Origin of the sequence: Allobosea sp. OK403, assembly GCF_900113835.1 — a bacterium.
Taxonomy (GTDB): domain Bacteria; phylum Pseudomonadota; class Alphaproteobacteria; order Rhizobiales; family Beijerinckiaceae; genus Allobosea.
The window spans coordinates 1-56,509 of record NZ_FOQV01000006.1 but is presented as its reverse complement, the minus strand read 5'-3'; the positions used below and the strand labels follow the sequence as shown (position 1 = coordinate 56,509).

The 56,509-nt window shown below is 64.1% G+C and carries 52 protein-coding genes and 2 pseudogenes (1 of these 54 cut by a window edge); 30 read left to right on the top strand and 24 right to left on the bottom strand.

Annotated elements, in window-relative coordinates:
• The 5 genes from BMZ97_RS19725 to BMZ97_RS19705 form a co-directional block, all read left to right on the top strand.
• Nucleotides 1-105, top strand: partial view of a flagellar hook-basal body complex protein FliE gene (locus BMZ97_RS19725; RefSeq protein ID WP_092173524.1) — the 3' portion only. The gene continues 219 nt to the left of window position 1, outside the view; the window shows 105 of its 324 coding nt (coding positions 220-324); the start codon falls outside the window, past its left edge; the stop codon is at nt 103-105.
• A gap of 28 nt (nt 106-133) precedes the next feature.
• Nucleotides 134-400: a flagellar biosynthesis protein FliQ gene (gene fliQ, locus BMZ97_RS19720; protein WP_069692353.1), complete on the top strand. Its 267-nt coding sequence runs from the start codon at nt 134-136 to the stop codon at nt 398-400.
• An 83-nt stretch (nt 401-483) separates the two neighbouring features.
• Entirely contained in the window at nt 484-1,242 is a 759-nt protein-coding gene (fliR, locus tag BMZ97_RS19715) for a flagellar biosynthetic protein FliR (protein ID WP_092174069.1), read from the top strand.
• A gap of 6 nt (nt 1,243-1,248) precedes the next feature.
• Nucleotides 1,249-2,316 carry a flagellar biosynthesis protein FlhB gene (gene flhB, locus BMZ97_RS19710; RefSeq protein ID WP_092173522.1) on the top strand — a complete coding sequence of 356 codons (1,068 nt, stop codon included), beginning with the start codon at nt 1,249-1,251 and terminating at the stop codon, nt 2,314-2,316.
• A 92-nt stretch (nt 2,317-2,408) separates the two neighbouring features.
• Nucleotides 2,409-4,916, top strand: coding sequence for a cell cycle histidine kinase CckA (locus BMZ97_RS19705; protein WP_092173519.1), 2,508 nt, complete (start codon nt 2,409-2,411; stop codon nt 4,914-4,916).
• A 120-nt stretch (nt 4,917-5,036) separates the two neighbouring features.
• Here the strand turns inward: BMZ97_RS19705 and BMZ97_RS19700 are convergent, their stop codons facing one another.
• A complete protein-coding gene (locus BMZ97_RS19700) occupies nt 5,037-6,485 on the bottom strand; it encodes a hypothetical protein (protein WP_092173517.1) in 1,449 nt (482 codons plus the stop codon).
• Between the two features lie 172 nt (nt 6,486-6,657).
• On the opposite strand from BMZ97_RS19700, the gene BMZ97_RS19695 reads away from it, so the two are divergent.
• Nucleotides 6,658-7,773, top strand: a complete 1,116-nt coding sequence (locus BMZ97_RS19695) for a glycosyltransferase (protein WP_175525635.1) — start codon at nt 6,658-6,660, stop codon at nt 7,771-7,773.
• Nucleotides 7,774-7,831: 58 nt separating this feature from the next.
• Here the strand turns inward: BMZ97_RS19695 and BMZ97_RS31610 are convergent.
• Nucleotides 7,832-8,099 (bottom strand): annotated as a pseudogene (locus BMZ97_RS31610) (transposase); the annotation flags it as partial.
• A 298-nt stretch (nt 8,100-8,397) separates the two neighbouring features.
• On the opposite strand from BMZ97_RS31610, the gene BMZ97_RS19685 reads away from it, so the two are divergent.
• Nucleotides 8,398-9,429, top strand: coding sequence for a rhamnan synthesis F family protein (locus BMZ97_RS19685; protein ID WP_092173509.1), 1,032 nt, complete (start codon nt 8,398-8,400; stop codon nt 9,427-9,429).
• On the opposite strand, the pseudogene BMZ97_RS31605 reads toward BMZ97_RS19685, so the two are convergent.
• The 3 genes and pseudogenes from BMZ97_RS31605 to BMZ97_RS19675 all read right to left on the bottom strand — a co-directional run.
• Nucleotides 9,416-9,728 (bottom strand): annotated as a pseudogene (locus BMZ97_RS31605) (transposase); the annotation flags it as partial. The gene BMZ97_RS19685 and the pseudogene BMZ97_RS31605 sit on opposite strands and share 14 nt — an antisense overlap.
• 242 nt (nt 9,729-9,970) lie before the next feature.
• Nucleotides 9,971-10,657: a 2OG-Fe(II) oxygenase gene (locus tag BMZ97_RS19680; protein WP_092173506.1), complete on the bottom strand. Its 687-nt coding sequence runs from the start codon at nt 10,655-10,657 to the stop codon at nt 9,971-9,973.
• 93 nt (nt 10,658-10,750) lie between these two features.
• Nucleotides 10,751-11,956 (bottom strand): polysaccharide pyruvyl transferase family protein, encoded by a 1,206-nt coding sequence (locus BMZ97_RS19675; protein WP_092173504.1) that lies wholly within the window; start codon nt 11,954-11,956, stop codon nt 10,751-10,753.
• A 351-nt stretch (nt 11,957-12,307) separates the two neighbouring features.
• On the opposite strand from BMZ97_RS19675, the gene recA reads away from it, so the two are divergent.
• From recA to BMZ97_RS19660, 3 genes are all read left to right on the top strand, one after another.
• Nucleotides 12,308-13,393: a recombinase RecA gene (gene recA, locus BMZ97_RS19670; protein ID WP_092173501.1), complete on the top strand. Its 1,086-nt coding sequence runs from the start codon at nt 12,308-12,310 to the stop codon at nt 13,391-13,393.
• A gap of 369 nt (nt 13,394-13,762) precedes the next feature.
• Entirely contained in the window at nt 13,763-16,405 is a 2,643-nt protein-coding gene (alaS, locus tag BMZ97_RS19665; protein ID WP_092173499.1) for an alanine--tRNA ligase, read from the top strand.
• 22 nt (nt 16,406-16,427) lie between these two features.
• A complete protein-coding gene (locus BMZ97_RS19660; protein WP_092173496.1) occupies nt 16,428-17,054 on the top strand; it encodes a hypothetical protein in 627 nt (208 codons plus the stop codon).
• Nucleotides 17,055-17,313: 259 nt separating this feature from the next.
• Here the strand turns inward: BMZ97_RS19660 and BMZ97_RS19655 are convergent, their stop codons facing one another.
• On the bottom strand, nt 17,314-17,775 hold the full coding sequence (locus BMZ97_RS19655; RefSeq protein ID WP_092173494.1) for a GFA family protein: 462 nt from the start codon (nt 17,773-17,775) through the stop codon (nt 17,314-17,316).
• A gap of 173 nt (nt 17,776-17,948) precedes the next feature.
• A complete protein-coding gene (locus tag BMZ97_RS19650; protein WP_092173491.1) occupies nt 17,949-19,163 on the bottom strand; it encodes an NADP-dependent isocitrate dehydrogenase in 1,215 nt (404 codons plus the stop codon).
• A 213-nt stretch (nt 19,164-19,376) separates the two neighbouring features.
• Here BMZ97_RS19650 and BMZ97_RS19645 point away from each other — a divergent pair, with 213 nt between their 5' ends.
• The 3 genes from BMZ97_RS19645 (at nt 19,377) to BMZ97_RS19635 (ending at nt 21,704) form a co-directional block, all read left to right on the top strand.
• Nucleotides 19,377-20,210 carry a hypothetical protein gene (locus BMZ97_RS19645; RefSeq protein ID WP_139221264.1) on the top strand — a complete coding sequence of 278 codons (834 nt, stop codon included), beginning with the start codon at nt 19,377-19,379 and terminating at the stop codon, nt 20,208-20,210.
• 101 nt (nt 20,211-20,311) lie between these two features.
• On the top strand, nt 20,312-21,046 hold the full coding sequence (locus BMZ97_RS19640; RefSeq protein WP_092173486.1) for an SDR family NAD(P)-dependent oxidoreductase: 735 nt from the start codon (nt 20,312-20,314) through the stop codon (nt 21,044-21,046).
• A gap of 112 nt (nt 21,047-21,158) precedes the next feature.
• Entirely contained in the window at nt 21,159-21,704 is a 546-nt protein-coding gene (locus BMZ97_RS19635) for a 2,4'-dihydroxyacetophenone dioxygenase family protein (RefSeq protein ID WP_092173484.1), read from the top strand.
• A 239-nt stretch (nt 21,705-21,943) separates the two neighbouring features.
• Here the strand turns inward: BMZ97_RS19635 and BMZ97_RS19630 are convergent, their stop codons facing one another.
• A complete protein-coding gene (locus BMZ97_RS19630) occupies nt 21,944-22,351 on the bottom strand; it encodes a flagellar assembly protein FliX (RefSeq protein ID WP_244546508.1) in 408 nt (135 codons plus the stop codon).
• Between the two features lie 297 nt (nt 22,352-22,648).
• On the opposite strand from BMZ97_RS19630, the gene BMZ97_RS19625 reads away from it, so the two are divergent.
• The 9 genes from BMZ97_RS19625 (at nt 22,649) to BMZ97_RS19585 (ending at nt 30,629) form a co-directional block, all read left to right on the top strand.
• On the top strand, nt 22,649-23,713 hold the full coding sequence (locus BMZ97_RS19625; RefSeq protein WP_244546522.1) for a flagellar basal body P-ring protein FlgI: 1,065 nt from the start codon (nt 22,649-22,651) through the stop codon (nt 23,711-23,713).
• Complete coding sequence (locus tag BMZ97_RS19620; protein ID WP_092173481.1) at nt 23,713-24,069, top strand: rod-binding protein; 357 nt, start codon at nt 23,713-23,715, stop codon at nt 24,067-24,069. The genes BMZ97_RS19625 and BMZ97_RS19620 overlap by 1 nt, the downstream gene beginning before the upstream one ends.
• Nucleotides 24,056-24,544 (top strand): hypothetical protein, encoded by a 489-nt coding sequence (locus tag BMZ97_RS19615; RefSeq protein ID WP_092173477.1) that lies wholly within the window; start codon nt 24,056-24,058, stop codon nt 24,542-24,544. Before BMZ97_RS19620 ends, BMZ97_RS19615 begins: the two co-directional genes overlap by 14 nt.
• Before the next feature lie 158 nt (nt 24,545-24,702).
• A complete protein-coding gene (locus BMZ97_RS19610; protein WP_092173474.1) occupies nt 24,703-25,131 on the top strand; it encodes a hypothetical protein in 429 nt (142 codons plus the stop codon).
• A 259-nt stretch (nt 25,132-25,390) separates the two neighbouring features.
• Nucleotides 25,391-26,710, top strand: a complete 1,320-nt coding sequence (locus BMZ97_RS19605) for a flagellin N-terminal helical domain-containing protein (protein WP_092173472.1) — start codon at nt 25,391-25,393, stop codon at nt 26,708-26,710.
• Nucleotides 26,711-26,942: 232 nt separating this feature from the next.
• Nucleotides 26,943-28,289 carry a flagellin N-terminal helical domain-containing protein gene (locus tag BMZ97_RS19600; RefSeq protein WP_092173469.1) on the top strand — a complete coding sequence of 449 codons (1,347 nt, stop codon included), beginning with the start codon at nt 26,943-26,945 and terminating at the stop codon, nt 28,287-28,289.
• Nucleotides 28,290-28,338: 49 nt separating this feature from the next.
• Nucleotides 28,339-28,731 carry a flagellar biosynthesis repressor FlbT gene (flbT, locus tag BMZ97_RS19595; RefSeq protein ID WP_092173468.1) on the top strand — a complete coding sequence of 131 codons (393 nt, stop codon included), beginning with the start codon at nt 28,339-28,341 and terminating at the stop codon, nt 28,729-28,731.
• A complete protein-coding gene (gene flaF / locus BMZ97_RS19590; RefSeq protein ID WP_092173464.1) occupies nt 28,715-29,086 on the top strand; it encodes a flagellar biosynthesis regulator FlaF in 372 nt (123 codons plus the stop codon). The genes flbT and flaF overlap by 17 nt, the downstream gene beginning before the upstream one ends.
• 791 nt (nt 29,087-29,877) lie before the next feature.
• Nucleotides 29,878-30,629, top strand: a protein-coding gene (locus BMZ97_RS19585; RefSeq protein WP_244546507.1) for an IS5 family transposase whose coding sequence is annotated in 2 segments (ribosomal slippage) — nt 29,878-30,192 and nt 30,195-30,629 — 750 coding nt in all. Because the reading frame shifts where the segments join, the coding sequence is not laid out codon by codon here.
• Nucleotides 30,630-30,650: 21 nt separating this feature from the next.
• Here the strand turns inward: BMZ97_RS19585 and BMZ97_RS19580 are convergent.
• From BMZ97_RS19580 to BMZ97_RS19550, 7 genes are all read right to left on the bottom strand, one after another.
• The gene (locus tag BMZ97_RS19580) at nt 30,651-32,168 is read right to left on the bottom strand and encodes a flagellin (RefSeq protein ID WP_092173461.1); all 1,518 of its coding nucleotides are present in this window, start codon (nt 32,166-32,168) and stop codon (nt 30,651-30,653) included.
• 11 nt (nt 32,169-32,179) lie between these two features.
• Nucleotides 32,180-34,048 carry a flagellar hook-associated protein FlgK gene (gene flgK / locus BMZ97_RS19575; protein WP_092173458.1) on the bottom strand — a complete coding sequence of 623 codons (1,869 nt, stop codon included), beginning with the start codon at nt 34,046-34,048 and terminating at the stop codon, nt 32,180-32,182.
• Nucleotides 34,049-34,106: 58 nt separating this feature from the next.
• Nucleotides 34,107-35,528 carry a flagellar hook protein FlgE gene (locus BMZ97_RS19570; protein WP_092173455.1) on the bottom strand — a complete coding sequence of 474 codons (1,422 nt, stop codon included), beginning with the start codon at nt 35,526-35,528 and terminating at the stop codon, nt 34,107-34,109.
• A gap of 179 nt (nt 35,529-35,707) precedes the next feature.
• Complete coding sequence (locus BMZ97_RS19565; protein WP_092173453.1) at nt 35,708-36,718, bottom strand: YcjF family protein; 1,011 nt, start codon at nt 36,716-36,718, stop codon at nt 35,708-35,710.
• Nucleotides 36,719-36,746: 28 nt separating this feature from the next.
• A complete protein-coding gene (locus BMZ97_RS19560; RefSeq protein ID WP_092173450.1) occupies nt 36,747-38,192 on the bottom strand; it encodes a YcjX family GTP-binding protein in 1,446 nt (481 codons plus the stop codon).
• A 139-nt stretch (nt 38,193-38,331) separates the two neighbouring features.
• Nucleotides 38,332-38,859, bottom strand: coding sequence for a SixA phosphatase family protein (locus BMZ97_RS19555; protein WP_092173447.1), 528 nt, complete (start codon nt 38,857-38,859; stop codon nt 38,332-38,334).
• An 84-nt stretch (nt 38,860-38,943) separates the two neighbouring features.
• Entirely contained in the window at nt 38,944-39,789 is an 846-nt protein-coding gene (locus BMZ97_RS19550; RefSeq protein WP_092173444.1) for an AAA family ATPase, read from the bottom strand.
• Nucleotides 39,790-40,178: 389 nt separating this feature from the next.
• Here BMZ97_RS19550 and BMZ97_RS19545 point away from each other — a divergent pair, with 389 nt between their 5' ends.
• Nucleotides 40,179-41,969 (top strand): cation:proton antiporter domain-containing protein, encoded by a 1,791-nt coding sequence (locus tag BMZ97_RS19545; protein ID WP_244546506.1) that lies wholly within the window; start codon nt 40,179-40,181, stop codon nt 41,967-41,969.
• On the opposite strand, the gene BMZ97_RS19540 is transcribed toward BMZ97_RS19545, so the two are convergent.
• The gene (locus tag BMZ97_RS19540; protein ID WP_092173443.1) at nt 41,908-43,020 is read right to left on the bottom strand and encodes a glycosyltransferase family 4 protein; all 1,113 of its coding nucleotides are present in this window, start codon (nt 43,018-43,020) and stop codon (nt 41,908-41,910) included. The genes BMZ97_RS19545 and BMZ97_RS19540 overlap by 62 nt on opposite strands.
• Nucleotides 43,020-43,850: a UDP-2,3-diacylglucosamine diphosphatase gene (locus BMZ97_RS19535; protein WP_092173440.1), complete on the bottom strand. Its 831-nt coding sequence runs from the start codon at nt 43,848-43,850 to the stop codon at nt 43,020-43,022. The genes BMZ97_RS19540 and BMZ97_RS19535 overlap by 1 nt, the downstream gene beginning before the upstream one ends.
• A gap of 124 nt (nt 43,851-43,974) precedes the next feature.
• Here BMZ97_RS19535 and BMZ97_RS19530 point away from each other — a divergent pair, with 124 nt between their 5' ends.
• The 5 genes from BMZ97_RS19530 to BMZ97_RS19510 all read left to right on the top strand — a co-directional run bounded on the left by BMZ97_RS19530 (nt 43,975) and on the right by BMZ97_RS19510 (nt 48,122).
• Nucleotides 43,975-44,754 (top strand): SDR family oxidoreductase, encoded by a 780-nt coding sequence (locus tag BMZ97_RS19530; RefSeq protein WP_092173437.1) that lies wholly within the window; start codon nt 43,975-43,977, stop codon nt 44,752-44,754.
• A 136-nt stretch (nt 44,755-44,890) separates the two neighbouring features.
• Nucleotides 44,891-45,376 (top strand): ABZJ_00895 family protein, encoded by a 486-nt coding sequence (locus BMZ97_RS19525; RefSeq protein WP_348272117.1) that lies wholly within the window; start codon nt 44,891-44,893, stop codon nt 45,374-45,376.
• 146 nt (nt 45,377-45,522) lie between these two features.
• Nucleotides 45,523-46,446 carry a DMT family transporter gene (locus BMZ97_RS19520; RefSeq protein ID WP_092173431.1) on the top strand — a complete coding sequence of 308 codons (924 nt, stop codon included), beginning with the start codon at nt 45,523-45,525 and terminating at the stop codon, nt 46,444-46,446.
• Between the two features lie 115 nt (nt 46,447-46,561).
• Nucleotides 46,562-47,182: a helix-turn-helix domain-containing protein gene (locus BMZ97_RS19515; protein WP_092173428.1), complete on the top strand. Its 621-nt coding sequence runs from the start codon at nt 46,562-46,564 to the stop codon at nt 47,180-47,182.
• A 115-nt stretch (nt 47,183-47,297) separates the two neighbouring features.
• The gene (locus BMZ97_RS19510; RefSeq protein WP_175525633.1) at nt 47,298-48,122 is read left to right on the top strand and encodes a DUF3658 domain-containing protein; all 825 of its coding nucleotides are present in this window, start codon (nt 47,298-47,300) and stop codon (nt 48,120-48,122) included.
• 51 nt (nt 48,123-48,173) lie between these two features.
• On the opposite strand, the gene BMZ97_RS19505 is transcribed toward BMZ97_RS19510, so the two are convergent.
• The 7 genes from BMZ97_RS19505 to lysM all read right to left on the bottom strand — a co-directional run bounded on the left by BMZ97_RS19505 (nt 48,174) and on the right by lysM (nt 54,601).
• The gene (locus tag BMZ97_RS19505) at nt 48,174-49,118 is read right to left on the bottom strand and encodes a c-type cytochrome (RefSeq protein ID WP_092173421.1); all 945 of its coding nucleotides are present in this window, start codon (nt 49,116-49,118) and stop codon (nt 48,174-48,176) included.
• Nucleotides 49,119-49,398: 280 nt separating this feature from the next.
• Nucleotides 49,399-49,830 (bottom strand): c-type cytochrome, encoded by a 432-nt coding sequence (locus BMZ97_RS19500; protein ID WP_092173418.1) that lies wholly within the window; start codon nt 49,828-49,830, stop codon nt 49,399-49,401.
• 257 nt (nt 49,831-50,087) lie between these two features.
• Nucleotides 50,088-52,397, bottom strand: a complete 2,310-nt coding sequence (locus BMZ97_RS19495) for a xanthine dehydrogenase family protein molybdopterin-binding subunit (protein WP_092173415.1) — start codon at nt 52,395-52,397, stop codon at nt 50,088-50,090.
• A 98-nt stretch (nt 52,398-52,495) separates the two neighbouring features.
• Complete coding sequence (locus BMZ97_RS19490) at nt 52,496-53,446, bottom strand: YiiG family protein (protein WP_092173412.1); 951 nt, start codon at nt 53,444-53,446, stop codon at nt 52,496-52,498.
• 54 nt (nt 53,447-53,500) lie between these two features.
• Complete coding sequence (locus tag BMZ97_RS19485) at nt 53,501-53,815, bottom strand: rhodanese-like domain-containing protein (RefSeq protein ID WP_092173409.1); 315 nt, start codon at nt 53,813-53,815, stop codon at nt 53,501-53,503.
• A gap of 14 nt (nt 53,816-53,829) precedes the next feature.
• Complete coding sequence (locus BMZ97_RS31755) at nt 53,830-53,955, bottom strand: hypothetical protein (RefSeq protein WP_280141763.1); 126 nt, start codon at nt 53,953-53,955, stop codon at nt 53,830-53,832.
• A gap of 202 nt (nt 53,956-54,157) precedes the next feature.
• Entirely contained in the window at nt 54,158-54,601 is a 444-nt protein-coding gene (gene lysM / locus BMZ97_RS19480; protein ID WP_092173405.1) for a peptidoglycan-binding protein LysM, read from the bottom strand.
• A gap of 259 nt (nt 54,602-54,860) precedes the next feature.
• Here lysM and BMZ97_RS19475 point away from each other — a divergent pair, with 259 nt between their 5' ends.
• A complete protein-coding gene (locus BMZ97_RS19475) occupies nt 54,861-55,289 on the top strand; it encodes a GlcG/HbpS family heme-binding protein (protein ID WP_092173402.1) in 429 nt (142 codons plus the stop codon).
• 186 nt (nt 55,290-55,475) lie between these two features.
• Nucleotides 55,476-56,509: NAD(P)/FAD-dependent oxidoreductase (locus BMZ97_RS19470; protein WP_092173399.1), on the top strand; the 1,034-nt coding region annotated here is incomplete at its 3' end.

Here is a 56,509-nt window from a genome sequence, read left to right as displayed (position 1 = left end):
GTCGTGACCGCCGTCGCCGAAAGCGAGGCCGCAATCGAGACGCTCGTCGCCGTGCGCGACAAGATCATCGCGGCCTATGAAGAAATCATGCGGATGCCGGTCTGACGGCCGCCGCGTTTCAGGACGAGAAGCAATGACCTCTGGAGCCATCCTCGACGTCGCGCGCGACGGCATTTTCGTCTTCCTCAAGGCCGGTGGGCCGGTGATGGCGGTTGCCCTCATCGTCGGCCTCGCTGTCTCGCTGGTGCAGGCCCTCACGCAGATCCAGGAGCAGACGCTCGTCTACGTTCCGAAGATCCTCGCCGTTTTCGTGACGCTGATGGTGTTTCTTCCGTTCATGGGCGACGCGCTCGCAGGCTATATGGGGCGGGTCGCCGTCCGAATCGCCACGGGCGAATGAACCTGCCGCAGCTTTGCCCGGCCATGGTCGCCCATGGCCCCAGCGTGCGACGCACCGATCGGCGAAGAGGCCTGCCGCGCCCGATGCAGATCGCGATCCTGCCCGAGATCAGCGCCGTTTTCGTGCTTGTCTTCGCGCGGGTCGGAACCATGGTCATGCTGATGCCAGGCATCGGCGAGCGCTTCGTCTTTTCGCGGGCGCGGCTGTCGCTGGCCTTCTTCATTGCGCTGATGGTGGCGCCGATGGTCCGCCCGCTGCTGCGCGTGCCGAGCGACGTGGCCGGCGTCGTCGGCCTGCTCGCCAGCGAGGTGCTGATCGGCCTCGTCATCGGCCTCTGCTCGCGCTTCGTCATGGCCTGCCTGCAATCGGCAGGCGCGATCGTCGCGCAGACGATGGGGCTGGGCTTCGCCACGACGATCGACCCGACGGGCGGGCAGCAAAATCCCTCGGTCGGCAACCTGCTGACCATGCTCGGCATCACGCTCATCCTGACGACGGACCTGCATCATGTCGCTATCGTCGCGGTCCATGAGAGCTACCGCGTGCTGCCGCCCGGCGGCCTGCCCGACGTCAACGACATGCTGACCCTGGCTGTCCGCGCCGCCGCGCAAGGGTTTGCGCTCGCCGTGCAGATCTCGGCCCCCTTCATCGTCTTCGGGCTGCTGTTCAATCTGGGGCTGGGCGTGCTCGCGCGCATGATGCCGCAGCTCCAGGTCTTCTTTCTGGCCGTGCCGGCCTCGATCTTCGGCGGCATGGTCGTGCTCATCGCCGTCATCGGCGTCATGATGAGCGTCTTCCTCGACGATCTCGGCGTCTTCCTGCGCCAGTTCACCGGAAACTGAACGGCGATGTCAGACGAGGCCGACAACGAGGACAGAACAGAAGACCCGACCCAGCGAAAGCTGGATCAGGCGATCGAGAAGGGCGACGTCGCCCGCTCCAACGAAATCGGCACCTTCTTCGTGTTGTGCGGCTTCACCCTGGCGCTGCTCGTCGCCGCCGGCTGGTCGGCGAGGGACGCCGCGCTCTCGCTGCGCAGCTTCCTGATGAACGCCCACCAGGTGCCCTCCGACGGTACGTCCTTCATGAACGTCACCCGGCAGGGCGTCATGACCGGCTTTTCCGCGATCGGGCTGCCGCTTGCCTTCATCCTCTGCGCCGCACTCGCCGGCGCACTGATCCAGCACAGGCCGCTCTGGACCTTCGAGCCGCTGATGCCGAAGTTCAGTCGCATCTCGCCCATGGCCGGCGCCAAGCGCATGTTCGGCAAGGAAGCCTGGGTGAATTTCGCCAAGGGGCTCGCCAAGACCGGCCTCATTGGCATTGTGCTCTGGACCACGCTTTGGAACGAGCATGACCGGCTCGAGAGTTTTGCCCAGATGAACGTCTCGGCGCTGCTGCCGGCGACGCTGGCCTTGACGATCAAGCTCATGGCGAGCGCGCTCGCCCTGTTCGCGGTGATAGCAATCGGCGATTTCGGCTATCAGCGTTACTCCTGGTATCAGCGCCAGAAGATGACGAAGCAGGAGCTGAAGGACGAGTACAAGAACTCGGAAGGCAATCCCGAGGTCAAGGCGAAGCTGCGCCAGATCCGCGCGCAGCGCGTGCGCAAGCGCATGATGGCCGCCGTTCCCAAGGCGACCGTGATCATCACCAACCCGACCCACTTCGCCGTCGCGCTGCAATACGAACCCGGCATGGGCGCGCCGCTCTGCCTCGCCAAGGGCGTCGATGCGGTCGCGCTCAGGATCCGCGAGGTCGCAGGCCAGCACAGCGTGCCGATCATCGAGAACCCGCCTTTGGCACGCGCGCTTTACGCAACCGTCGAGATCGACGAAGAGATTCCTGTCGAACACTACAAGGCCGTCGCCGAAGTGATCGGTTACATCTTGCGCCTGAAGGGCCGGCGCGCCTAACTCGCAAGAACTTAACGCGCAAGACAGGCTGAGCGCGCATCGGCCGGTCGCAGGACCGCCGCTGCGGTGTTAATGGAACGGACCAAACCGCAATGAGCGGAACCACGGCGACCACGGCGATCGATCGCTCCGACAAGCCCGGCCATATCGGCGTCATCCTGCTCGTCGCGGGATTGCTCGTCGGCGCAGCGATCGCGCTCGGCTTCATCGCCAATGAATGGGCGCAGCCGCTGATCCTCGGATTGCTGGCGCTGCTCTCCGTCGTCGGCGTCTTCGGCCTCTTCGCCTTCGCCATCGGCCTCATCCAGTTTTCCGGCCGCGCCGCGCGCAACGACTTGACCAAGGCCATCGTCGACGGCGCCGAGGACGGCGTCGTCGTCACCGAGGGCGAGAACCGCATCGTCTATGCCAACGAGGCCTATCTCGCCTTGGCCGGGGCCCGCGGTGCCAGCGACATCCGCCCGGTCGAGCGCCTCTTCACCGGCCGCGCCGACGTCTCGGAGGCGATCTACCGCCTCGCCACCGCAGCGCGCGAGAACCGCCGCCTCATCGAGGAGGTCCGGCTCGAGCCCGCGCTCGACGGGCGCGGCGGCGTCGGCTGGTACCGCATCCGCGTCTCCTCCGTTCACCGCGACAGCAGGCCGGCCACGCTCTGGAGCGTTTCGGACGTAACGCCCGAGCGCGAGCGTCAGGAGAACGCCTTCCAAGAACTGCAGCACGCGATCGACTATCTCGACCATGCGCCAGCCGGTTTCGTCTCGATCGACGCCGATGGCGAGGTCTCCTATCTCAACGCCACCCTCTCCGGCTGGCTCGATTTCGATCTCGCCCGCTTCGGCTCCGGTGGCCTGCATCTCGACGACATCGCGACGCCCAACGCGGCGGCCCTCGTCCAGGCCATTCGCGGCCTGCCCGGCGATGTCCGCACCGAGGTGCTCGATGTCGACCTCAAGCGCCGCAACGGCGTGCCGCTGCCCGTCAGGCTCCATCATCAGGTAGCGTTCGGCAGCGATGGCCGCGCCGGCCCCTCACGCACGCTGGTTTTGAACCGCACCTCCGGCGAGGCTGGCTCCGACGGCCGCAGTGACGCCGAGGTCCGCTTCGCCCGCTTCTTCCACTCCACGCCGATGGCGATCGCCACCGTCGACAAGGCTGGTGCCATCCTGCGCTCCAACGCCGCCTTCACCCGATTGACGCAGGCCGGCCCCCAGCCGGCCGCGATCCAGGACCTGGTCACGCCGGGCACAGCCGAGCTGCAGCGCGCCTTGTCGGACGCGATGGAGGGCCGCGCCGATATCGCCCCGCTCGACGTCACGCTTGCGGGCGAGGACGGGCGCTCGGCCAGGCTCTACCTCTCGCCCGTGGCGGCCACGGAGGATGGCGACGGCGAGCGCGCCATCATCTACGCGCTGGAGACCACCGACGAGCGCAAGCTCAAGGACAATATGGACCAGGCCGGCAAGATGCAGGCGGTGGGCCAGCTCGCCGGCGGCATCGCGCATGACTTCAACAATGTGCTGCAGGTCATCATCAACGCCTCGGAGTTCCTGCTCGCCAGCCACCGGCCGACAGACCCCTCCTTCCCCGACATCATGCAGATCAAGCAGAACGCCTATCGCGCGGCGGCTCTTGTGCGGCAATTGCTCGCCTTCTCGCGCCGGCAGACACTGCGCCCGCAGGTGCTCGAACTTGGCGACGTGCTCTCCGATCTCTCGCTGATGCTGAAGCGCGTGGTCGCCGACAAGGTCGGGCTCGATGTCCGCCAGGGCCGCGACCTCTGGCCGGTCAAGGCTGATCTCGGCCAGCTCGAACAGGTCATCGTCAATCTCGCAGTCAACGCCCGCGACGCCATGCCCGATGGCGGCAAGCTGACGGTGCGCACCCGCAATGTCGCAGCCGCCGATGCAGCGGGCTTCGGCCATGCCGCCTTGCCGGCCGACGACTATGTGCTGCTCGAGGTTGAGGACACCGGCACCGGCATCTCGCCCGAGCATCTCGACAAGATCTTCGAGCCCTTCTTCACCACCAAGGAGGTTGGCAAGGGCACGGGCCTGGGCCTCTCCATGGTCTATGGCATCGTCAAGCAGACCGGCGGCTTCGTCTTCTGCGATTCCGCTGTCGGCCGGGGCACGACCTTCCGCATCTTCCTGCCCAGGCATGTGCCGAGTGCCGAGGAGATCGCCGCCGAAGCCGCCGCCAAGGAGGCGCCCAAGAAGCTCGCCGCCGATCACACCGGCGCCGGCGTCATCCTGCTGGTCGAGGACGAGGATGCGGTCCGCGCGCTCAACGCCCGCATGCTGGTCTCGCGCGGCTACACGGTCTACGAGGCCGCCTCGGGCGTCGAGGCGCTCGACACCTTCATAAAGCATGATGGCCGCATCGACCTCGTCGTCTCCGACGTGGTGATGCCGGAAATGGACGGCCCGACCCTGCTCGGCGAACTGCGCCAGCGCAACCCGGCGACCAAGGTTGTCTTCGTCTCCGGCTACGCCGAAGAGGCCTTCCGCAAGAACCTGCCCGAGGGCGAGGACTTCCAGTTCCTGCCAAAGCCCTTCACGATGAAGCAGCTGGTCGAAACGGTGAAGGCGGCGATGGGCTGAGAGGCCGTTTGACATGACCTTCAGTCCTCATCGGAGCTGAAGGTCGAGATTCCCGGCGATCTGCGGATTCGTCCCTGACTGAGGTCGTTGAGGCGACAGCGCAAATCGCCTCGCGCGATTTCAGCCTCCCGGCACCCTCTCATGCACGACGGCGGTCGGATCGGTATGGAGCCTGCGCCAGCCGGGCTTCCGATCGAGCAAGGCCACCAGCGGCTCGCTGGGTTCGAAGATCGTCCATTGCGCGTTCGAACGCGCCAGGGCGGCATCGAGCTCGGCGGGATCGGGTGAAACGAGCCGTTGATAGGCGAACATCGCCTCGTCGCCATACATATCCGCGCGACTGTCGATCAGCGGCTCGACCCCAATCCAGATGAGATAGCTGCCAAAGGCGTAGCCGTTGAGAACCGGTGTGCGCCGCAGGCTGTCGGGCACGGCAGCCATGGCCGTGATCGGCGCGGTGCGGCCGTCGCCGCGTGTGATCGGCATGGCCAGCCGCAAACCCGCTAGCACGACGAGCCCCGCCAACAGGCCTGCCGCCGCGGGCCCGGCGCCGCGCAAGCGCGCGCGCCCCAAGCCCTGCCCCGCCAAGCCCTGCTCCCCCAGACCCTGGCCCCCGAATGCCCGTCCCAGCGGCGCGGCCAGCACCAGTGAGCCGATGATGCCCAGCAACACCTGATGACGCCCCTGGCCGAACGACATGTGCACGAGCCCCAGCAACAGCAGCAGACGCATGACCGGGACCTTGACGGAATAGCGCATCGACACGAACAGAACCGCGAGAATGGCGATGGTGATCGGCTGAAGCCTAGCGAAGTCCACGGGCTGCCACTCGCCGATCAGCGTGATGCTCTTCATGGAGATGAGCTTGAAGGGAAAGAGCAGCCCCTCGATTCCCAGCGGCGTGACGAGCGACGCCGCGAGCGCGCCGATGCCAAACAGCGCCCAGCCGCGGACCACGCGCCAGCGCGACGCCACCGGCGCCTCCACCAGCGCCTCGAGCGCGAAAGGGCCGATCAAGGCGAGGCCGAAAGCATAGCCCCCATGGAGATTGGCCCAGAGGGTCATCAATGGCAGCAGCAGCAGGGATGGCGCACGGTCGTGGTCGCGCGCCTGCAGGAGGCCGATAGCCCAGGCGACGAGCACCGGCAAAGCCAGGATATGTGGGCGCGCGAGCAGGCCGCTCGCCACCAGCGACAGCACGAGCAGCAGGCAGCACGCCAAGGCGAGCCAGTCGAGATCGCGTGCGAGCCTCATTGCCAGCAACGCAAAGGCCGTGGCGATTGCCAAACCCGTCAGCAGGAGGACGCCGCGCCAATCGGCCAGCTGGAACGCCAGCGCCATCAGCACTTCCGCGAACCATTCATGCGGAACCCAGGGGCGCCCCGGAGACCAGGTCACGAACGGGTCGATCCGAGGCACGCTGCCATGGGCCAGGATCCATTGGCCGGCCTTCACATGCCACCAGGTGTCGCCGTCGCTCAAGACCGGCTCGGACAACGCCGTCATGCCGAACACGATCAGCGTGACAAGCGCGACAACCCACAGCACCGGGGCCTGCGATTTTGTCATGGTTAGCATTACCTTAATGAGACGGCGCCTGGTACTGAGGTTTTATTTAAAAGTCGTTATCCGTTACTTTTAACTGAATAGCGAAATTCGCAATCTACTACTGCTTCATCGTTGAGCGGGATTGCGCATGTCAAACGTCAGCACGCATTCGGGCAGGCCTCGGATTTCCCTCGTGATCTGCACGTTGGACGAGAGCCGGTCGATCGCCGGTGTCCTTGCGGAGACGCAAATCGCGCTGGCGGATCTGTCCTACGAAATCATCGTCGTCGATGATTCCGCCGACGACCGAACGGCAGCAGTGGTGCGCTCGCTGATCAGCCGGGATCCCCGCATCCGCCTCCTGAAGCGCCAGGGCGTGCGCGGCCTCGCCTCGGCCTGCATCGCCGGCTGGGATATCGCGCGCGGCGATATCCTGGGCGTGATGGACGGAGACGGGCAGCACGATGCCTCGCTCATCGCCGGCATGGTGGACAAACTGCAGGCCGAGCAGGCCGACATCGCCGTGGCGAGCCGCTTCCGGCCCGATACGCAGCTGGGCCTGTCGGGCTTCCGGCGTCTGCTGAGCACGGCCGGCGTCGGCCTGAGCCGGCTCGTCATCGGCGCCCACACCACCGATCCCCTTGCCGGCTTCTTCCTGCAGACACGCGCATGGTTCGAGCAAGCTCGCGCCGGCATGTCGGGCGTCGGCTTCAAGATTCTGGTCGACGTGCTCGCCTCGGGCCAGCGCGCGCCTAAGGTCGTCGAGGTATCGACCTCGCTGCGAGCCCGCATTGGCGGCGAGTCGAAGCTCGACCTGCGGATCATGTTCGAACTTGCCGCACAGCTCGTGGAAAAGCGCACGGGCAACCTCATCCCCAGCCGCTTCATCATGTTCGCCAGCGTCGGTGTAACCGGCCTCGTCGTGCACATGGCCGCGCTGGCCTTACTGCGTCATCTCGAGGTGACGCCGTTCTGGGTCGCCCAGGCGCTGGCGACCGCGACGGCAATGGCCTCGAATTTCACGCTCAACAATCTGCTGACCTTCCGCGATCTGCGCCTGACCGGGCGGGCTTGGTGGGGCGGCCTCGCCCGTTTCGCGATGGCCTGCGCCTCGGGCGCACTCATTGCCGAATTCATCGCGCTGACCGCCCTGCAGATGCAGACGAGCTGGCTGCTGGCCGGCGGCATGGGCGCCGCGGGCGCCGCCATCTGGAACTATTGGAGCTCGAGCCGGGCCGCCTGGGGCGTGCCGGCCCAGCGCCGCGATGCCGCCGCCGGCGTCGTCGTGGTCCAGCCCGGCCGGCCCTAGGCTCTGCACGGCTGATCCCGAGCGCTTGGCTTGCCGGCCCAGCGGCGGATCTTGCGCAATCGAACATCGTTTTGCGCTCAGAAGCGCCTGCCCTGCCGAGTGCGCCGGCCAAAAATAACCTCGAGCGTCAGCTCTCCGATCTTTGCACGCAAGGCCTTCACGTCGATCGTCAGAGCAACGCCCTCGGTCCTGGGATCTCAGCCCAAGCCCCCCGCAGCTCCCTCCAGAAGTTGGCTGCGCCATTGCGTGATCTGGTTGGGATGGACGTCAAACTCCTGAGCCAGTTCGGCTATCGTTTTCTCGCCTTTGATTGCTCCCAACGCCACCTTCGCCTTGAAAGCCGGCGTTGGTTCCCTCGCGGTCGCCTCGTCACAGTCTCTCCTGTCACGGCCATCATGCCGCCTCAGGCAAAAACCCCACTTATCCGCGCTGTTCAGATTTCCCGATTCAGCCCTTTCAGACGGGGTGTGGCTCCAATCACCTTCAAATTACCGAGTCGGTCGCTCGCCTCGACCCTCACAATTCCGCTAGATAAAATACCATGTAATGCGATGAAAATGTTACAGTTTTTTGTTTTTTTATCGAATATCAGCAAGGCGGGGCAAGGCTGGCGGGAATGACGATATGAATTGGGAGTCCGCATGGGACCATGCGCGCATCGGAGTTGGCATAGCCGCGGGGTATGTCCGTCGGAATCAGAAGCAGATAATCAGCTCATCCACCGGGAGCGACCCCAACAGAGGCAGTAATCGGTGGGTTGTATACGCCAATTATAGCCGTCAAGGGCGTGTTTTTGACTATGTTCTATATGCGCTGAAAGCGCTTTGCGATGAAGGCTTTCGGATTATTTTCGTCAGCAACTCCACCAATTTCGGGGCTTCGGAGGTCGCGACCGTTCAGCCATGGTGCGCCAAAATTATTCACCGCCGCAACGTAGGCTATGATTTCGGCGCATACAAAGACGGCATTTCGTCTATCGACGACTTTACAGCCATCGAAAATCTCATATTGATGAATGATAGTGTTTACGGACCCCTATTTCCGATCTCAGACACTATTGATAGAATGTCCATGCGAGACGTCGATATTTGGGGTCTGACTGACAGCTGGCAGCACGATTATCATCTACAATCTTATTTTCTGTGCTTTAATCGTAACGTTCTTGTATCTTCATTTTTTCGGGAATTCTGGCGCAAGATACCATTAATAAATTATAAGAAATCGGTAATTCGCGGACTTGAGATAGAGACAAGCCAAATGTTCTTGGATAACGGCTATAAATTGGCCGCGGCGTTTCCATATTACGCCTTGACCGACAGATTTATGGGACGCTTTCCTTTAGCGATTGACCCTAAAACAGCGCCATTTGAACTCGAGCTCGCAGAGCGATTGCGAACTCATTTCGCCACAGGCAGCACAGTCAATCCGACACATTTTTTTTGGGAAATGTTGATCAATGATTTCAGGTTTCCCTTCATCAAGGGAGAGTTAATTTCCAAAAATCCCGCCGCCATCTACGGCATCAATCGATGGTACGATAAAATTACAAAGCTAACCGACTATGATCCAGATATGATTATGGATCATCTGAAGTATTCCCAGAGACCTAGATTGTTTGGTAACCCTCCGGCGAAGGCCACGGTCAAGCTGCCCTGAGGTTCTCGGCGCAGTATCGCCAACTCCGGGGCAAAAGCTCGCAGAGACGGCTCTTCGGGGTCTCGGCGACGCGGGCGAGGACGTCCAGCAAGCCATGCTTGCGGATCGACGTATCGAGCCTGACAGTGCCGATGAGGCCGACATGACAGCGGCACGCGCGATACCGCGGCCAGATCCAGCGAAGAGCCAGGCCTTACAGCCGAGCGCGATGCCGTGGAGCGCCCACTCGGCGGCGTTGCCGTGAGGCAAACGCGGCCGTCGTCGAGGAGGCGGGCGAAGCCGTCCCAGCGCCGGAGCACATTAACTTCAGCCCTTCCTCAGCGCCAAACAAGGCGGCCCTCGCCGGAGCACACGTTGTTTGGATCAGGCATGAATTCTCATTCTAGAGCGTTTTCGAGCAAAGCGGACACCGGTTCGCGTGAAGAAAACGCGTTAAAACAAGGAAGTAGAGCATTTCCGCGATTCGGAGAAACACGGAAATACTCTAATTCGCAGCCGCTCAACAGTTACGCGTATCCCGGCATAAGAAAATAGATAATACTCATTTTCCAACATAGTTTCTCAGGATCGGCGTTTCATTATCCGGCCACATGGTGCTTCTAGAGCCAGGCAAATGGAAAATCACGTTCACGCTTCGGCGCGAGTTACGGCAGCTTTCCGAAACCCGAGAAACCGAATGCCAGGAATTATCGGAGCGGACAAGGACAACGGAGTTGCCAACGATCGGCATAACCTCCGCAAATACATCGCTTGGATTGGATGAATTCAGTATATTTATATGCCCGCCATTTTGAGGATTCCAGGATTCGTTAAAGTATAGAACATGAGTGACAATTTTCTCCCGCAGGTCGAGATGAGGTCCCATCCAAGCCCCCGTTCCATAGTGAATGGCATTAATCTCCATTGGTGCGTTCGATAGGTCGCATCCCGTAAGTTTGCCAACTGCGGATCGATAGGCGGGGGACAGCAAATCTGCGGCGAGTTCTTTCCATGCGGGGCTGAGGTGGTCAACGAGCGTACAGGTGTCGGCTCCCAAATGAACCAGCGACCGGGCGACATATTCGTAGCCTTTTTCTCCGTCATGCCCGGACACGGTCTTGAAATTGTCGCGTGGAAACGACGCTGCAAGCGCCGCAGCATTTCCAAAAGAGTACAATTTATCGACGAAAGCCCACTTGAAGGGCTCGGACGCGAGCACTTGTCGTTCGATTCTGGTTATCTCGAGCATTTGCAATCGCTCCGATCAATTGGCTCGTCATAGTCGTTAACGTGAGATGGCGGAGCACTTCACGTCCAAAAATCCGTCAACTTCAGCAAAGTTCTATTTCTCGACGAGATTCGGAACTGCTGAAGCTGATTTTTCGATGGTATCGCAGATTTGGCTTACCCATTCGAGCATTCCCGAATTGGCCGCACCGTATGTTCCGGTGGAAGAGCGAATCGCTGTTTGGCTGACATCATCCCAATATCGATCAAGACGCTCCTCGATTTCGACAATACGCACGTCCGTTCTGATGCCGCGCTTTAAAAGACGTTCGATGGATTTATCGTCGTCTACCGCACATAGGCCATCAAAACCTTTCAGCAGCTCAAATTTTCGGTCGCCTGGCACCGGCGAAAACGGCGCACGCAGCACCGGAACACCATAGCTGAGGCCGGTAATGCACGCGTGGAGGCTGGATGCGACCAAGAGTTGTGACCTACCGATAATTTCACTGATGAGCAGCGGGTGCAGCCAGCGCGGAGAGCTTGCGGTAGCGCCCTCAAAATACGGAAAAACCTCAGCTCTATCCCCATGGCACCAGCAAATTGGCAGAACTACGGCAGTTACGTCCGCAAAAGATCGCATAATACTTTCAATTGTCGAGCGATATGCTCCGATCGCTGAGTTGGCTTGAATAACGATATACCGACCTTCTAAATTGAGCGACTGTCGCCATTGAACATAATCGTCGCTGGGTTCATTGAGGGGCCAGAGGCGCGCCAGGGAAAAAGCTGTATCCGGAAGCGGGTGAACAGCCGCCTTTGGTGCCAACCTCGAAAGGTAGACCTGTGACGCGACATCGCGGACGCCGATAAAATAGCTCGCGACAAAAACTCTTTGTATGAGTTCAGTATACCATGGTGCGGGGGGGGATCCTGTCCATGCGCCTACCGCGTTCCAGAATACAGGTTTACCAATAGTCGCAGCGAGGACGGCAGGGACTAACCAATACGCTATTGGCACATTGATCCCGTAAGGAACATGAACCGGATAGTGTTTATCGAAACGAACAATCTGGCCACCGCCAATCAGAAGTGCCGACAGCGAGGGTACTATGTTGTGTGTTTCTTTGGTCGTAACGACCTGAAAGGGCCAAGAGGCGCTCGATTTGCTGTTCGGAGAAATGGCCCGGACACGAACGCGTTGGTCCCGCCGCGAAAGTGCGGCTTGGGCGATTAGCGGAAACAGCAGATCGCCATAATTTTCGACGTCAAATGTTCCGACAATTCCAACATCGATATTATTTATGTCGTCGATCGGCATCGATTTTGAGAAAACCCAAGCGAGTAGAATTTTGTGATGGGTAACATCACGACGTTCCAAGCACTACAAGCCGCCCCTCGTGCTTTTCGGGAACTCCCATGAAGAAAGTCGAAAGCGATAGGCGAACTAAGATCGCTCTGCGCTCCCAAACTACGACCATGATCGCCCAAAAGCGGAAGAAATCGAAATAGGAGATAACCGGCCTGGTCAAAAACGGAACAATTGAGCGGTTATCTCCATATCCCAGACGAGAACAAAAAAAGAACTTGTCCACGAGAACAAACCATGATCATATAACGTCATGGCGCGCATTGAGATGTGGTCGCGCCCCTGCCATAAGGAGCGCAACCCGTGAATCAGGCGAATCTCAAGCTCGTGGAAGGCTCCTCGATGGACAAGGCCAAGGCGCTGGACGCAGCGCTCTCGCAGATCGAACGCGCCTTCGGCAAGGGCTCGATCATGCGGCTGGGCAAGAACCAGCAGGCGATCGAGATTGAGACGATTTCGACGGGTTCGCTGGGCCTCGACATCGCGCTCGGCGTCGGCGGCCTGCCGCGCGGCCGCGTCATCGAGATCTACGGGCCTGAATCCTCCGGCAAGACGACGCTTGCGCTCCACACCATCGCCGAGGCCCAGAAGAAGGGCGGCGTCTGCGCCTTCGTCGACGCCGAGCATGCGCTCGATCCGGTCTATGCCCGCAAGCTCGGGGTCAATCTCGATGACCTCCTGATCTCGCAGCCCGACACCGGCGAACAGGCGCTGGAGATCACCGACACGCTGGTGCGCTCGGGTGCGATCGACGTGCTGGTGGTCGACTCGGTCGCCGCACTGACCCCGCGCGCCGAAATCGAGGGCGAGATGGGCGATGTCCAGCCCGGCCTGCAGGCCCGCCTGATGAGCCAGGCGCTGCGCAAGCTGACCGCCTCGATCTCGCGCTCGAACTGCATGGTCATCTTCATCAACCAGATCCGCATGAAGATCGGCGTGATGTATGGCTCGCCCGAGACCACGACCGGCGGCAACGCACTGAAGTTCTACGCCTCGGTGCGCCTCGACATCCGCCGCATCTCGACACTGAAGGACCGCGAGGAAGCGACCGGCAACCAGGTCCGCGTCAAGGTCGTGAAGAACAAGGTCGCCCCGCCCTTCAAGCAGGTCGAGTTCGACATCATGTTCGGTGAGGGCATCTCCAAGGTCGGCGAACTGGTCGATCTCGGCGTCAAGGCCGGCATGGTCGAAAAATCCGGCGCCTGGTTCTCCTTCGACAGCCAGCGCCTCGGCCAGGGCCGCGAGAACGCCAAGGCTTTCCTCAAGGCCAATCCGGATGTGGCGGCCAAGATCGAGGCTACGATCCGGCAGAATTCCGGCCTGGTCGCCGAGCGCATCCTCGACGAGGCAACCCCGACCGACGACGATCTCGACGAGGGGCAGGCCTGAACCCAGAGCAGGCTGCGAAAAACTGGTTGCCGGTTTTCGGGACAGCCGAGGCCAGATCAAAGCCCAGGCGAAACGGGGATCTCAGCGGGCGGCCGGTCGGGCCGCCCGTTTTCGTTTGCAGTCAAGGCTTTGGGGAAACATCTCGCGCTTTGGCTCTCTCGACAGGGGCAAGCCGCCTGCTAGAGCAGGATGTGAAAAAGTGGGAACCGGTTTTTCGCAATCGATCCTGCTCTCACTCTTAGATGAGAGACGGATTCAGATTTCAGATGGGATCACTTTTGTGATTCCATCTGAAATCATCCGGCTCTAGAACGCTGATGTCGCCGGGAAGCGCCCCGGCCCCGTCCTGAACCAGAGTTTCCAATTGCGATGAGCGGCGTCAACGAGATCCGGTCCACCTTCCTCGATTATTTCAAGTCGGCAGGCCATGAGGTTGTCGCCTCGAGCCCGCTCGTGCCTCGCAACGACCCGACGCTGATGTTCGCCAATTCGGGCATGGTGCAGTTCAAGAACGTCTTCACCGGCCAGGAAAAGCGCCCCTATGCTCGTGCCACCACGGCGCAGAAATGCGTGCGCGCCGGCGGCAAGCACAATGATCTCGACAATGTCGGCTACACCGCCCGCCACCACACCTTCTTCGAGATGCTGGGGAACTTCTCCTTCGGCGACTATTTCAAGGAACAGGCGATCACTCACGCCTGGACGCTGATCACGCGTGAATTCGGCCTGCCCAAGGAGAAGCTGACCGTCACCGTCTATTCCGAGGACGACGAGGCGCATGCGCTCTGGAAGAAAATCGCCGGGCTCCCGGATTCGCGGATCATCCGCATCCCGACCTCGGATAATTTCTGGCGCATGGGCGACACCGGCCCCTGCGGCCCCTGCTCCGAGATCTTCTACGACCATGGCGACCATATTCCCGGCGGCCCTCCGGGCTCGCCCGACGAGGATGGCGACCGCTTCATCGAGATCTGGAATCTCGTCTTCATGCAGTATGAAGAAGCAGCGGGCGGCATCAGGACTGACCTGCCGCGCCCCTCGATCGACACCGGCATGGGGCTGGAGCGCATCGCTGCCGTGCTCCAGGGCACGCATGACAATTATGCCATCGACCTGTTCGCGGCCCTGATCGGCGCCATCGCCGACCTGACCAACGTCCCCTCCGACGGGCCGATGAAGGCGAGCCACCGCGTCATTGCCGACCATCTGCGCTGCTCGGCCTTCCTGATCGCCGACGGCGTGCTGCCCTCGAATGAGGGCCGCGGCTATGTGCTGCGCCGGATCATGCGGCGCGGCATGCGCCATGCCCAATTGCTCGGCGCCAAGGAGCCGCTGCTCTACAAGCTCGTGCCGGTGCTGACGCGCGAGATGGGCCGCGCCTATCCCGAACTGCTGCGTGCCGAGAGCCTGATCTCCGAGACGCTGAAGCTCGAGGAGACGCGCTTCCGCACTACGCTGGCGCGCGGCCTGACGCTGCTTGACGACGCCGCCCGAGACCTGGTCGCCGGCCAGAGCCTGAAGGGCGATGTCGCCTTCACGCTCTACGACACCTATGGCTTCCCTCTCGATCTGACGCAGGACGCGCTGCGCGCGCGCGGCGTCTCGGTCGATACCGAGGGCTTTGATGCGGCAATGCAGCAGCAGAAGGCCAAGGCGCGCGCCGCCTGGGCCGGCACCGGCGAAGCCGCGACCGAAAAGCTCTGGTTCCCGCTGCGCGACCGCGTCGGCGCAACCGAGTTCCTCGGCTATGACACCGAGACCGCCGAGGGCGTGGTCACGGCGCTGATCCGCGACAATGCCGAGGTCGAGAGCCTGAAATCCGGCGAGAGCGGCTTCGTGATCGTCAACCAGACGCCCTTCTACGGCGAATCCGGCGGCCAGATCGGCGATGCCGGCACGATCCGCGCACCGGGCACGGTCGTCGAAGTCTCCGACGTCCAGAAGAAGCTCGGCGATGTCTTCGCTCACGCCGTCACGGTGAAGGAAGGCGAATTGAAGCGCGGCCAGCCGGTCGAGCTCCTGGTCGATCATGCCCGCCGCGGCGCGATCCGCGCCAACCATTCCGCGACCCATCTGCTGCATGAGGCGCTGCGCCTCGTGCTCGGCGACCATGTCGCCCAGAAGGGCTCGCTGGTCTCGCCCGAGCGTCTGCGTTTCGACTTCTCGCATCCCAAGCCGATCTCGGCGGAGGAGCTGCGCGAGGTCGAGGAGATCGCCAATGCGATCGTGCTGCGCAACGAGCCGGTGACGACCCGGTTGATGAGCGTCGACGAGGCGACCGCCTCGGGCGCGCGTGCGCTCTTCGGCGAGAAATATGGCGATGAAGTCCGCGTCGTCTCGATGGGAACGACGGCTGCGGACAAGCCATTCTCGATCGAGCTCTGCGGCGGCACCCATGCGACGCGCACCGGCGATATCGGCCTCGTCAGCGTTGTCGGCGAGAGCGCGGTGGCGGCAGGCGTGCGGCGCTTGGAGGCGATGACCGGAAACCATGCCCGCGCGCATTTGAACTCCGAATCCCGCTTGCTGCAGGGCCTCGCCAGCCTGCTGAAGGTTCCAGCCTCCGAGGCCGGAACCAGGCTTACCGCCCTGATCGAGGAGCGCCGCAAGCTCGACCGCGACCTGACCGAAGCGCGCAAGAAGCTCGCCATGGGCGGCGGTGGCGCAGCCGAGGACCCCATCCAGGAGATCGCCGGTGCGAAGCTGCTCGCGCGCGCCGTCAGCGGCGTCGAGATGAAGGATCTGAAGAGCCTGGCGGACGAAGCCAAGACGCGCGTCGGTTCCGGCGTCGTCGTCATCGTCGGCGTCGCCGAGGATGGCAAGGCCGGCGTGGTGGTTGGCGTCACCGAGGACATGACCGCCCGTTTCGACGCGGTGGCGCTGGTGCGCGCCGCCTCCGAACAGCTTGGCGGCAAGGGCGGTGGCGGCCGGCGCGACATGGCCCAGGCAGGCGGCCCCGACGGCGACAAGGCGCAGGCGGCGCTTGACGCCGTCGCCGCCGCGATGGGCTGAGGCGCCCCCGCTTGTTCCAGCGATGAGGTCACGGCGGCATATCCTGACGGGCCTCATCGTCCTGCTGGCGTCTTCGCCGGCGGGCTCGCAGACACGGCCTCGCGCGCCAGCTGGCCCGAGCCTGTCGGCCTCGCAAAACGTCATGGCCGGCTCGATGCTGAGCGTTGCCATCAGCAATGCGCCCGACAAGGCAAGGCTCGCCATCGCGCGGCCGGACGATGCCGCGACGCGCGCCATCATGGTCGCCGAACTGTCCGGCCGGCCCTCCGCAAGCCTGCAGACGCCCGGCGATGCGGGCTCCTACGAATTGCGATTGACCCAGGATCGCGACGGTGCACCGGTCATCCTGCTGCGCCAACCGCTCGTCACGACGCCGGCCAGCGCGACGCTCTCCGGACCCGCCCGCGTCGCGCGCGGCAATGGCCTGCCCGTGCGTGGCATCGGCCCCAATGGCGAGCAGGATCGCGTCGTCATCGTGCCGAAGGATGCCGCCGCGGACGCTGCAGGCCCCTCATTCTTCCCGGCGGAAAATAGCGAGGCGACCTTGGAGGCTCCCGAGACGCCGGGCGCTTACGAACTGCGCTATGTCATGCACGCGCCGCTGGCCGAACATCGCATCCTGGCGCGCCAGGAGATCACGGTCGAATAATACTGACGGCCTTCGGCGCTGAGCGATGGCGTTATTCGCTGCCGTCATTCCGGGCAGGCCGCAGGCCTGAGCCCGGAACCCAGAACCCAGAACCGATGCGGGTCGTCATGAAGCGAGCCGGCGCCCCGCTCCTTCTCAAGCAGCGACATCGCTTCCGGGTTCCGGGCTCGATCCTTCGGATCGCCCCGGAATGAAGGCCGAGCCTCAGCCATGAGCCGATCTCAAAGGCCGTTAGTATAAGCTCTCGCGCCCGCCCCCATCAGAGTTCGTGGTCGGGATGCTGGCGCGAACGATATCGGGCGATCTCGTCCGGCGGGATATCGTCCTCGGTGCTCGTGCCGGAAAGCCGGCAGAGATCGTCGAACCAGGGCATGCGGCCCTCGACGCCATAGGCCAGGGTCGGCGGATGGCCCGCCGGATCGTCGAGACTGCCGGCGGTGACCGAAATCCGGCCGCTGCCGCGATAGCTGAAGCTCAGCGGCGTGCCGCAGGACGAACAGAAGCCGCGCTCTGCCGCCTCGGAGGAAGCGAAGATGTTGGGCTGCCCTTTGATCCAGACGAGATCATCGAGCGCCGAGCTGGCGAAAGCGCCGAAATAGCCCCCGACAGCCTTCTGGCACATCCGGCAAAAGCAGATCGAGACTTTGGACGGCGGCTGTTCGAGCCGATAGCGCACCGCGCCGCATTGGCAGCCTCCGGTCACGGTCAGTGTCTTGGCCATAATGGGATCCCCACGAAAAAGCCCGGCCAATCTGGCCGGGCTTGAAAGTGGCGACAAGTCGCGCTGGCGCGTTTTCGAGCGAAGTGGACACCGGTTCGCGTGAAGAAAACGCGTTAAAATAAAGGGCAGGAGCTGTTGAACGATCCAATTGGATCGGAAACGGCTCTAACGCCTCAGGCAGTCATCGCCTTGCGCAGGTTGTCGCTGACCTTGTCGAGGAAGCCGGTGGTCGAGAGCCACTTCTGCTCCGCGCCGACCAGCAGCGCCAGGTCCTTGGTCATGTCGCCGGCCTCGACCGTGTCGACCGTGACCTTCTCCAGCAGGGTCGCGAACTTGGCGAGCTCGGCATTGCCGTCGAGCTTGGCGCGGTGGGCAAGGCCACGCGTCCAGGCGAAGATCGAGGCGATCGAGTTCGTCGAGGTCTCCTTGCCCTTCTGGTGCTCGCGATAATGGCGCGTCACCGTGCCGTGGGCAGCCTCGGCCTCGACGGTCTTGCCGTCCGGCGTCATCAGCACCGAGGTCATCAGGCCGAGTGAGCCGAAGCCCTGCGCGACGGTGTCGGACTGCACGTCGCCATCATAGTTCTTGCAGGCCCAGACATAACCGCCCGACCACTTCATCGCGGAGGCGACCATGTCGTCGATCAGGCGATGCTCATAGGTGATGCCGAGCTTGTCGAATTCGGCCTTGAACTCGGCCTGGTAGATCTCCTCGAAGATGTCCTTGAAGCGGCCATCATAGGTCTTGAGGATGGTGTTCTTGGTCGAGAGATAGACCGGGTATTTGCGGATCAGGCCGTAATTCAGCGAAGCGCGGGCGAAATCCCGGATCGAATCGTCGAGGTTGTACATCGCCATGGCAACGCCGGCGTCGGGAGCCTTGAAGACCTCCTTCTCGATCACCGCACCGTCCTCGCCGACGAACTTGATCGACAGCGTGCCCTTGCCGGGGAACTTGAAGTCGGTGGCGCGGTACTGATCGCCATAGGCGTGGCGGCCGATGACGATCGGCTGGGTCCAGCCCGGCACGAGGCGCGGCACGTTCTTGCAGATGATCGGCTCGCGGAAGATCACGCCGCCGAGGATGTTGCGGATCGTGCCGTTGGGCGACTTCCACATCGACTTCAGGTTGAATTCCTTCACACGGCCTTCATCGGGCGTGATCGTCGCGCATTTCACCGCAACGCCATGCTTCTTGGTGGCGTTGGCGGCGTCGATCGTGACCTGGTCGTCGGTGGCGTCGCGGTTCTCGACCGAGAGATCGTAATAATCCAGCTCGAGGTCGAGATAGGGGAAGATCAAGGTCTCCTTGATCTTCTGCCAGATGATGCGGGTCATCTCATCGCCGTCCATATCGACGACCGGGTTGGCGACCTTGATCTTGCTCATGTGATTTCGACCCCTGATGCTGGCCAGACTGGAACGTTTCCGGCCTGCAGCAAGCACGCGGCAGGCGGCTGCGCGCTTCCTAGCGGGTTCGGGGGCGAGGGGGAAGCACGGCTTTTGGGCGAATGCCTCGAAGTCGATGCTGCACTGCCGCAAAAATTGCACGGTCCCGTTCTAGCCTTGCTTGCTGATCGTCATCGCGCAGGGGCGACCACCATGCATCACCACCATCGCAGACTTCGCCTTGGCCCGCTCGCCTGGATGCGCACCGGCGTCGCTGGAGCCGCACTCGTCATGGCTGGCGCCGTACAGGCCGACGAGGGCCTGCCCTACAGCCCCCGTATCCCGATCCCCAAGCCGGCGCTCGATTTCGAAGCTCCCGGAGACGCGCTCGACCAAGGCCGGCAGGACAGCGTCAGTGACGCCAGCGCCGCCCTCCTCGAACCCGATCTGACCGGGCTCGCGGCACAGATCGCCACCTCGAACGCCCATGGCCAGGCCCGCGCGCCTATTCCCGTCGACATCATTCGCAAGGGCTTTGCCGCTCGCAGCACCATGGCCGGCGCGCTACCGGAACGCTCCGTCGGCTTCAAGCTCGGCGCCGATATTGCCTCGGTCTCCACCAGGCTGATCGCGCCTGGTGGAGATGAGCGAGGTCGCGACGCCCGAATCGACTGGCGGCTCGCCCGCCCGATCGCCAATGCCGGTCCGGGCTTTATCTGGACGATCTCGACGGGCGGCGGCAGCGGCGTCCTCGGCAATCCCGAGCAGAATGCCAATCTGCTGGTCGGCTATCGCCACCAGCTCTTCGAGCACCTGACCATGACCTCGCAAGTGAGCATGGGCGGCAATTATGTCTTCGCTCCCGGCGACGGCCCGCACTCGACCCTGGTGCCTGAAGTCAAGCTCTCGGCCAATCTCGCCGCCCTGGCCGACCTGCCCTGGGAGGCCTCCCTCGATGTCGCTTTGGCCCGGCAGATGCCGCTCGTCGCGAGCGATTTCGAGACGCGCGGCACCGCCATGCTGCGCCTGAAATACAATCTCGATTAATAAGACCCGCTCGATTAATAAGACCCGCTCGATTGACGAGCCCCTGCCCTGCCTTCCACGAGCTTCCCCCTTTGCGCCGGCCGCTTTAGCTTGACGCCGCCATGGACAGCTCATCTTCCAAATTCGCCCTCGTCACCGGCGGCACGCGCGGCATCGGCGCGGGAGCCGCGCTCACCCTTGCCCGGGCCGGCTACGAGGTTCTCGCCACCGGACTGACCTCAGAGGAGGTTGCGGTCGCCCCGCCCCATCCCGCGATCCGCCACACGCAGCTCGACGTCACCAGCGACGCACAGGTCGCAGGCATCGTTGCCTTGTGCCCGCGCCTCGACGCGCTGGTGAATTGTGCCGGCATGATCCAGCGCAACGGCAAGGAGTTCGAGATCGACGCCTTCCGCATGACGATCGAGGTCAACCTCAACGGCACGATGCGGATGTGCCTCGCGGCAAAGGACAAGCTGGCGGCGAAGGCACAGGGCAAGGCCGGCGGCGCGATCGTCAACATCGCCTCGATGCTGACCTTCCACGGCTCGGCCTATGCGCCGGGTTACTCCGCCTCCAAGGGCGCGATCGGCCAGCTCACCAAATCGCTGGCGGCGGCCTGGGCGACTGAGGGCATTCGCGTCAATGCGGTCGCCCCGGGCTGGATCGCAACCGAGCTGACGAAGCCGCTGGTCGAGGACGCCGCCCGCTCGGCGCCGATCCTGGCGCGCACACCGATGGGCCGCTGGGGCGAGCCCGGCGATGTCGGCGGCGCGATCGCCTTCCTGCTCTCGGACGCGGCGGCCTTCGTCACGGGCGCGATCCTGCCTGTCGATGGCGGCTATCTCGCGGTCTGAACAGCGCACGCAGCGCGACGACAAAAACACCAACCGGCGCAATAAGATGCCGGGCTTTGCGGAATCAGGTCGGCAGCGACTTGAATCAGGATGTCAGAACCGGAGAGACGCCATGAACAAGGTCAGCCCCATTCCCGTCATCGCCTCGGATGCCGAGCGCTGGACGCCCTATCGCCATCCCCAGCCCAAGGATTCCCCGCCTGAGCTGATCGTGCCGAACGTCATTCCCAGCGATGAACGCGTCTGGGTGCCGGTCGACGACAATGTCTGGTTCCGGCCGCTCTGCCTCTCCGTGACGCGCGGCTATTGGATGAACCTGCTGCGCGTGCGCCGCTCCGGCGTGCTCTCGCGCCACCGCCACCCCCAGCCGGTGCATGGCTATGTGCTGAAGGGCCAGTGGCGCTATCTCGAACATGACTGGGTCGCGACCGAAGGCGCCTATGTCTATGAGGCGCCAGGTGAGACCCACACGCTGGTGGTCGACCCGGAGACGGAGGAAATGATCACCATGTTCCAGGTCAATGGCGCGATGATCTATGTCGATCCCGACGGCAAATGCCTCGGCTATGACGACGTCTTCACCCGCCTCGACAAGTGCCGGGCGCATTATGCCAGCAACGGGCTTGGAGCGGATTACGCGGATCAGTTCATCCGCTGAGACGGCAAGCGCCTTAAACCTCCCGGTCATGCCGCAGGCCTGAGCCCGGAACCCATGGACACCCGCTAACCGTCATGGTCGGGCTTGTCCCGGCCATCCACGTCTTCGCTGGTCGAGGCCTGTGTTCAAGACGTGGATGCTCGCCACAAGGGCGAGCATGACGAACTGGAGACGCCTCGTGGTCACGGGGCCGGGCCCATGGCAGCGCCATGCCCCGGAATGACGGACCGCGAAAACTGCTACCGCCCGAGCTTGGCCAGCTCCACCGCCGCCCGCAATTCGATATGCGCCAGAACATCGTCCAGGCGCGGGTCGTCGGTCATCTCGCGCCGCAGCGAAAGCGTCGTCTTCAAATTCTCGAGCTCGGAGATCTGGACGCGGCCCGAGAGCAGCGCCGCCTTCAGCTTGTCGAGCCCGTCGAGCAGATCATGCCCGCGCTTGGCCTGGCGCTTCTTGCGTTCCAGGGGCTCTTCATAAGCCTGTACGGCAATGAGGGTCTCGAGCCCGCTGGTCGAGCTCACGGCCTGTCCGCGCGCTGAGGTCGCGGTTTCCTCGGTTGGAAGCGTGAACGCCGCCCCCCCGCTGCGCCGGGCGGTATTGGCCTGGCCGGCATTGGTGACGGGCGCGCGCTGGTCGATCCGGATCATGGCGGCCTCGCGAAATGGTGCCAGAAGACTAGGGCGTTGCGTGGTTAACAACCGGTAAACCACCCGGCAGAAACTGCCGGGCCGGCAGGAATGGCGGCAAGGATGCGCCACCCCCGACCATGCCACCAATTCCCAAAACATTGATAAACAATGGCTTTCGATTTGCCCGTAACTGGCACGGGGATCGCAGGGCATCAGCGCTATCCCTGCCCTCTTGCCGGTGCATTCATGTTTCGCCTGCCAGCCCTCCAGACCCTGCTGACACCCGTCGCGGCCCTGCTCGCGCTCGGCATCGTCATGGCGGCAGGGCCGGCGCAGGCGCTCTCCCGCATCAAGGACCTCGCCTCTGTCGAGGGCGTCCGCACCAACCAGATCCTGGGCTACGGCATCGTCGTCGGCCTCAACGGCACCGGCGACACGCTGAACAACGCCCCCTTCACCAAGCAGTCGCTCACCGCGATGCTGGAACGGCTCGGCGTCAATACGCGCGGCGCCAATATGCGCACCGCTAACGTCGCCGCCGTGATGGTGACCGCCAACCTGCCGCCCTTCGCCACGCAAGGCACGCGGCTCGACATCACGGTTTCGGCGCTGGGCGACGCCAAGTCGCTGCAGGGCGGCACGCTGCTGGCGACGCCGCTGCTCGGCGCCGATGGCGAGGTCTATGCGGTCTCGCAGGGGCCGGTCGCGATCGCCGGTTTCTCGGCCGAGGGCGAGGCAAGCAAGATCACCCGCGGCGTGCCGACTGTCGGGCGCATTGCCAATGGCGGCCTCGTCGAGCGCGAAATCGACTTCGCGCTGAACAAGCTCAAGACGCTGCGGCTCTCGCTGCGCAATCCCGATCTGACGACGGCGCGCCGGATGGCCGCCGCCATCAACGACTTCCTCGGCGGCGATGCGGCCGAGCCGACCGACCCCTCGACCATCGTGCTCCAGATCCCGGCGCGCTTCCAAGGCAACATGATCCGGATGCTCACCGATATCGAGCAGCTCAAGATCGAGCCCGACCAGCTCGCCCGCATCGTCATCGACGAGCGCTCCGGCATCATCGTGATGGGCAAGGATGTCCGTGTCTCCACCGTCGCCGTGGCGCAGGGCAACCTGACGGTCACGATCAGCGAGCAGGCGCAGGTCAGCCAGCCCGCCCCGCTCAGCAACGGCCAGACCACCGTGGTGCCGCGTTCCAACGTCAAGGTCGATACCGAAGGCGGCAACAAGCTGGCGCTCGTCCGCGAGAGCGTGACGCTGGCCGAGCTCGTCGACGGCCTCAATGCGCTCGGCATCGGCCCGCGCGACCTGATCTCCATTCTCCAGGCCATCAAGACGGCCGGCGCTCTCCAGGCAGAAATCGAGGTGATGTGATGACTGCTGCTCTTGCAATCCCCGCCGCAAAGCTGGCGCTGAATACCGCCGGCAGCGTTCTCGACAGCGTCAAGAACGCGCTCGACCCCGCCAAGGCCAAAGCCAAGAAGCAGGCCGACGACTTCGAGACCGTCTTCCTCGAACAGACCACGGAGCGTCTCCTCGCCACCCCCGAGGGCACCGAGGGCCCGCTCGGCGAGAACGGCACCGGCGGCGGCATCTATAAGTCGATGCTGAGCCAGCAATACGCCAAGCAGCTGCAGAAGGCCGGCGGCGTCGGCCTCTCCGACCAGATCATGCGCGACCTGCTCAAGGTCCAAGAACAAAGCAGCGGAGCGACGCATGTCGGTGGCTAAGCGCATTCTCGACGAGCGTCCGCGTATCTCGACGCCGCTCGAAGCCCGCGCGCTGATCGAAGCGGTGCTCGAGGCGCTCAGCGCCTTGTCTCATCTCGTCGGCGAGGAAACCGAACTCGTCCGCGCCGGGCGCCTGCCCGAGGCGATGACGCGCGAGCCGCGCAAGGCCGAGCTTGCCGGCATCTATATGCGCGGTGTCGAGCAGGTGAAGCTCAATGCGGTCGCACTGGCGCGGTTCGCCCCCGACCAGGTCACGCGGCTCAAGCTCGCCCATGTCGGCTTCCAGGCGCTGATCGACATCAACCAGCTCGTCCTGGCCACGGCCCGCGCCGTCTCGGAATCGATCGTGCGCGATCTCGCGAGCGATGCCGGCAAGCCCTCGCGCGCCGCCGGCTATGGCCCGGCCTCCACGGTCGGCGCCGGCGCCTTCGCGCGCCCCAATGCCGGGCCTCTGGTGGTTTCGCGGCGGCTCTGAAGCGGCTGCCACGTAAACCATCAATATTTACCTAATTCCCTAACGTCACGTTCAAGTTTGACTGCGATAGTTCGCAGCTGGCGCGGCATGTCCCGCGCCGGCCTTGCTACGGGACGCGGCGCATCGGCGCCGTGAGATGCTCCAGAAGGAGTGAAGCTATGGATCTTGGCAACGTACCGAGGGTAACGGGAGTAGCCGGCGTCAACATCATCCCGCGCTCCGACGTCGTCGCGGCCAAAGGCAGCGTCACGGTCGAGCTGCCGCCGGAGCAGACAGTCCAGTCGGCGGGCGAGGCCGTCCGGATCGAGATCCGGACGCAGGATCGCAAGACCCAGGCCAGCGCCGAGCGCGATGCGGCCAACCGCCAGGGCGAACAAGCCTCGCGCGACGTGATCGAGAGCCATCTCTATATCGAGCCGCTGACGCGCAGCCTTGTCCTGCAGAAGAGGAACCTGCAGACGGGCGAGACGACGGAGCAGGTGCCCGATGAGGCGACGCTGAAGCTGCGCGTCTACAACCGCCAGCTCGCCGAGCTGGCCCGCGAGGCCAGCGAGGCCGCGGCGCACACCGTCGAACGCACCGCCTGACCAGGCCGCCAGGAACAAGCCCGCTTTGAACCGCCCGCCTCCAAGCGGGCGGTTTTCGTTTGGACCCGACCGATGGGCCTCGATTCACGGTTCGAGCGGAATTGACGCCCCATTAACCACGCTCCGCCTTCAGCGCATTCCTGCACAATTCGACGGCAGAAATTTACCGCTTGTTACGAGCTGGCGGACGAGTGTCCCGGTGTCGCGGCCAGAATGATCGCGACGCCAGAAGGCATCATCCCAGAAGGGTACTAGTCACATGTCCACCATTTCGCTTTCCTCTGGCGTTCGCGCCGCCCTCGGCTCGCTCTCCTCGGTCAAGTCCGACGCCGCCCAGGCCCAGTACCGCCTCTCCACCGGCAAGAAGGTCAATTCTGCCGTTGACGATCCGGTCAACTTCTTCACCGCTGCCGGCCTGAATGACCGCGCCGGCCAGCTGACGAAGAACCTCGACGGCATCTCGAACGGCATCCAGACGATCACCGCTGCCTCGCAAGGCATCGACTCGATCACCAAGCTGGTGTCGTCGCTGCAGTCGACGATCAAGCAGGCGCAGGCCGACGCTGTCGCCAATCGTCCCGCCAAGGCCGGCACGGCTCTTTCGACCGCTGCCGAAACTGCCCTCAACAGCAAGAGCCTGAAGGACACGACCCTCGACAAGTCGCTGGCCGACGACAACGGCGCCACCGCCAACACGGCAACCGCCGCCTATGCTGGTAACCTTGGTATCGACACCTCGACCAACACCAACCTCGCCGTGACGATCTCGGCCGGCAACACGACCTATACCGCTGCCCTTTCCGCTACCGGTACGGTTCGTGACCTCGTCAACGAGATCAACAAGTCGGGTATCGCGACCGCCTCGGTCGACGACGCCGGCAAGCTCAACGTCACCGGCAACGGCTCCAACACGCTGAAGGTCGGTATCGGTTCGGGTACTTCAGCTGCGCTCGCTGCGACCGACTCGGCAGCCGGCACGCTCAACGTCTCCGCCGGCCTGCTCGTGGCGGATGCAACCACCGGCATTGCCGCCTCGGGCAACTCGACGGTCCGCTCCAACCTCGTCAACCAGTTCAACGATCTGACCAGCCAGATCGACCAGCTGGCCAAGGACGCGGGCTTCAACGGCAAGAACCTGCTCGCCGGCGACAAGCTGTCGATCGTGTTCAACGAAAAGACCGGGTCGCAGCAGTCCAAGCTCGACGTTCAGGGCTCGACGATCACCTCGGCGAACCTGGGCATCCAGCAGGCCAGCACAGCCACGGTCCCCCCGGCCGGCTCGTTCAACATCCAGGACGACTCGGCTCTGTCGACTGCCTCCGACAACCTGACCAACGTGCTGACCACTCTGCGTTCGACCTCGTCTTCGCTGGGCGCGAGCCTGTCGACGGTGCAGACCCGCCAGGACTTCACCAAGAACCTGTCGAACACCCTGACCGCCGGCGCCGACAACCTCGTCTCCGCCGACACCAACCAGGAAGCCGCCAACCTGCTTGCTTTGCAGACCCGCCAGCAGCTGTCGCAGACGGCCCTGTCGCTCTCGAACCAGGCCGACCAGGCGATCCTGCGTCTGTTCTGATCCTTCGTCCGCAGAAGCGGGCTTGCCCACAGAATGTGGGCCGAAGACAAGAGGCGGCGGAGCGAAAGCTCCGCCGCCTTTTCCATTTCTCTCCCCGAAACGCAGACTCGGACTAAGCGAACGAGAAACGTCCGGAAACACCGCGCTATTAACGTTTTGTTATCCTTAACAAAGCATTTTCGGTCCAGAGCAAACCACGCAAGCGCTGAATCGCGCTGTAGGGGACCGAACGATGGCCAATCCGATTCTCACCAGTGGCGTCAGGCAGAATCTTCTGACTCTCCAGCAGACCCGCGACCAGCAGTCCGTGATCCAGAACCGGCTCTCCACGGGCAAGAAGGTCAACTCGGCCATCGACAACCCGGTCAACTACTTCACTTCTCTGGGCCTGAGCGATCGATCCAGTGCGCTGACCGGCCTGTTGGACGGTATTTCCAACGGCATCCAGACGATTACAGCGGCCTCTCAGGGCGTGGACGCAATTGCCAAACTGGTTCAACAGCTCCAGTCAACCATCAAGCAAGCCCAGGCCGACGCCGCCGCCAACCGCCCGACCAAGGTCGGGACGGCTCTGGCAACGACAGTTGAAACAGTCGCCACGAACAAGAGCCTCAAGGATGTCACGCTCGACAAGGCACTGGTCGACAACGACGCCACTGCCACCAACAACGCCGCCGTCGGCAGCGGGACCTTGCCGGCAGGTTCGACAGCCAATGGTAACGTCGGCATCGCGTCTACGACCACCAACCTTGCTCTGACGATCACCGCCGGCAGCACGACATTCACGTCCACATCGCTTGGTCCGACCGCAACGGTTCGTGATCTCGTCAACGAGATCAATAAATCCGGCATTGCGACGGCATCGATCGACGATTCCGGCAAGCTCAACGTCACTGGCGCGGGCTCCAGCACCCTGAAGATCGGCGTCGGCGCCGGCACCAGTGCAGCTGCAGCCCTGACGGACGCACAGGCGGGCGGCCAGAATGCCTTGCTCGGCTTTGCGGCCGCAGACGCCACCACCGGCCTCTCAGCGACCGGTAACTCGACCGTTCGTTCGAACCTGATCAACCAGTTCAATGACCTAACCTCGCAAATCGATCAGCTGGCCAGGGACGCCGGGTTCAACGGCAAGAATCTGCTCGCCGGCGACAAGCTCTCGATCATCTTCAACGAGAAGACCGGCACCAACCAGGCCAAGCTCGACGTTCAGGGCCAGACGATCACCGCAGCCAATCTTGGTATCAGCCAGGCCGTCAGCGGCACGGCCGTGACCGGCCAGTTCAACATCCAGGACGATACCGAACTCAACAATATGGCCGACGTGCTGACGGGCGCCCTGACCTCCCTGCGTTCGACCTCATCGACGCTGGGCTCGAGCCTCTCGGTCGTCCAGACCCGCCAGGACTTCACCAAGAACCTGGCCAACACGCTGACGACCGGCGCCGACAACCTCGTCGCGGCCGACTCGAACGCCGAAGGCGCCAGCCTGCTGGCGCTCAACACGCGCCAGCAGCTCTCGCAGACGGCGCTCTCGCTCGCCAACCAGGCCGACCAGGGCGTGCTGCGGCTCTTCCAGTAAGAGCCCGGTCGCCCGACCGCCCTTCCCGCAGCCAGACGGCAGGACAGCTATGGCCCTCAAGGTCGAACTCAAGCCCAATGAGCGCATCATCATCGGCCAGGTGGTGATCCGCAACGACGAGCAGCGCACGCGCTTCTTCATCGATGGCGACGCGCCGATCCTGCGCGAGAAGGATATCCTCACCGCGGCCAGCGCCGATACGCCGGCCAAGAAGATCTACCTCGCCATCCAGCTCATGTACCTCGCGCAGGATCCGACGCGCGAGCACGACATCTATTTCGAGCTGGTGCGCGATTTCGTCCAGGCAGCACCAAGTTCTCTGTCGCATATTCATGAGATCAATAACCGCATCTTAAGTGGCGATCTGTACAAAGCCCTGAAGGCAGCAAAAAAGCTGATCGCCTACGAAGCGGAACTCATCGAGAATGCAACACGGGTTTAACGCGTACGCCTCCGCCGCCAAGACGGCCCAAGCCACCGTCTCCCCTCGCGAACTCGAAGCCTCCCTGCTGATCAAGGCCGCCATGCGGCTCCAGGCGATCGCCGATGACTGGACGGAGCGCGCGCGCGATCTCGACGAGGCCCTTCATTACAACCGCAAGCTCTGGACCCTGCTGGTCTCGGCTGTGATCGCCGAGGACAACCCACTGCCCGTCGGCATCAAGCAGAACATCCTCGCCCTGGCGAATTTCATCTTCAACCAGACCTTTCGCATTGCCGCCCAACCTGCTCCAGAAGCGCTCGGCGTGCTGATCAACATCAATCGCGACATCGCTGCGGGCCTGCGCGGCCGCTGAAGCGGCTCCTCAGGTCTTCTCCACCTCGCAGAAAACGAAACAGGCGTCGCCCCAACAAGGCGACGCCTGTTTTGTTTAGCGCCACGGCTCGCTCGAGCATGCTGTGCGTGCTCGGAAACTCGGCGTCATCCTGGGCGGAGCCCTCGCCCGATTTTCGATGGGCCCAAGGATAAACTCCACAGAGGCCCGGAACCCAGAACCGCTACGTGCCCTCGTGACACCAGCCGGCTACCCGTGCCTTCCCAAACAGCGATATCGGTTCGGGGTTCCGGGCTCGATCCTTCGGATCGCGTTGCGGTTACAGCGAAGGGCGCGGGGAACCCTTCTCCTGCATCGAAGTCGGGTTTACCCGACTTCGACACTTTGAGTGCTGATCTCGGGCATGCCCGAGGTCAGTGAGAAGGGCAGGGATGAGGTGTCGGCCCCTGGACCAGCGGGGTGCAGACCTCACCGCTGCTCAAGCGAGCCTTATGCGGGAAACGGCCGACCCCTCACCCTGCCCTCTCCCTACGGGAGAGGGTTCTCCGTCGAGGTTCCGCGCTCTGTCGGAAACGGGGACGAGTAAGGCTGTTATCCCCGAGCCCTGCCGTCATCCTGGGCGACCGAATGTCGTCCCGGCATCGATCGGAGCGCTCCAGAACTCTACGATGAATCCCGGGCCTCCGCTTCGCCACGCCCGGGATGACTCTATAGCTCCGAGCGAAGACGACCTTCTCTAGGCTCAGGACCTATTAAATTGGTTGCGGAGTGTGATGGCGGCTGATTCACTGGCGGTGCGAGGAGGCGCGGCCATGAGTGATCTGTTTTGGCTTTCGACGGCGCAGATGCGTCGGATTGAGCGGTATTTCCCGTTGTCCCACGGGGTTGCGCGGGTTGATGACCGCAGGGTGATCAGCGGGATCATCTTCGTGATCAGGAACGGCCTGCGCTGGCGCGACGCTCCCAAGGACTACGGCCCGCACAAGACGATCTACAACCGCTTCATCCGCTGGAGCCGGCTGGGCGTGTTCAACAAGATCTTCGCCGCGCTGGCGGCCACGGGCGGCAAGCCAGATCAGCTGATGATCGACGCCACCCACCTCAAGGCTCACCGGACGGCGGCCAGCCTGCTCAAAAAGGGGCTGTTCCCCGACGTATCCGCACCAAGGGCGGCTTGAACTCCAAGCTGCACGCTGTCTGCGATGGCTGTGGGCGACCGCTGGTCATGCTGCTCAGCGAGGGCCAGATGAGCGATTACAAGGGCGCCGCCCTCATGATCGACGCCCTCCCCAAGGCCAAGACCTTGCTCGGCGACAAGGGCTACGACGCCGACTGGTTCCGCCAGGCTCTGACCGAACGCGGGATCACGCCCTGCATCCCGCCAAAGGCCAACCGCAAAATCCAGATCGACTACGACAAGACCCTCTACCGTCAGCGACACAAAATCGAGAACATGTTCGGCCGCCTCAAAGACTGGCGCCGCATCCACACCCGCTATGATCGCTGCGCACACGCCTTCATGTCCGCCATCTGCATCGCTGCAACCGTCGTCTTCTGGCTCTAATCAATGAGTCCTGAGCCTAGGTCAGAGGTAGTTCGTCAAGTTGAGCTTCGACAGGATCGACGTCACCTGATAGCTCGCCTGCAATTGGTTCTGCAGCGCCAGGATCTGCGTGGCGACCTCTTCGGTCGTGACATTCTCGACGCCCGAAACAGCCGTCGTCAGATAATTCTTCGTGGTCTCGTTGCGATCCTTCGCCGCCGCCAGCGAACTCTGCGCCGTGCCCAGTTCGGTGATGATCTCGGCAGGCTTTTGCACGCTGCCGCCGAAACCGAGATTGTTGCTCACCCGCTCGGTCAGCGCGTCATAGCGCGCCTGCGAATTGGTGTCGGTCGCGGGAAAGGTCTCGATCGCGAGCGCGGCGAACTGGGCAAGGCCGACGCGGAAGGCCTCCTCATTGGCGCGCGCGCCGGTGCCCACGACCTGGTTCTTGTCGACCTGCACTGTCGCGGTGCTGCGGGCGGGGTCCGTGCCGTCATCGCCCTGATACCAGATCACCGTATTCGCCGCGGTCCCGGGCGCCGGAGCGCCGGTCGCGGTGTCGAAGGGCGGGCCCGGCACGCGCAATGGCGGGTTGGTGACGCTGCCATCGAAGAAGTTCTTGGCCGCGACCACCGTCGAGGCCGCCGACAGCGTCGTCGCGGCTTGCGTGCCCAGCGCGGCTGTGATCGAGGCGCGCAGATTGGCCGCCGTCGCATTGGCGTCAACGCCGATCTCGAAGCTGTCATTGGCATTGCCGGTCGTTCCGGTCGCTCGCGCCGTCAGGACCACATCCTGCTGCGTGCCGTCGGGCAGATTGAGCTTGATATGCAGGCTCTCGCCCGGCAGAGGCTGGCCGACGACATTGACGGCGATATCCGCCGGTGGGCCGGCATTATAGGTTGGCACCAGAGCGGCTGAATCCGTCGAGGTGCCGGCGAGCTTGAAGCCATAGGGCTGGGCCGGAATTTCCTCGGCGATCGTCGCCGTCGTGCCCGCCCCTGCCGCCGTCAGGCGTCCGAGGCCCGTGGTGCCGAGATCGGCTGTTTTGCGCTCCGAGACGAGCTGCTTCAATCCGGCGCGCCCTGCCCCGTCGCCATCCATCATCTCGGAATAGCTTACCGTCGGCTGCACGTCCGAAGTCCGTCCCGAGAACAGGTAGCGCCCGTTCACATTGGTGTTGAGCAGATCGAGCGTCTGCTTGAATTTTTCCTCGGCCAGGACCTGCGGCGCCGAGCGGCCGCTGGCGCTGGCGACATAGCTGTTCGAGCGCACATCGTTTTTGGTCTCGTTGGTCAGCGTCGCGAAATTCTGGACGGCCTGGGTCTGGAGGTTGAGATTGACGTCGGCGAGCTGGATGCCCGAGAGCCAGGAATCGATCGACGAGATCTTGGAGTTGAGGTCGAGGCTGGTGCCGCGCGCGATGCCGAGATCGCCATAGGTCTCGCTGCGCTTCTGCGTCGTGAGCTGGCGCTGCAGGTCGTCGAGCTGGCCGCGGGTCGAGACGAATTCATTCGGCTTGGCCGAGCGATAGGCGCCTGTACCATATGAGGTGATGGTCATCGTCTAGGTCCTCACACTCTCATCAGCACGTCCATCATCTCCTTGATGGTCGAGATGATGCGCGCATTGGCGGCGTAAGCGGTCTGGAGTTCGATCAGCGTCGACATTTCCTGGTCGACATTGACCTGAGAGGTGGCCTGGAAGCGGCTCTGCACCGAAGCCAGCGCGACCTGCTGGCCCTGATCGAGGCGCTTGGCCGTGTCCGCCGCCTGGCCGGTGGAGCTGACCACGCGCTGGACGAAGGAGGTGATGCTTTGGCTGCTGGTCGCGGTCGAGCCGTCGAAGCCCGTCGCATTGGTGAAGGCGCGCTGGCTCTGCGTCAGTCGCTGCAGCATGAGCTGCGGCCGCGTCGTGTCACCCGCCGCGGTCGTGGTGTCGTAAGCGACGAGTTTGGACCGGTCGGCGATCAGCGCCGGGTTGACCACGATCCGCCCGGCATAGCCGACGAGCTGGGAGCCGTTGTCATAGGAGCCGGTATAGGCGGCGTTGCCGCGCGCGCCATCGACGAAGAAGGGCAGCTCCGCCGCGCCGCCCGCCGAGGACAGCACCGAATTGGTCGGCCGCGCGGTCACGCCCAGGACATCGCGCGTGCCGGCCGCGCCGTCATCGAGGATGGTGAGCGTCGAGCCTGAGCCCGAAACGGTGAAGTTCGTGCCGACGGCAGCCTGGATCTGGGCCGCGACGGAGGCGGTGCCGCCGGAGAAATCGATGCCGACGACGCGGTTGTTGGCGTCCCCGCTGGCGGAGGCCGGCAGGGGCAGCGAAGAGGCCTGATCGACCCGCACGAAGGTGAAGCGCTGCGTCGTGCCGCCCGGCGTGACCTGATAGTCGAGCGTGACCGTATTGCCCGATTGCAGCCCGGTGAGATCGACATCGAAGCCGGTCGCGGCGCCCGACGTCGCCGCCGTGCCCTTGACCTCACGGTCCGACAGCGCGCTCGACATCTGCGCGGCGATCTCGTCGAGCTGCGCCTGGGCCTGGACCAGCGTCTTGTCGCGCAACTCGATATTGGCCGCGATCGCGCCGGAGCGGAACGTGCCATTGGCGATAGCATCCCGCGCATTGCCGGAGCTGTCGGTCATCGTGATGGTGCCGACGCCGCGCTTCGTCGGGTCCGAGCTCCACTGCGATCCCGCGCTTATTCCCTGATGCTCGTCGAAGGAAAAGGTCGCGGCGGGTCGGCCATCGAAGAGCTGCGTGCCCGAGCTGGTCGTGATGCTCAGCGACCCTTGCGCGTCTTCGGTGGTCTTGATGTCCACATACTGGGACAGCTCGGCGACGACCCGGTCGCGCTGGTCCTTGAGATCGGCCGTACCCGTATCATTCGGCTTGCCGACGATGCTGGCATTGATCGAGGTCAGCGAATTCAGCAGCGAGTTGACCTTGGTGACACCGTCGGCGATCCCGGCTTCAGCCTGCGAGCGCAAGCTCTGAACACCGTCGGAGAGCGTATTCAACTGCCCGGCGAGCTGATTGGCTGCGTCGAGAACGCCGGTGCGCAGGCTGTAAGACGACGGATCGTTCTGCAGCGACTGCAGCGAGCTGGTGAAATTGCTGTAGATTGAATCGAGCGCCGTCGTGCTGCCTGGCTGGCCGAAGAGCTGGTCGAGGTTCGACAGCGCATTGGAGCGCGTCGAGCTATAGGCAGCGCCGGATGTCGACTGCCAGAGCTGGCGCTGGACGATGACATCGAGCAGGCGCTGAACCGCGGTGCTGCCGGTGCTGACCGTATTGCCGGCCAGCGTGTCCGTGGTCGAGACCTGACGGCGGACATAGCCCGCCGTACCGGCATTGGAGACGTTTTGCGAAACGACGCCGATGCCGATCTGCGTGGCGTTGAGGCCGGCGACCGCAGTGTTCAGGGAAGTGGTGAGGCCCATCGTCAACTCCTGTCGTCACCCGCGGCCCTTCTGGGCCGCGTCAACTCCTTGCGAGACTTCAGCGGATGATGGCGAACACGTCGCGCAGCATGTCCTGCGCCGTGGTGATCACCTTGGTGTTGGCCGAATAAGCCTGCTGGGTGACGATCATCTTCGAGAATTCGTCGGCGATATCGGTGTTGGACTGCTCGACATTGCCGCCGATGAGCGTCGAGGTACCCAGGCCCACGATCGGCGCGCCGGACTCGATCGTCTCCGCGAAGGCGCCGCCATCCAGCCGCTTCAGGGCATTGCCGGCGTTGAAGCGAGCGGTCGCAATCTGCGCCAGCGCCTTGACCTGACCATTGCTGAAAGTGCCGACGACTTGCCCCGCAGCCGAGATCGAGACGCGGTCGAGCGTGCCGGCGGTGTAGCCGTCCTGGCGGATGCTGCGGGCATTGATCTCGCCGCTGACATCGCCATTCTGCGTCAGGCTGGCGCCGCCGTTGGTGGTGAGGTTGATCGGGTTCGCCGCCGAGCTGATCGTCGTGCCGGCAATCGTCATGGTCGGCAGCAGGATGTTGCCGCTCGCGGGCAACGTCATCTTGCCGGCTGTGTCGAACGTGACGTCCACATTGGCGTTGCGATAGGCCACCGTCGCGCCTGTGGCGCTGGTGTTTTCTGCGACGAACAGGTTCCAGGTGTCGGCAACGGCCGGCGGTCCAGCGGCTGCATTGGAGACCTTGGCCCAGCGCAGATCGACGCTCGTCGCCTTACCCAGTGAGTCGTAGACCGTTGCCGAGCCGCCTTGGATCGACTGGGCCAGGAAGTTGGTCAGGTCGGTGCCGATGACGACGCCGTTGCCGCCCGTGGTCGTCGAATGCGGATCCGATCCAGCAGTGTATGAGGCAGCCGGCTGAAGCAATTCGGAACCCGGGATGGTCTTGTCGGAGCGCGTCGTCGCCGGATAGGCCGGGATATTGGCGCTGTATTCGATCGAGGTCGTCGCCTTCGCCGGATATTGCTCCTGCGTGATGCGCAGCACCTGGGGGTCGCTGCCGATTACCTGCCCCGTGACCGTGTCGATCTTCTGGCCCTTCAGGAAATAGCCGGCGCCATTGACGAGATAGCCATTGGCGTCGAAATCGAAATCGCCGCGGCGGGTGTAGAGGTTTGAGTTGGAGAAGGTCGTGTTGCTGCCGAGGCCGCTCTGACGCTGGTCGACGACGAAGAAACCGTCGCCATTGATCGCCGCATTGGTGTCGATCTTGGTCGCCGAGAGATCGCCCTGAATCGTCGTGGTCGCCTGGCTGTAGGCCGCCACCGAGCCCGCGATCTGGCGGTTCAGCGCCGAATCGGGGATCAAGTCGGAGAAGGTCGTATCGACGCGCTTGAACCCGGCCGTCCGCGAGTTGGCGATGTTGCCGGAAATGTTCTCCAGCGCGTAGGACTGCGCCTGGAGACCCGACACCGCCGTCGTCAACGCACTGAAAACACCCATGGCAACCTCACCTCGACTGGCGCACGATCAGCGCCCCACAACATCGAGGCTTGATCTGCATGGCCTGTGCCATGGGTTTGGGCCTTATTCGTCAAAGACTTGGATGGTTTCGAAAGCGTAGCGCGGCGGTTTCGACCGGGCAAAACCGCCGCAGCCCGGCAAACTTTGCCGGGCTCAGCTCAGCTCTCCGCTCCAGTACTGCGCCAGCCCGACAAATCGCCGGCGACATCCGACAGGGATGGCGGCCGCGCCTCGACGAAAGGCAGCGGCCGGCAGACCGCCAGCGCCGCCAAGCCGATGCGGGCGGTCAAAAGCCCGTTCAGCACGCCTTCCCCCAGCTTGGCGGAGAGCCTGGCCGCAAGCCCCTGCCCCACCACCTGCTGGATCACGGCGTCGCCCGCCGCGATGCCGCCGGTGACGACGAGATGGCCCAGCACCTGCCGCGCCAGTCGCAACAGGCCGAGCGCGCCAGGCCTGCCGGCATAGATGCCGGCGATCGCGCGCAGCAGCCTGGCGCAGGCGACGAGCACGAAGACGATGTCGACCAGCGCGCGCGGGCTCACCGCCGTGACCAGCGAAACCCGCCGCGCGGCCTGCGCGATCTGCGCCTGGGCGGCGAGGTCGAGCGGCGCCATCAGACTGCGCTCGGCGATGGCGAGCACATCGCGCGCCGCGAAGAGTTGCGGCAGCGCCTCATCGAGCGCGGCACGGCCCTTCGCCGTTTCGGGGCGTGAAGCGTAAAGCGCCTTGAGATCGCCGGCGATCGCCTTGGCCTCATCGGTGCTGCCGCCCGCGAGAAGAGCCGTCGCACGCAGGCGCAGCGCCTCGACCTTGCGCTCGCGCAGGATGTCGCTGAGGACGCGGGCCAGCATCACCAGAAGCGCAAGCGCGGCGAAACCGGCGCAAACCAGCGCCGCATAGCCGAGCACCGGATTCTGCGTCATCAGCGCGGTGACGGTGTTTTCCACCCAGACTCCGACCGCGAGCGTCAGGAAGCCTGACAGGCCGGCGACGAACACGCTGCCCCAGGAGAAACGTCGCCGCGCCACGGGAGCTGCCGCCGGCTCGGCGGCGTCGAACGGCTCGCTCTCGGGCAGGATGGCGACATTGTCTTCCCGGATAACCCCCTCGCCGGCCGCCTCCAGCGGTTGCGGGTCGAGGCGGATCGCGCGCGGCGCCTTGCCCGTCATGACAGAAGCTCCATTAGACCGGCCTCCTTCATGCGAGCTTGTCCCCGATCAGGAATTCGAGCGCCCGATCGAGCCTAATCTGTGGCGGCGGCCGGGTCCGCCCGCCGGCATCGGGCGCGACCAGAGGCGGCCGGAAGCGTGGCGCGCGAATCTGCCAGCGAGCAGCTGGATCGAAGATCGCCTCGGGACGTTCCGGCAACTCGCCGGGAAAGATCGCCGCTTCCGCCACGCCGTCGAAGACCTCCCCGCCGATCTCCTCGCCTGCTTCCGGCACCCCGGCGATCGCGGGCAATTCGTCGCGCCCTTCCTTGATCCGGACCTCGCGCGTCGCGCGCACGGCGGCGAGCGCCATCGCCTCGACCCGCGCACCCGCCCCTTGCGCCCGGGAGGTCGCCCGCGCCACGAGATGCGACATCACTGCCGCCAAGCGGTCATGGCTGGCATGGTGGATATGGTCCGCCTTGGTCGCGGCGAAGAGCACCCGCTCGATCCGGGGTGCGAACCAGCTCGACAGCCAGGAATTGCGCCCGACCTGGAAAGCCGCCAGCGCCTGCCCCAGCGCCGTCTCCAGGTCGGCCAGGGCCGGCGCACCGGCATCGAGCGCAGCCAGGGCATCGACGAGCACGATCTGCCGGTCGAGACGGGCGAAATGATCGCGGAAGAACGGCGCCACGACGACGCGCTTATAGGCCTCGAAGCGCTCGGCCATCAGCCCGGCCAGCGTGCCGGGCAAAGGCTCGGTGTCATGCCCGAGATCGAGCGGCGCGAAGGTCAGCGCCGGCGAGCCCTCGAGATCGCCCGGCATCAGGAAGCGCCCCGGCGGCGTCACGGCGACCGCCTCGGGATCGGCCCGCAGCGCCGCGAGATAGGTCTTGAAGACGCTGCTCGCCGCTTCCGCCGCGAGCTCGTCGGCCGGCCCCGCCGGATCGCGCCCAGCCAGATCCGCAAGCCAGTCGGAGGCGAGAGCACGGCGATGCGGCTTGCGTGCATCGGCCACGGCCTGGGTCGACCAGGCCTTGTAGTCCTGGCCCATCAAGGCGAGATCGAGCAGCCATTCACCGGGATAGTCGACGATGTCGAGGGTCAGCGTCGCCGGTCCCTTGAACCAGCCGGCCGCGCGCTCATAGTCGATCTCGACGCGTAATTCGGAAATCCGCCGCGTCGATTCCGGCCAGCGCCGTTCGGGACCGTTCAGCGCGGCGCGATGCGCCTCATAGGGAAAGCGCGGAATATCGGGATCGGGCTGCGGTACCAGCCTGACCCGCGCGATCCGCCCCTCAGTCGCGGCTTTCAGCACCGGCAGCTTCGCACCCTCGATCAGGTTCTGGATCAACGCCGTGGTGAAGACGGTCTTGCCCGAGCGCGACAGGCCGGTGACGCCCAGCCGCAGGCGCGGTCGCGCCAGGCCAAGCAGGCTGTCGCCGAAGGCAAGCGCGGCGTTGCGGGCCTCGTCGAGATAGGAGGGCTGGCTCATGCTCCGAAATGGATTGGCATGCGAGGCAAGGCTGGAGTGGCCGTCGAGAGCCGAGGCGGAGCGGAGATCGTCCCGCGAGCACCGGAAGCGCAGATGGTCGCGTCAGGCGACCACCCCGGTGGATGGATCGAGCCATCCCTCACTCGTCCGGCCCCTCGCCTAGCGAAGCCGGCGTAACGAAACGGTCGAGCCGGCCGCCGCGCGGGCCGAGATCGCGCCAGTCCTCGATCGCGAAATCGAGCACGGCGAGCCCGCAGGTCGGATATTTCTGGCTCATCCGCGCCGAGGCGTAGCGGTCGCCATGGCCGGTCAGCATCGCGGCCAACTCCTCGAAGCCTGGATTGTGCCCGATCATCAGCAGCGTGCGTACGCCTGGCTCGACCTCCTGCGCGGTGTGCAGCAAGCGTTCCGTCTTGGCCTCGTAGATACGCGGCTCGACATGGCTCGGCGGCTTTTCCGGCAGCATCGCCGCCACCAGATCCCAGGTCTCCAGCGTGCGTCGGGACGGCGAGATCAGCACGAGGTCGGGCAGCAGCAACTCCTCGGCGAGATAGCGCCCCATCACCGGCGCCGCCTCGCGTCCGCGGGTCGCGAGCGGCCGCTCGCGATCGGCCACCCCGGTGGGCCAGTTCGACTTGGCATGGCGCAGAAGCATGAGGCGTCGCATCTGCGCAACCTAACCATCCGCAGGAAATTTTGCGAGAGGAGACGAAGCCTGCCGTTTACCTTCACCTCACCGGGCTGAACCGCCTTAGCGGCTCTCGCGCCGCGTCATGAAGGCGAGCTTCTCGAACAGCGAAACGTCCTGCTCGTTCTTGAGCAGCGCGCCATGCAGCGGTGGGATCAGTTTGCGCGGGTCGCGCTCGCGCAGCATCTCGGGCGTCATCTCCTCGGCGACGAGCAGCTTGAGCCAGTCGAGCAGTTCCGAGGTCGAAGGCTTCTTCTTGATGCCGGGAACCTCGCGCACCTCGAAGAACAGCTTCAGCGCCTCCTCCATCAACCGCTTCTTGATGCCGGGGAAATGCACCTCGACGATTGCCTGCATCGTCTCGGCATCGGGGAAGCGGATGTAATGGAAAAAGCAGCGCCGCAGGAAGGCGTCGGGCAATTCCTTCTCGTTGTTGGAGGTGATGATCATCACCGGCCGCCGCGCTGCCTTGATCGTCTCGCCGGTCTCGTAGACATGGAACTCCATGCGATCGAGCTCGAGCAGCAGGTCGTTGGGGAACTCGATATCGGCCTTGTCGATCTCGTCGATCAGCAGCACCGGGCGCTCAGCCGAGACGAAAGCCTCCCAGAGCTTGCCGCGCTTGATGTAGTTGGCGATGTCGGAGACGCGCGCATCGCCGAGCTGGCTGTCGCGCAGCCGGCTGACCGCATCATATTCATAGAGCCCCTGCTGCGCCTTAGTGGTCGATTTGATGTGCCAGGTGATCAATGGCGCGCCCAATGCTGCAGCAATCTCCTCCGCCAGCACCGTCTTGCCGGTGCCGGGTTCACCCTTGACCAGCAGCGGCCGCTCCAGCCGGATCGCGGCATTGACGGCAACCGTCAGATCCTCGGTCGCGACGTAATTATCAGTGCCTGCAAAACGCATCGTCGGTCCCTTTGAAAGATGCCGTAGACGCTAGCTCAGGATCGCCGAAACCGGAAACCCGCTTCCCGTGAAGTCCTTCATGAATCACGGGGCGTAACGCCGCATGCGCAAAGGGTAGAGGTTGTTAGGGACTATGGGGATGATTTGATGAGGTCAAAACGCCGGAGATGGGAGGAGCATTGCGCAGGCGATACCATCGGTATCGGCAAGCGATGCGACGCTGCAGCTCCGCCGTTTTCACCTCACCCGCAGGGCGCGCGTCAAATCATCCCCATAGTCCCTAACAGCCTCTGGTTCCTGCATGGATGCAGGCCTCCGACGGTTGTATTGCCGTCGCGTAACCCGCAAGCTCCCAGGCCTCTTCTCACCGCCGACTCGCAAGGACTGACGTGGCCGGAACTGTCGACCCTTCCGTCTATAAGGATGCCATCGTCGTGCTCGCCACGGCCGGCGTCATCGTGCCCTTCGCCAAGCGCTTCAAGGTCAACTCGGTCGTCGCCTTCATGGCTTGCGGCGCGCTGCTGGGGCCTTTCGGCCTCGGCGGGCTCGCCTCCTCGATTCCGCTATTGAGCAGCATCACCGTGGCGAAGGCCGAAGCCCTGGCGGGGCCGGCCGAACTCGGCGTCGCCTTCCTGCTCTTCGTCATCGGGCTCGAGCTGTCCTTCGAGCGCCTGATGACCATGCGCCGGCTTGTCTTCGGCCTCGGACTCGGCCAGGTCGCGCTCTCGGGCGGCGTCATCGGCGCGGTGGCCTACTGGCTCGGGCAACCGGCGGCAGCCGCGCTCATCATCGGCTTCGGCCTCGCCTTGTCATCGACCGCCATGGTGGTCGAGTTGCTCTCGGCCAAGCGCCGGATGACCTCGTCGGCCGGCCGCGCCAGCTTCGCCATCCTGCTCTGCCAGGACATCGCCGTCATTCCGCTGCTCTTCCTGGTCAGCGTGCTCGGTGCGCAAGCCGATGGCGGCTCCCTGCTGGCGGGTCTCGCCCAGGCCCTGGTCCAGGCCTTTGGGGCGATCGCCGCCATCGTGGTGATCGGCCGGCTGGCGCTGCGGCCGCTGTTTCGCCTGGTCGCCTCGACCGATTCGTCGGAGAGCTTCATGGCGGCGACACTGCTGATCGCGCTCGGAACCGGCCTGATCGCTGCAGCCGCCGGCCTGTCGATGGGGCTGGGCGCCTTCATCGCCGGCCTACTCCTGGCCGAGACGGAGTATCGCCGCGCCATAGAGGTCACGATCGAGCCGTTCAAATCGCTGCTGATCGGCGTGTTCTTCCTCACTGTCGGCATGGGCGTGAACCCGGCCGATCTCGCCGCCCATCCCCTCGCCATCCTGGGCATCGCGATCGGCCTGTTCGCGGCGAAATCCCTGCTCGTCTTCGGACTGGCGCGTCGCTTCAAGCTGTCACGCGCGACCGCGCTTGAAACAGCGATCATGATCGGACCCGGCGGCGAGTTCGCCTTCGTGCTGTTCGGCGGCGCCGTCTCGGCCAAGCTGCTCTCGCGGAATGCAGAGAGCCTCGTGCTGGCCGCCGTCTCGCTGACCATGGTCGTGCTGCCGCTCCTGGCCCGGCTGGCCCGGGCCTTGTCGCAGCGACTGGCCGTGCCCGCGATCCTGCCCGAAGAGGCCAAGGTGCTGCCGCCGGACGATCATTCGGCGCGCGCCATCGTCGTCGGCTGCGGCCGCGTCGGCCGTCTCGTCAGCGCAATGCTGGAGGAGCACCGCAAGCCCTATATCGCGATCGATTTCGACCCCGCTTTGGTCGCGACCCAGCGCCGTTCCGGCCGGCCCGTCTTCTATGGCGATTCGACCAATCTGGACTTCCTGCGTCTCAGCGGCCTCGACGAGGCGACCGCGCTGATCGTGACCATCGACAATCCGCGCGCCGTCGATGCCACCGTGCTGGCCGCGCGCACGCTCAAACCCGACCTGGTGATCGTCGCCCGCGCCCGCGACGCCAGCCATGCCCGCCATCTCTACCAGATCGGCGTCAACGATGCGGTTCCAGAGACGATCGAGGCGAGCCTGCAGCTCTCGGAGGCGGCTTTGGTCGGGCTCGGCGTGCCGATGGGCCTCGTCATCGCCTCGATCCATGAACGGCGCGACCAGTTCCGCACTGAACTCAAGCCCTCAGGCGCTCCGGCACAGGCCCTTCCACGGGACGCGCGCTCACGAAGGTTGTGACGCTCTGCAGGGGCGCGCAGGGCGGCTCGTTGCGCAGCGTCTGCCCCAACGGCTGCGCCACCCGCTGGATATGCCCGTAGAACTGCTCGGCGCTGCGGCGCCAGCTATAATGCGAGGCGAGCTCCAGGCACGTCTCGCGCGGGATGCGCAGCGCCGCCAGCGCCGCCGCCCGCAAATCCTCGCTCAGCACGGCAGCCCCACTGCCGGCGAAGACATCGCTCGGCCCCTGAACCGGGAAGGCCGCGACCGGAAGGCCGCTGGCCGCCGCCTCGAGCAGCACGATGCCGAAGGTGTCGGTCAGGCTCGGAAACACGAAGACGTCGGAGGAGGCGTAGATCGAGGCCAGGTCCTCGCCCTCGCGGGTGCCGAGGAAATGCGCGTCCGGATAAGCCCGCTGCAGATCGGCCCGCGCCGGCCCGTCGCCGATCACCACCTTGCTGCCGGGCAAGCGTAGCGAGAGGAAGGCCTCGAGGTTCTTCTCGACGGCGACGCGCCCGACGCTGAGGAAGATCGGCCGCGGCAGGTCGAGCACGCTCATCGGGCGCGGATGGAACAGCCCAAGATCGACGCCGCGCCCCCAGCGCACGATCTTCTCGAAGCCATGCTGCCTGAGCTCGGCCTCGACCGACGCCGTCGACACCATGATCGCCTCGGCCGGGCCATGGAACCGACGCAGGAAGCGGTAGCTCCAGCTCTCGGGAATGGGCCAGCGCGCCGCGACATATTGCGGGAAGCGCGTGTGGTAGCTCGTTGTGAAGGGCCGCTTCTGAGCCAGGCAGACGGCACGCGTCAGCCAGCCGATCGGCCCTTCCGTCGCGATGTGGATATGGTCCGGCTTGAACTCGGCGATCCGCGCAGCAACCGCCCGGCGCGTCGCCAGCGCGATCCTGATATCGGGATAGGTCGGCAAGCCGATCTGCCGGAACCCCTCCGGCGTCAGCACCTGCGGCGTCACGCCGAAAGCCGGCCCCGCCTCGAACATCCGCTCCAGCGACCTGACCACCCCGTTGATCTGGGGTCGCCAGGCATCCGTCGCGATCAGCAGGCGCATCACGCGGCCTCGACGAGCGCGGGGGCCGGCTCCGGGCGCACCTTGACGACGACCGGCACCGGCGCCTCGCCCTTCAGCCGGTATTGCGGCCAGCGGATCATCTCGAAGCGCCCGTCATGGTGCTCAATGAAGGCGGTACAGCTTTCGACCCAATCGCCGGTGTTGATATAGGTCAGCCCCTCGATCTCGCGATGCGCGGCGTGGTGGATATGCCCGCAGATCACGCCGTCGGCATGGTGCCGGCGCGCCTCGGCAGCCAGGCAGGTCTCGAACTCGCCGATATAGTTGACCGCATTCTTGACCTTGAGCTTGGCCCAGGCCGAGAGCGACCAATGCGGCAGATGCAGCCGGCGGCGCACCTTGTTGACGACGGTGTTGCAGGCGAGCGCGACCGTGTAGGCCCAGTCGCCCATCAGCGCGAGCCATTTGGCGTTGCGCACGACGAGGTCGAACAGATCGCCATGGATCACGAGCAGGCGCTTGCCGTCGGCGGTCTCGTGGATGATCTCGTCGACCAGGGTGATGCCGCCGAACTGCAGTCCGGCGAAGTCCCGCAGGAAATCGTCGTGATTGCCGGTGACGTAGATCAGCTTCGAGCCTTTGCGCACCTTGCGCAGCAGCTTCTGGATGACGTCGTTATGCGCCTGCGGGAAGTACCAGCCGCTCTTCAGCCGCCAGCCATCGATGATGTCGCCGACCAGATAGATCTGCGGCGCGTCATAGGCGCGCAGGAATTCCAGCACGAGATCGGCCTGTGCGCCGCGCGTGCCCAGATGCAGATCGGAGATGAAGATGCTGCGAACCTGCTTCGCCTCGTCATCGTCGCTCATGCCCGCTTGCCCGTTCCGTTGCGATGCTGTCGGCGTTTGGCTGATTTGCGTTGCGCTTTGATGACGGAACCAGCGATCCGTGCTCTGGCTCGCTTTCGAGGCAACTAGTTTCCGGAGAAAAATCATGGATCTTGGGATTTCCGGCCGCACGGCCATCGTCTGCGCCTCCAGCAAGGGTCTTGGCCGCGGCTGCGCGCAAGCGCTCGCCGAGGCTGGTTGCATCGTCGTGGTCAATGGCCGCGACGCGGCCACGCTCGAAGCCACCGCGAGCCAGATTCGTGCCAGCACCGGCGCGACGGTCATCGCCGTGGTGGCTGACGTTTCGACACGCGCGGGGCAGGACGCCTTGCTCGCAGCGGCTCCCGAGCCCGACATCCTGGTCAACAACAATGGCGGGCCTCCGCCGAAACCGTTTCGCGATGTGTCTCGCGAAGCGCTGCTCGAAGGCGTCATCCAGAACCTGGCGACGCCGCTGGAGCTGGTTCAGCGAGTCGTCGACGGCATGATCGCGCGGCGCTTCGGCCGCATCGTCAACATCACCTCGGCGAGCGTGCTGACGCCGCTGACGGGGCTCGACGTCTCCTCGGCGGCGCGCGCGGGGCTTACGGCCTTCCTCTCCGGTGTGGCGCGCGAGGTGGCCCATGCCAACGTCACCATCAACAATGTCCTGCCCGGATCCTTCGACACCGACCGGCTCAAGAGCGGAACGGCGCGAATGGCTGCCATCAAGGGCATGACGCCAGAGGACTTCGCCGCCACCCGCAAGGCCGAGATCCCTGCCAGGCGCTTCGGCACGGCCGAGGAATTCGGCAATGTCTGCGCCTTCCTCGCCAGCCAGCATGCCGGCTACATCACCGGCCAGAACCTGCTGATCGACGGCGGCGTGTTCAGGGGCAGTTTCTGAGCCGCCGCTCGGCCATCCCTCGATCGTCGAGACGAGGATGGCCGCCGACCGGCAGCCCATCAGGCCAGGACACCAGCGTCAGACAGGACATGGTCGTTGACGCCCCTTGGGCGGCTCGCTAACGGCCGCCCGGAAAATGCCCGGAAAGAACATCCACGGAGACTGGGAAATGCTCAAATATGCGATTGTATTCGGCAGCATATACTTGCTTTGCATCGTCGTTTCGGTTGCGGCTTCGAGCCTGCTGAATTTTGATCTGCCCTCTTCGATGGGCATCATCATTCTGATCGCCGCGCTCACCGCCCCCGTGCAAAGCTTCGTGAAAGACCATCAGCGTGTCTTCACCACGGGCGAGCGGGCGCTCTTCGCGGCCTGGATCGGCCTTGCCGTGGTCGTGCTCAATCTCTGCCTGGGCGTTGCGTTTCTTTACGGCACCGACGCCCTGCTCGGCGGGACGAACCCGATCAAGGCCATGCTCGCCCAGGCGGCAAGGAGCGGCATTTCCGCGCCTGTCGCCTTTCTCGCCATGGCCGCGATGTCCTTCGTGGTCAGCTGGATCGTCGCGTTCTTCTTCGCCGGCTTCTATGCGCGGCAAAGCCTGAAGCGCCTCGGAGTATCATAAGAGCGTTACGGCAAAGGCCGCGGAGACTCCCGCTCCCCGCCTATCGGGGTTGCAGAGTTGACGCTTTGAAGCGTGGGCTGGACATGGTCTAAGGGGAGCGGTCTTCTACAAGACCCTCCTCCCTGCCCTCCCTCCGCGCCGGTCCGTTGTCACCTCTCCTCGGCATTTGCCTCAAGCTCATCTCTGCCCTCGCCTTTACCTTGATGGCAGCCGGCGTGAAATCGATCGCGAGCCGTTATCCGACGGGCGAAATCGTCTTCGTGCGGTCCTTCTTCGCCCTGATTCCGCTGCTCACCTGGCTCGCCTGGCAAGGTGGCGTCGTCGCCTCGCTGAGGACCAGCAATCTGCGCGGCCATCTCAAGCGCGGCGTCATCGGCTCGACCGGCATGTTCTGCGGCTTCGCCTCGCTGCAGTTCCTGCCCCTCTCCGATTCGATCGCGATCGGCTATGCCGCGCCGCTCGCCGTCGTCGTGCTGGCCGCCGTCATCCTGAAGGAACGTGTGCGGATCTATCGCTGGAGCGCGGTCACGGTCGGCTTCATCGGCGTGCTGATCATGCTCTCGCCCTATATCACCGGCGTCGGCAAGGGGCTTGCCCCGGGGCCTGCCTTCGGCGCGGCGATCGGCCTGGCCGGCGCCTGCTGCTCGGCCTTCGCTTCGATCGAGGTTAGGCAATTGACCCGCAGCGAGGGCACCGGCGCGATCGTGTTCTATTTCATGCTGATGACCAGCGCGCTCGGGCTCTCCACAGCGATGTTCGGCTGGCACATGCCGAACCTGCAGGATGCGGCAATGATGCTGGCAATCGGCATCCTCGGCGGCCTCGGCCAGATCTTCCTCGTCCAGGCCTATCGCTATGGCGACGCCTCGCTGATCGCGCCCTTCGAATACTCGACCATGCTCTGGGCCGTCGCGATCGGCTGGTTCGTCTTCGGCGACTGGCCGGCGACCGCCGTGCTGATCGGCGCGGCGATCGTCATCACCTCCGGCATCTATGTGATCCTGCGCGAACAACAGCTCGGCCTGCTCAGGCGCGAGCAGCGCGAAGTCGGGTCGACGCGCACGACCTGACACAGGGGCGATCACGAGCTTCAGCTTGCCGCTTGCGTCAGGAACGGGCATTGTCCGCTCAGACAAACAATCGTTCGCCTCCGCAAACGACAGACAGGTAAGACGGTCAAAACGAATGGGCATCGAGACCAAGGAGCGCAGTGGCCGGGAGCTTGAATCCGGGGCCCAGATCGTCTCCGGGCAACTCGGAAAGACGATTCAGCGCCTGCGCAAGGCCTATAATCTCTCGCTCTCGGAACTCGCCGAGCAATCAGGCGTGGCAAAGTCGATCATCAGCCAGATCGAGCGCAACGAGACCAACCCGACGCTGGCGACGATCTGGCGGCTGTCGCAGGCACTCGACATCTCGATCGAGCGCGTGCTCTCCAGCGGCGAAGAAGAGCCCTTCATCGACAAGACCAGCCGCAGCGACACACCGATCCTGGTCTCCGAGGACGGCAAGCTCAGGCTCGCCATCATCGGCTGGATCAAGACCGTCGAATGGCTGCAATGGTACGAGATCCAGGCCGAGCCCGGCGGCGAGCTCGACTCGGAAGGCCATCAGCGCGGCTCGATCGAATCGCTCTCCGTCACCTCGGGCGAGTTCGAGGTCGAGGTCGGCGACATCATCCAGCGCGCCAAGGCCGGCGACACACTGCGCTATCGCTGCGACCGGCGCCACATCGTCCGCTGCGTCGGCGATCAGCCCGGCTCGGCGCTAATGGTGTGTATCCTCAAGGCGGCGGTGATGGAGTAAGTCGACACGACCCACTGTCGACAGAGCGCTTACCGGCTTTACTCGGATTTAGCGGCGATGCCTTGAAGCTCCCACAAGCTGCAATGCTAGCGCGGGCTCTCGAGAGGACACTATGGTGGAAAGCGCGAAGCCCTTTGTCCACGTCGTGTTCGGAATGTCAGCCGCCGGCAGCTTGCGTCAGGCTCTGGCCAAATTGGCGCTGGACCAAACCGTCCTCGGCTTGCCGGATGATCTCAGCTTCGGCCCCATCAATCCACCTGCGCACGATGTTCGCGACCAGTGGATCGAAGAGGTTCTCGGCTATGACGATTACGAGGAATATGGGCAGCGCGCCGAGATTTTCTGGAAACAGGCAACTGACACAGCCGTCACTCCCGTGGCGTGGGTTTGCCGGCGTTGCGCGTCCGAGTATTCAGGTTTTCTCGAATTTCTGTGGCGGATCGGCGACCAACACTTTCTGGTCATCGACATGACCGACTTTCAATTTCCCGCCAACCCTAACCGCCCCGGCTCCGGCTCGTGGATTACGTCGACATTCGGATTTGTCAGTGAGAATTACATCGTAAATTCTGGGATTATCGACACGCAGACGACGCTCGAAAAGCGTCAGATCGATGCTTATCGCGCGCTGTGGGCGCATCTGCGAACGGAGAACGCGCCCTTCCGTGTCGTCTCGGACGCCGGACTTCGATCAGCGCCGATCACCCATTTCGACGAGGCCATAAAGTCTTGCCTCACGCAGGATTGGCAAAAGTGCGCCCGGGTAATCCACGAAACAATGGGGATTCTCTTGGACGGCAACTTCCATCAATCCGGGAATCTGATCCTCGAATCGCGACTGAGAATGCTCGGAGCGCAGCACGCGGTCGAAATCAGAGGGGACGCCTCGGACTCACGGACAAGCGAGGCGCGCCTGCCGCCGCCGACCATTACCGCATAGAAAAAACGGCATTTCCCTCGCGCGATCGTCCTGCAGCTTTCAAAGAAAACGTCAGTTACTCTGAGCTGCAGCCGGCCTCGCCGGCCCCTGCACCGCCGGCAGTGACTTCAGATACTCCGCCATCGCCAGACGGTCGGCATCCGACAATTGCGCGATGTTGCGCACCACCGCCGCCATCGAGCCGCCGACGCTGTCGAAGCTCGGCGTGAAGCCGGTCTTGAGCAGTTCGGCGATCTCCTCCTTCGACCATTTGCCCAGGCCGTCCTCGGCCTGGGTGATGTTGGGCACCCAGCCCTTGCCTTCCGGGTCGGGCCCGCCGGCGAAGCGCGTCGCCTGGACGATGGCGCCGAGCGCGTTGCGGCTCGAATGGCATTCGGCGCAATGGCCCGGTCCGTTCACCAGATAGAAGCCGCGATTCCATTCCTCGCTCTTGCCCGGATCGGACTTGAACGAGGCACCGTCGAAGAAGAGCAGCTTCCAGCCGCCGACGACACGGCGGATGTTGAAGGGGAACCGCAACTCATGCGGCACGGCCTTGCCCTCGACCGGCGCGAGCGTGCGGATATAGGCGAAGAGATCGGCCAGCGCCTTGGGCGGGATCAGCCGGTAGGAGGTATAGGGGAAGGCCGGATAATAATGCTGCCCGGCTGGCGAGACGCCGGTCGCCATCGCATCGACGAAGTCCTTCACGCCCCAATTGCCGATGCCGTCGCGCGTATGCGGTGAGATGTTGGGGGCATGGAAGGTACCGAAGGGCGAGCCCAGCCCAAGCCCGCCGCCGAGCCTGAGCTTGTCGTCCTGGCCGGGCGTGGCGTGACAGGACGAGCAGCCGCCCGCAGCGAAGAGCAGCTTGCCGTTCTCGATGTCTGGCGCCGGCAGCGCGCCGATCTGCGGAGAAGACGAAACCACGCGCGGGTCGGTCAGCACATAGAAACCGGCAAGGCCAAGCGCCGCCAGCGCGACGAGGGTAACCAGCAGGCGGCGCAGCAGCAGCATTCTCATCCTCTCCCGAGATTGCGCGCAGTCTAGAGCGTTTTCGAGCGAAGTGGATACCGGTCCGCGTGAAGAAAACGCGTCAGAACAAAGAGCTAGAGCAATTGTCGATCCGATTGGATCGGCAATTGCTCTAGCTCAGAACCACGACCTCATCCCCGGCACGTCGCGAAGCAACGCCAACCCGGAATGAGGCCGTATGTTCAAGCACGACGATACGTTCTTGGTGGAACGCGCCACGCAGCAGAAAGCTCCGCCGGCCGCCGTCAAAAACCGGCGGCGCTCACTTCTTGATACGATAGGTCTCGTGGCAGGCGGCGCAGTTCTTGGTGACGGTGCCGAATGCGGTGCGGAACGAGGCGAGATCGGTGGTGGCAGTCGCCGCAGCCGCGGCATCATTTTCGAACTTGACCTGTAACGCCCTGAAGCCAGCCTGATCTTCCCAGATCTTCGGGCCGGCGGTGGTGTCGCCGTTCTTGGAGCTGTCGGGAAACAGCGTCTCCATCTTCTTGCCGGAGTCGACATAGGTCTTGAAGATGCCCTGGACCTTGGCGGCGTCGAACGCCTCCTCGCCCTTGGCGATCTTGGCGCCGAGCCCGGTGGCTCCACCGATCGCCTTCATCGTGGCCTTCCGTTCCACGACCGGATCGGATTGAGCCATGACGGCGGAAAAACCGAGCACCAGAACAGTGGCGGCAAGAGCAAAGCGGATCATGCGTCGTCATCCCCGAAGGCTTCCCGGCGCTCAGGATGACGCCGGTTAGAACCTTTCCAGATCACAACAGCCGAGCGCTGTCGCCAAGCCGGTCTCACGCGATTGGCATTTGCATTATAGCAAATACAATCTTGCATTAGCGCCAAACGACCTCAGGGTTCACCAAGTGATCCCCTGAGGCCTGAATCCGTCGCTCATCGAAGAGCGAGAGCCGGATCCAAACGAAAAACCGGCTCCCACTTCTTCGCAGCCCGCTCCTAGAGCGGATACCCGGCCTGCTTCAGCGCATTGAAGACCTTGATCGGGGTCGCCGGCATGTCGATCGCCCTGATGCCGGCCGCGCGATCGAGCGCGTCCACCATCGCATTCATCACGGCCGGGCAAGCTCCGATGGCGCCCGCCTCACCCGCGCCCTTCACACCCAACGCATTGGTGAGGCAGCGCACATTGCGCGTCTCGAAATGGAAGTTGGGCACGTCGACCGCACGTGGCAGGGCATAGTCCATGAAGGTCGCGGTCAGCATCTGCCCCTCGGCGTCGAAGCGGATCTCCTCCATCAGAGCCTGGCCAATACCTTGCGCCGCGCCGCCATGGACCTGCCCTTGCAGCATGATAGGGTTCAGGGTTACGCCGAAATCATCGACCACGACATAATTGAGGATCGCGGTCGCCCCGGTGCCGGGATCGACCTCCAATTCGCAGACATGAGTGCCGTTGGGATAGGTCGCCTCCGGCGGCTGCCAGCTCTGGTGAACCTTGAGCATGGCTGAGGTCGCTCCCGGCAGCGCAGCGATGGCGGCGAGGTCGAGCGCCTTGTCGGTGCCGACGACGCGCACCGCGCCATCGACGATCTCGAGATCGCCGACACCGGCCTCAAGCTTCTCCGAGGCGAGTTGCTTGAGATTGTCGGAGAGGATTGCGGTCGCCTTGTCGAGCGCTGCGCCGCCGACCGGGATCGAACGCGATCCGCCGGTGCCCGAGCCGGTCTCGACCTTGTCGGTATCGCCCTGGATGACGCGGATGCGGTCCATCGGAATGTCGAGATGCTGCGAGACCAGCTGCGAATAGGCGGTCTCATGCCCCTGCCCGTTCGACTGGGTGCCGATCAACACGGTCACCATGCCGTCCTTCTCGAGGATCACGGTCGAACTCTCTGGCCCGCCGCCACCGCAGGCTTCGATATAGCAGGCGAGGCCGATGCCGCGGATCTTGCCGGCCTTGGTCGAGGCCTTGAGGCGGCTCTTGAAGCCCTTCCAGTCCGCCACTTCCATGGCGCGGCGCATATGCCCCTCGAACTCGCCGGAATCATAGACCGGCCCGGTCTGGGTCTTGTGCGGCATCTCGCCCGGCTTGACGAAGTTGAGCACGCGCACGGCGTCGGGCGTCTTGCCGGTCTCGCGCGCGACCGCATCGACCAGCCGCTCGATCAGATAGGCCGCCTCGGGGCGGCCGGCGCCGCGATAGGCATCGACTGGCGTCGTATTCGTCAGCACGCCCCTGAAGCGCACATGGACGGCGGGAATGGCGTAGCAGCCCGGCGTCATCGTGGTCCCGACCCAGGGGATGAAGGGTCCGTACTGGGAAAGATAGGAGCCCATCTCGGCGGCGAGATCGACTTTGAGGGCGATGAACTTGCCCTTCTTGTCGAGCGCGACCGTCGCCGTGGCGAGATTGGCGCGACCATGGGTGTCGGCGAGGAAATGCTCGGTGCGGTCGGAGACCCAGCGCACCGGGCGCTTCAGCATCTCGGCAGCGACCATCGTCAGCGGGTATTCGCGATACATGAAGATCTTGGTGCCGAAGCCGCCGCCGACATCGGGCGTGACGACGCGGATGCGCTTGGGATCGACCTTCAGGATATAGCTCGCCAGGATGTCGCGCGTGCCATGGCTGCCCTGGCTGCCGAGCGTCAGGGTCCAGCGCTTCGTCTCCTTGTCGTATTCGGCGATGCAGGCACGCGTCTCCATATAATTGGAGGCGAGCCGGTTGTTGACGATGGTGACGGAGACGGTGCGGTCGGCCTTGGCGAAAGCCTCCTCGGTCTTGGCCTTGTCGCCCTGCTCGGCCTCGAAGGCGACATTGCCCGGCCGGTCCGGCCAGACCTGCGGCGCCTTGGGCTCCAGCGCAGCGGCGATACCGGTGATCGAGGGCAGCGTCTCCCAGGAGATGTCGATGGCCTCGGCCGCGTCGCGCGCCTGGTCGAGAGTCTCGGCGACGATGAAGGCGACCGCCTCGCCGACATGGCGCACGATGTCGGTCGGCAGCACCGGCACGGGCAACGGCACGACCGGCTCGCCCGAGATCGTCTTGATCAGACCCTTGCAGGGAATGCCGCCGAGATGGGCGACGTCCTCGCCCGTCAGGATCAGCTTCACGCCCTTCATCTTGCGCGCCGCGCTCTTGTCCCGGATCGTGAATTTGGCATGCGCATATTGCGAGCGCAGCACGAAGGCATGCAGCGCGCCCTCGACGGCCGTATCATCCGTGTAACGACCTGCGCCCGTGGTCAGGCGGTGATCCTCGACACGCCGCACGGGCTGGCCGAATCCGAATTTCATGGGACGCATGAGCCGATATCCTCAGATAAGTCGAATGAAAGACTGGCCTAGAAACGAAGCTCAGTCACCCCAGCACGCGACACGCCGGGATGCATGCAGCGCATCGCTCAGCGGGCGGTGCGGATCGCGGTCTCCGATAGCGAGACCATGGTGTTGTAGGAGCTGACGAGCCAGTTCGCGTCGCTGGCTGCACCGCGCCGGACATCGCCCTTGCCACGGCTGAGTTTGTCGCGAAAATCCCTCAGCCGGCCGAGCCAGGAACTCGCCTGGCTTTCGATGAAGGGCACGCCTTTGGGCTCGGTCTCCTTGAAGCGGTCCATCTCGCGCACCGCGCCGGCATAATCGGCCACGGCCGCGTCGAACGCCTTGAGGTCGACGATAGGCTTCTCATTGCTCGGCATCAGATCCATCACCCCCCGGGCGTTGATCATGACGTTGCGGACCTGCCAGCGCACCGAGCGACCTTCCCGCTGCTCGACGGCGGCGAGCTCGCGTTGATCGAGCCCTTTCTTGTAGACGCGCATCTGGGCATCGAGCGTCGCGCGCTCATCGAGGAAGGTTTTTGCGGCCGGCACCATCAACATGTGCAGGCTGCGCCCCTCGGCAGCGTTGTCGTCGCGATAATCCTTGCGCTCGTAATAGCGCTCCGCCCTGGTGATCAGCGGCGCAAGCTCCTGATAGGCCTTGATGTAGCGCCCGATCGTCTGGTCGATCTCCGGCAGCATCGGCGCGTGGGTCGCAGCCTCCTCGGCACGTTTGATCTCGCCGGCGACGTCGTAGAGGCTGTAGAGCCCGTAATCGATGTAGCGCTCCTTGCCGGTCGGCCCCTTCTTCATGTCGACCCAGCTCGCATAGCGCTCCCAGGACTGGATCGCGCGCAGTGTCCGGTTCATCAGGGCGGTATAGGCGTTGGACTTGGCGATGGCGGCCTGGAGGCCAGCCTCGTCAGCGGCTGGCGCGGCAGTTGTCGCCGCTCCCTGAGCCTGGGCGCCGGCAGGTGTCAGCGCCAGCAGCGCGCAGGCAAAGGCCGCGCTGCGGAGAAACAGGGAAATCGGCATGTCTGAATCCTCGTCATCCGCCAGGGCTCGAAGGCTGCAGGCCCGGTCAAGCCTTCAGTGCTCGACCGGCTCGCCTCGCATCGCCCAATCCTTGAAGCCGCCGAGATAATGGCTGTCGATGTCGAGCCCCGCCGATTGCGCGAATTCGAGCGCGCGCAGCGAGCGTACGCCGGCAGCGCAGGAGAAGATGACACGCTTGCCGGGCTCGTCGGGAATGGCGGCAGGATCGAATTGCGAGAGCGGCAGCGAGGTCGAGCCGGGAATATGGCCGGCGGCGAATTCATGCGGCTCGCGCACATCGACCACCAGGATCGACCCATCCGCAAGTCCGGCCTTGACGGCGTCGATATCGAGATCCTTCACGATCAAGGCGCATCTCCAGCTCAATCCAGCAGATTTACCAGATAGAGCGTGAGCGCCGGAATTGCCACCACGATGCCGAGCCGGATGCAGTCTTCCCGATCAATTCGCCGACGGCAGGTATCTTGACCGAACAGCTTGGCGCGCATCGATCTGGCGTAAACGGAACTCGGCGATCGCCGCCCGAAGACCCGGCTGAAACGATCCGCGCATATCCCCATGCAGGAAATTATGGAGAGCCAGCCGTTGGCTGGGCCTCGGCGCCGGTGCCCGCTCGGGGCGGGTTTTGCGGCTGCGCCTGGGGGACGCAGCCGGTCTTGGGATCCGTCGCCGGATCGAGCGGAACCTCGCTCAGGCCTGCGCCGGAATCCGTAGCACCCAGCCCGGCTGGATCAGGTCGGGGTTTTTCACCGGCGGCGTATTGGCCTTGACGATGTCGGTGTATTTGGCGCCCTGGCCCTTGCCGTAATGCTCTTCGGCAATCTTCCAGAGCGTGTCGCCCTTCTTGACCGTGTAGAACACGGCGGGAGCGGCTTCCTTGGTCACCGCGAGATCGGATTCGACCGAGGCGACCCCGGTCGTGTTCCCCAGCGCCAGGATGATCTTCTCGGCCTGCTCGGTCGAGACCGCCGTGCCCGAGACCTTCACCTTGTCGCCATCGATCGAGATCGCGACGTCGGACGGCAAGCCATGACCGGCCAGCTCTTTCTGCAACTCGTCCGCCGTGGCGGCCTTGGCTGGTGTCGAGCCGAAAATCTTCGCGCCCGCATCCTTGATGAAACTGAACAGACCCATGAGGCTTCTCCATCTGTTGGGGGGCATATCAAGCCCTCTCAGCATGATAAGTTCAAGACAGGCGTTGCATTTTTGCGCGAATACAACTCTTCCTTGCGTCACCCGACAGGCCCTTTTCGGCACAACTGCTCTGACGCGGCGGCCTCTTCCCCCCGTAATGACGGGCTGGCACAAGCGCCCCAGGACACCTGCCCCAGGACGCCTGCCCCAAGACACCTGCCCCAAGACACCAGCCCAGGACACCGACGGAGTTCCCCCGATGCTGACGCTCGCCCAGGCCCAGACCATTCTCGCAACCGCTCTCTCCTATGCCGAAAAGAGCGGCTTTAAGCCGCTCACCATCGCAGTTCTCGACGCGCGCGGCGCGCAGAAGGTCTTCGCGGCGCAGGACGGCACCAGCCTGAAGCGTGGTGAGATCGCACTCGGCAAGGCCCACGGCTCGATCGCGATGGGGCTCGGCTCGCGCGCCCTCCACAAGATGGCGCAGGAGCGGCCCTATTTCATCGAGGCGGCGACGCATGCGGTCGGCGGCTCGCTCGTGCCGGTGCCCGGTGGCGTGCTGATCCGCGACACGAACAACATGCTGCTCGGCGCGGTCGGCGTCTCCGGCGACACCTCGGACAATGACGAGGCGGCCGCCGTCGCCGGAATCACCGCTGCCGGGCTCAGGGCCGACACTGGCGCCTAGATCACGTCGCATTCGGACGGTTCCGTCCGAATGCGAAAAACGTGACCGGCTCCAAAAGTCGAGAGCATTGCTCTCGCGAAAACATGCGCCGAACCCAAAAACACTTGCCAGACGCCGCGCGAGGCATCATGTCACGCGCGGCGCTGTTCGGTTTGCCGAATTTTTGAACGCTTCAAAGGAAATGAGATGAGCGACGTGGCCGTTCCCGGTGAGGTCATCACCACGGATGTCGTGATAGTCGGCGCGGGTCCGTGCGGGTTGTTTGCGGTTTTCGAGCTGGGGTTGCTCGACATCAAGGCGCATCTGGTCGACATCCTGCCCAAGGTCGGCGGGCAATGCGCCGAGCTCTATCCGGAGAAGCCGATCTACGACATTCCGGGCTTTCCGATCGTCACCGGCCAGGGCCTGGTCGACAATCTCGTCGAGCAGATCAAGCCGTTTGGCCCGACCTTCCACTTGAACCAGATGATCGAGGCGCTGGAGCCGATCGGCACGGCAGACGCCCCGCGCTTCCGCGTCACCACCGATGCCGGCACGGTGTTCGAGACCAAGACCGTCATCGTCGCCGCCGGCGGCGGCTCGTTCCAGCCCAAGAAGCCGCCGATCCCCGGCATCGAGGCCTATGAGGGCAACGCGGTGTTCTATGCCGTGCGCAAGATGGAGGCCTTCCGCGGTCGCGACATCCTGATCGTCGGCGGCGGTGACTCAGCGCTCGACTGGACGCTCAACCTGCAGCCGATCGCCAAACGCGTCACGCTGATGCATCGCCGCGACGATTTCCGCGCCGCGCCCCATTCGGTCGAGCAGATGCGCGCGCTCGTCGCATCCGGCCAGATGGAGATGAAGCTCGGCCAGGTCACCAGCCTCAAGGGCGAAGGCTCGGCGCTCCAGGCCGCGATCTGCCGGGACAGCGAAGGTCAGACCTTCGAGATCGCCTGCGATACGCTTCTGCCCTTCTTCGGGCTGACCATGAAGCTCGGGCCGATCGCCGATTGGGGCCTCAATCTCCACGAGAACCTGATCCCGGCCGATACCGAGAAGTTCGAGACCTCGACGCCTGGCATCTTCGCCATCGGCGACATCAACACCTATCCCGGCAAGCTCAAGCTCATCCTCTCGGGCTTCCACGAGGCCGCGCTCGCCGCCCAAAAAGCCCATCGCTACGTCTATCCCGACAAGCGACTGACCTTCCAGTACACGACCTCCTCAACATCCCTCCA

Bases quoted from the DNA above. Each gene is read 5' to 3' on its own strand.
- BMZ97_RS19645 (WP_139221264.1), top strand. From the start codon at position 19,377: ATGCATCACCACCATCGCAGACTTCGCCTTGGCCCGCTCGCCTGGATG.
- fliQ (WP_069692353.1), top strand. From the start codon at position 134: ATGACCTCTGGAGCCATCCTCGACGTCGCGCGCGACGGCATTTTCGTC.
- BMZ97_RS19700 (WP_092173517.1), bottom strand. From the start codon at position 6,485: ATGACAAAATCGCAGGCCCCGGTGCTGTGGGTTGTCGCGCTTGTCACG.
- BMZ97_RS19635 (WP_092173484.1), top strand. From the start codon at position 21,159: ATGAACAAGGTCAGCCCCATTCCCGTCATCGCCTCGGATGCCGAGCGC.
- BMZ97_RS19705 (WP_092173519.1), top strand. From the start codon at position 2,409: ATGAGCGGAACCACGGCGACCACGGCGATCGATCGCTCCGACAAGCCC.
- flaF (WP_092173464.1), top strand. From the start codon at position 28,715: ATGCAACACGGGTTTAACGCGTACGCCTCCGCCGCCAAGACGGCCCAA.
- BMZ97_RS19655 (WP_092173494.1), bottom strand. From the start codon at position 17,775: ATGGCCAAGACACTGACCGTGACCGGAGGCTGCCAATGCGGCGCGGTG.
- alaS (WP_092173499.1), top strand. From the start codon at position 13,763: ATGAGCGGCGTCAACGAGATCCGGTCCACCTTCCTCGATTATTTCAAG.
- BMZ97_RS19580 (WP_092173461.1), bottom strand. From the start codon at position 32,168: ATGACCATCACCTCATATGGTACAGGCGCCTATCGCTCGGCCAAGCCG.
- BMZ97_RS19555 (WP_092173447.1), bottom strand. From the start codon at position 38,859: ATGCGACGCCTCATGCTTCTGCGCCATGCCAAGTCGAACTGGCCCACC.
- BMZ97_RS19540 (WP_092173443.1), bottom strand. From the start codon at position 43,020: ATGCGCCTGCTGATCGCGACGGATGCCTGGCGACCCCAGATCAACGGG.
- BMZ97_RS31755 (WP_280141763.1), bottom strand. From the start codon at position 53,955: ATGCGCGCCAAGCTGTTCGGTCAAGATACCTGCCGTCGGCGAATTGAT.
- BMZ97_RS19535 (WP_092173440.1), bottom strand. From the start codon at position 43,850: ATGAGCGACGATGACGAGGCGAAGCAGGTTCGCAGCATCTTCATCTCC.
- BMZ97_RS19610 (WP_092173474.1), top strand. From the start codon at position 24,703: ATGGATCTTGGCAACGTACCGAGGGTAACGGGAGTAGCCGGCGTCAAC.
- BMZ97_RS19490 (WP_092173412.1), bottom strand. From the start codon at position 53,446: ATGCCGATTTCCCTGTTTCTCCGCAGCGCGGCCTTTGCCTGCGCGCTG.
- BMZ97_RS19640 (WP_092173486.1), top strand. From the start codon at position 20,312: ATGGACAGCTCATCTTCCAAATTCGCCCTCGTCACCGGCGGCACGCGC.
- BMZ97_RS19500 (WP_092173418.1), bottom strand. From the start codon at position 49,830: ATGATCCGCTTTGCTCTTGCCGCCACTGTTCTGGTGCTCGGTTTTTCC.
- BMZ97_RS19620 (WP_092173481.1), top strand. From the start codon at position 23,713: ATGACTGCTGCTCTTGCAATCCCCGCCGCAAAGCTGGCGCTGAATACC.
- BMZ97_RS19505 (WP_092173421.1), bottom strand. From the start codon at position 49,118: ATGCTGCTGCTGCGCCGCCTGCTGGTTACCCTCGTCGCGCTGGCGGCG.
- BMZ97_RS19570 (WP_092173455.1), bottom strand. From the start codon at position 35,528: ATGGGTGTTTTCAGTGCGTTGACGACGGCGGTGTCGGGTCTCCAGGCG.
- BMZ97_RS19630 (WP_244546508.1), bottom strand. From the start codon at position 22,351: ATGATCCGGATCGACCAGCGCGCGCCCGTCACCAATGCCGGCCAGGCC.
- BMZ97_RS19600 (WP_092173469.1), top strand. From the start codon at position 26,943: ATGGCCAATCCGATTCTCACCAGTGGCGTCAGGCAGAATCTTCTGACT.
- BMZ97_RS19560 (WP_092173450.1), bottom strand. From the start codon at position 38,192: ATGAGCCAGCCCTCCTATCTCGACGAGGCCCGCAACGCCGCGCTTGCC.
- flhB (WP_092173522.1), top strand. From the start codon at position 1,249: ATGTCAGACGAGGCCGACAACGAGGACAGAACAGAAGACCCGACCCAG.
- BMZ97_RS19680 (WP_092173506.1), bottom strand. From the start codon at position 10,657: ATGCTCGAGATAACCAGAATCGAACGACAAGTGCTCGCGTCCGAGCCC.
- BMZ97_RS19685 (WP_092173509.1), top strand. From the start codon at position 8,398: ATGAATTGGGAGTCCGCATGGGACCATGCGCGCATCGGAGTTGGCATA.
- BMZ97_RS19675 (WP_092173504.1), bottom strand. From the start codon at position 11,956: ATGCCGATCGACGACATAAATAATATCGATGTTGGAATTGTCGGAACA.
- lysM (WP_092173405.1), bottom strand. From the start codon at position 54,601: ATGGGTCTGTTCAGTTTCATCAAGGATGCGGGCGCGAAGATTTTCGGC.
- BMZ97_RS19615 (WP_092173477.1), top strand. From the start codon at position 24,056: ATGTCGGTGGCTAAGCGCATTCTCGACGAGCGTCCGCGTATCTCGACG.
- BMZ97_RS19525 (WP_348272117.1), top strand. From the start codon at position 44,891: ATGCCCGGAAAGAACATCCACGGAGACTGGGAAATGCTCAAATATGCG.
- fliR (WP_092174069.1), top strand. From the start codon at position 484: ATGCAGATCGCGATCCTGCCCGAGATCAGCGCCGTTTTCGTGCTTGTC.
- BMZ97_RS19530 (WP_092173437.1), top strand. From the start codon at position 43,975: ATGGATCTTGGGATTTCCGGCCGCACGGCCATCGTCTGCGCCTCCAGC.
- BMZ97_RS19650 (WP_092173491.1), bottom strand. From the start codon at position 19,163: ATGAGCAAGATCAAGGTCGCCAACCCGGTCGTCGATATGGACGGCGAT.
- flgK (WP_092173458.1), bottom strand. From the start codon at position 34,048: ATGGGCCTCACCACTTCCCTGAACACTGCGGTCGCCGGCCTCAACGCC.
- flbT (WP_092173468.1), top strand. From the start codon at position 28,339: ATGGCCCTCAAGGTCGAACTCAAGCCCAATGAGCGCATCATCATCGGC.
- BMZ97_RS19495 (WP_092173415.1), bottom strand. From the start codon at position 52,397: ATGCGTCCCATGAAATTCGGATTCGGCCAGCCCGTGCGGCGTGTCGAG.
- BMZ97_RS19475 (WP_092173402.1), top strand. From the start codon at position 54,861: ATGCTGACGCTCGCCCAGGCCCAGACCATTCTCGCAACCGCTCTCTCC.
- BMZ97_RS19565 (WP_092173453.1), bottom strand. From the start codon at position 36,718: ATGACGGGCAAGGCGCCGCGCGCGATCCGCCTCGACCCGCAACCGCTG.
- BMZ97_RS19660 (WP_092173496.1), top strand. From the start codon at position 16,428: ATGAGGTCACGGCGGCATATCCTGACGGGCCTCATCGTCCTGCTGGCG.
- BMZ97_RS19625 (WP_244546522.1), top strand. From the start codon at position 22,649: ATGGCGGCAGGGCCGGCGCAGGCGCTCTCCCGCATCAAGGACCTCGCC.
- BMZ97_RS19605 (WP_092173472.1), top strand. From the start codon at position 25,391: ATGTCCACCATTTCGCTTTCCTCTGGCGTTCGCGCCGCCCTCGGCTCG.
- BMZ97_RS19550 (WP_092173444.1), bottom strand. From the start codon at position 39,789: ATGCGTTTTGCAGGCACTGATAATTACGTCGCGACCGAGGATCTGACG.
- BMZ97_RS19515 (WP_092173428.1), top strand. From the start codon at position 46,562: ATGGGCATCGAGACCAAGGAGCGCAGTGGCCGGGAGCTTGAATCCGGG.